Raw genomic sequence first — 55,495 nt, 5'->3', positions numbered from 1 at the left:
TATAGCTGCCCGGTAAGAGCGCTCCTGACGCGGGGGCCGCCCGTCGCCAAGCCGCGGGTCGGCGTGCCGTCAGCATAGTCCGTGCACGGCCGCCGTGGACCAATGCTGGCCGTTTGGCCGACTGTCGGCGGCGCGCGTCGCTTTGCAGAATCAGGTCTCGGATGCGCGGCGTGGGCCGCGACGATCTCGGGAGGCTGGGATGGCAGGACGATGGGTGGCGCGGTTTGCACAGGGCAGGCACCGGTCGACGGGAATCGACGTCGGTGCGCACGAAGTGAGGGTGGCCGTGCTGAGCCGGCGCGGCAGGGAAGCGGAGGTGCGCGTCGAGGGGCTCGAGCGCGAACCGGTTGGCTTGGCGGGCGGGCCGGAGGACGCGCGTTGGGCGGCGGTCGCGCGGTCGCTGGCGGCGGCCGTGGCGCGGCTGTCGGCGTCCGACGTGCAGTGCGACGCGCGCGGCGTGATGGCGCTGCACGATGACGAGATGCGCACCGCGACGCTCGATCTGGCCGGGCGCGGCGACATCCCGGACGCCGCGCGGCAGGCCGCCGAACGCATCTCGGGGCTCGCGCCGGACAGTCTCGCGTTCGACTGGCGGCACTACGGCGGCGCGCGGTCCGGCGAGATCGCGGTGGCGGTCGCGCCGCTGGCGCTGCTCGAGCGGCGGATCGACGTGGCCGCGCAGGCCGGTATCGACCTGACGGTGATCGACGGCGAGTCGGCCGCCGTGCTGCGCGCGCTGCGCTATGCCGCACGGTTCGAACTCGATGCGCAGGGCGCGTACGCCGTGCTCTGGTTCTGCGACGCGGGCGTGCGCGGCTGGCGAATCGAGGGACGGTCGGCGATGCAGGTGCTCTCCCTGTCCGGCACGTTGCCGGAGGCGCTTCCCGATGCGTTGCGTCGGCGCGTGCTGGGGGTCGTGGGCTGCGTACTCGTCGCCGGGGACGAGCGATGTATCGCCCGCTTCGATACGTCGATTGCCGAGATCGGCGACGTGCTCGGCACGGCAGTGGTCCCGTTCGACTGCACGGGCTGGGACGGCCTGCCGTGCGCGCGCGCCGCCGTGCCAGGCGGCCCGGCGTTTGCCGTCGCGTTCGGGCTCGCGTTGCGTGGGGTGTGGGAATGACGGCCGGTCACGTGGCGGCAAACGGAGACGGCGCGGCGGCGCAGCAGCTCGTACAGGCGGTACTCGGCGACTTCAACCTGCTGCCGTACCGCGAGCGGTTGGCGCGGGCATTGCGGCGTCGGCGGGCCACGCAGTGCGGTGTGGCGATCCTGCTCGGCGTGCTTGGCGCCGGTCTGTGGACGGGCGCTGCGGTGTTGTCGCGGTGGCGGGTGGATGCCGAGCGCGCCGGCGTGGAGGCGCGGCTGCGACAGGTGCAGCCGCGGGTGGCCGTTGCGACGCGCGCGGCCGATGCAGCCGCCGCCGTCGCGCGGCGCGACGCGCAGGCGGCTGCGCTGGCCGCACCTTATCGGCGCGTGGCCGGGTTGCTGGCGACCCTGAAGCAGGTGCGCGCCGATCATGTCCGGCTCGATGCGCTGCGCATGACGACGACCGGCGCCGTGCTCGATGCGCGCGCCGCGAGTTACCGGGCGGCTGCGCGGTGGCTCGCCGCGATGGCGCGCGAGCAGCGCGACTGGCGGATCGATATAGATACGTTGAAGCCTGCGTCGGATGCGCCGGCTTCGACGGCCGGGATGCCGTTCCGGTTCTCGGTGCAGTTGCGCTGGCACGATGCGACGTCGTCGCGGACGGTGTCGGGAGGGGGCGCATGACGGCGCTCGCGCATTGGCCGGCGCTGCGCGCGGGCGCCAGGGCGGGCCACATGCCGCGCGTGTCGGCGGCCGCCGCGCATGCCGCGGGTTGCGTGCTGGCGTTCGCGGCCGTGCTGGCAGGCGGCATTCATCTGGCGAATGCGGCCGACTGGAGCGGGCTGGCGCGTAGTCGCGCGTTGCTCGCCGCGGCGCAGGCGCGCGCGGCCGACGCGCAGCGCGTGCTGGCTTCCGCCGAACAACGACGCGACGAGCATCCTGCGTCGACGCGTGACGATCGCTTGCCGCCTACGCCGGAATGGGCGGCGCTGATGCTGGCGCTGGCCGATCTCGCCGCGTCGAGCGGGTTGCACGGCGTATCGATCGAACCGCGGCGCGCCGATGGCGCGGCACCGGACGACCGACGCACCGTACACATCGCCGCGGACGGCGGCTTTCACGCGTTGCTGCATATGGTTGGCGGGCTGGCGCGCTTCCCGGTGTTGGCGGTACCGTCGGCGCTGCGTATCGAGCGTGGCATGTCGGCGGCGCGGGTGGATATGTCCATCGACGTATTTCCGGCGCTGCAGGCGACAACGGCCGCGGCGGGCAACACGCCGGTTCGCGCCGCTGCGCCCGACGCCGATCCGTTCGGCGAGGGGGGCCTCGCCGAAGCGGCGGGGCGCGCAGCCCGCCTTGCCGGCACGATTCGCGACGCGCGTACCGGTCTCGCGTTGTTCGACGACGGCGACGGCGCGTTCACGGCCGTCGCACCTGGCGAGGTGCTGGGGGCCGCGCGCGTGGTGCGTATCGACCGCGCGGCCGTGACGCTTGCGACGGCGGACGGATCGCAGCGGCTTGTGCTTGACGACGGAGGCCGGCCATGACGAAGCACGGCTGTTGGATGCTCGTCATCTGGGCCGGCGTGACGGCGGCCGGCGCAAGCGCGTCGGTGCCGCCGCTGCCGCCCGTCTGGCCGGCCGGGCCGACGAATGTGTCGGTGCCGCGCCTGCCGCAGCCGCTGCGCGCGGCCGACAGCGTGGACAGCGCGGTAGCGGAGGACGCCGGCCCGCCGCCGTTCGATCAGGCGGCGCGCACGGCGCTGCAGACGGAAGCCGCCGCGCCGGTCCCCGCGCTCGAGGGACCGCCGATCCCGCTGGCGCCGCCGGCCCGGATGAGCGACGCCGCAGCACGGCAACCGGGCGATGCGGACGACGAGCGGCGGATCTCGCTGAATCTGCAGGGCGTCGGGCTCGCGGCGGCGTTCGACGCGATCGCGCGATTCACGGGGCTCAATATCGTCGTCGGCGAGCAGGTGCGCGGCACGGTCACGTTACGTCTGAACAATGTCCGCTGGCGCGACGCGTTCGACACGCTGCTCGACACGCACGGGCTGGCGATGTCCCGGCGCGGCAATGTGATCTGGGTCACGCCGGCCGCCGAGCTGGCCGCGCGCGAACGCGAGCGCTTCGACATGCATGCGCGGGCCGCCGATCTGGAGCCGCTCGCAAGCCGTACGTTCGTGCTGCACTATCCGCGCGCCCAGGACGTGCAGCGGCTGCTGGCCGGCGCGACCGGCCAGCGCCTACTGTCGAAGCGCGGCGCGGCGGCGGCCGATCCCCGTACGAACCTGCTGTTCGTGACCGATCTCGCGCCGCGCATCGTGCAGATCGCGGGCCTGATCGACGCGATCGACCGGCCGTCGCGGCAGGTCCGGATCGAGGCCCGCATCGTCGAAGGCGAGCAGGGTTTCTCGCGCAACCTCGGCGCACGTGTCGCACTGCGTGCGCAGGGGCGGCCGTCGTCGGCCGAGGGCACGTCCTTCACGGCGGACGCGCGCAACGCGCTGGATCTCGCCGCGCGGCCGCTCGGCGGCTTCGATGCGGCGACCGCCGGCTTCACGCTGTTCGCCGCGCCGCTCAGCCGCGTACTCGACATCGAGTTGAGCGCGCTGGAAGCGCAAGGCCGGGGCCAGATCGTTTCGCGTCCGCGGGTGGTGACGGCCGACCGCGTGAAGGCCATCGTCGAGCAGGGCGCCGAGCTGCCGTACCAGGCGAAGGTCGGCAACGGCATGAGCGGCGTGCAGTTCCGCCGCGCGACGCTGAAGCTGGAGGTCGAGCCGCAGATTACGCCGGACGGGCGCGTGGTGCTCGATCTCGACGTGACGAAGGACAGCGTCGGCGAGCCGACCGCGGCCGGCCCCGCGATCCATACGAAGCACGTGCAGACGCGCGTCGAGGTCGAGAATGGCGGGACGGTCGCGATCGGCGGCATCTATGAACAACTGAGCCGGAACGATGTGACGCGGGTGCCGCTCTTGGGCAAAATACCGTTTCTGGGCGCGCTTTTCCGGCACCGCGCGCAGCGCGACCAACGCAACGAACTGGTCGTCTTCATCACGCCGACCGTCGTCGATGCGCGTTGCGGCGCACTCGGCGCGGGCGACGCGGATGCCGAGGAAACGGGGCCGGAAGCCGCCGGCGCAGGCTCGACAAGGCAGCCGCTTTGCCAGTAAGCTGCGCCACACACCAGCAAGATTGAAGCAGAGGAAGCCGTTGCAAGCGCGGGACCCACATGCAAACGTATTTTTCGTCGGCCTTATGGGAGCGGGTAAGACCACCGTGGGCCGTGCGGTCGCGCGTCGTCTCGACAGGACGTTCTTCGACTCCGACCACGAAATCGAGGCCCGTACGGGCGCGCGCATTCCGGTGATCTTCGAGCTGGAGGGCGAGGCCGGCTTTCGCGATCGCGAAACGCAGGTGATCGCCGAGCTCGCGCAGCGCGAGAACATCGTGCTCGCGACCGGCGGCGGCGCGGTGCTGCGCCCGGAAAACCGCAACAGCCTGAAAACCAACGGCATCGTCGTCTACCTGCGCGCCAACCCGCACGATCTATGGCTGCGCACGCGCAAGGACAAGAATCGCCCGCTGTTGCAGACCGAAGATCCGAAGGGGCGTCTCGAAGCGCTGTACGAAGTGCGTGACCCGCTGTACCGCGAATGCGCGGATTTCGTCATCGAGACCGGCCGTCCGTCGGTCAACGGTCTCGTCAACATGGTGTTGATGCAACTCGAACTGGCCGGCGTCATCGCCAAGCCGCTACAAGCATGATTACTGTCAACGTCGATCTGGGCGACCGCGCCTACCCGATTCATATTGGCGCCGGCCTGATCGGCCGCACCGAGCTGTTCTCGCCCCACATCAAGGGTTCGTCGGTCACGATCGTCACGAACACGACGGTCGATCCGCTCTACGGCGACGCGCTGCGCGCGGCGCTCGCGCCGCTCGGCAAGCGCGTGTCGACGGTCGTGCTGCCGGACGGCGAGGCATACAAGAACTGGGAAACGCTGAACCTGATCTTCGACGGCCTGCTGACGGATCACGCCGATCGCAAGACGACGCTCGTCGCGCTCGGCGGCGGCGTGGTCGGCGACATGACCGGCTTTGCCGCCGCGTGCTACATGCGCGGCGTGCCGTTCATCCAGGTGCCGACGACGCTGCTGTCGCAGGTCGATTCGTCGGTCGGCGGCAAGACGGGCATCAACCACCCGCTCGGCAAGAACATGATCGGCGCGTTCTACCAACCGCAGGCCGTGATCGCGGACATCGGCGCGCTCACGACGCTGCCCGATCGCGAGCTGGCGGCCGGCGTGGCCGAGATCATCAAGACCGGCGCGATCGCCGATGCGGCATTCTTCGACTGGATCGAGGCGAACGTCGATGCGCTGAATCGTCGCGAGCCCGCCGCGCTCGCGCATGCGGTGAAGCGTTCGTGCGAGATCAAGGCGAGCGTCGTCGCGGCCGACGAGCGCGAAGGCGGCCTGCGCGCGATCCTGAACTTCGGCCACACGTTCGGCCATGCGATCGAGGCCGGGCTAGGCTACGGCGAATGGCTGCACGGCGAGGCGGTCGGCTGCGGAATGGTGATGGCGGGCGACCTGTCGGTGCGGCTCGGCCTGCTCGACGAAGCGTCGCGGCAGCGCCTCGATGCGGTGATCGCGGCCGCGCATCTGCCGACCCGCGGGCCGGCGTTCGGCGATGCGCGCTACATCGACCTGATGCGCGTCGACAAGAAGGCTGAGGCCGGCGCGATCAAGTTCATCCTGCTGAAGCGATTCGGCGATACGCTGATCACGCAGGCGCCGGACGAAGCGGTATTCGCTACACTGGCGCAAACGACCGGCTAACGGCGCCCGGATCCGCCGGCGCCCCTGACATGGAGGAGACGTGAGCGAGACATCCAGCAGCACACTGCCTGAAGCCAGCCGCGCATCCGCTGCGCCGGTGGCCGAGCCGCCGACGCTGGCGGCGCTGGAAGCCCATCTCGCTCCGTATGCCGCGCACGCGTCGCAGTCACGCGGCCGCCGCCATCCGGAAACCCCGCCGGCGGCGCGCACCGAATTCCAGCGCGATCGCGACCGCATCGTCCATTCGACCGCGTTTCGCCGGCTCGAATACAAGACGCAGGTCTTCGTCAATCACGAAGGCGACCTGTTCCGCACGCGCCTCACGCACAGCCTCGAAGTCGCGCAGATCGCGCGCTCGGTCGCGCGCAACCTGCGACTGAACGAGGATCTCGTCGAAGCGATCTCGCTCGCGCACGATCTCGGCCATACGCCGTTCGGCCATGCCGGGCAGGACGCGCTGAATGCGTGCATGCGCGAGCACGGCGGCTTCGAGCACAACCTGCAGAGCCTTGCGGTGGTCGACGAGCTCGAGGAGCACTACGGCGCGTTCAACGGGTTGAACCTGTGCTTCGAGACGCGCGAAGGCATCCTGAAACACTGCTCGCGCGAGAATGCACGCAAGCTCGGCGCGCTCGGCGAGCGGTTCCTGCAGGGCCGCCAGCCGTCGCTCGAGGCGCAGCTCGCGAACATCGCCGACGAGATCGCCTACAACAACCACGACGTCGACGACGGCCTGCGTTCCGGCCTGATCACGATCGAGCAGCTCGCGGAAGTCGAGCTGTGGCAGCGTCACTACGACGCGGCGCTCGCCGAATTCCCGCACCTCGAAGGCCGCCGTCTCGTGCACGAGACGGTGCGCCGCATCATCAACACGCTTATCGTCGACCTGATCGACGAAACCACGCGCAATCTCGTGCGCGTCGCGCCCGCGTCGCTCGACGACGTGCGCGACGCGCCGCCGCTCGTGTCGCACAGCCCCGAGGTCGCCGCGCAGGCAGCGGCCCTCAAGCGCTTCCTCTTCAAGAACCTGTATCGCCACTACAAGGTGATGCGCATGGCGAGCAAGGCGCAACGCGTCGTCACGGGGCTGTTCGACGCGTTCATCGACGATCCGCGCCTGCTGCCGCCGCCGTACCAGTCCGACGACGCGGCGCAGCAGCCGCGTCTCGTCGCGCACTACATCGCCGGCATGACCGACCGCTTCGCGCTGAAGGAATATCAGCGCCTGTTCGTCATCAGCGACAACTGACTGTCACAAACGATCACTAGACTTCGCCGGTTCAATGGCGACGGGAAGGTTGCACACGCTGTTGGTAACGTTTTCATAGGAGAGGTCGATGAAGAAGAAGCCTGCGGGGACACTGGTTCGTTCGATCGCGCTCGGCGGCGCGCTGATGTTCGGGGTGCAGCACGTGGCGCTCGCCGCGACGGAAATTCAGTTCTGGCATGCGATGGAGGCCGCGCTCGGCGAGCGGGTCAACGCGATCGCCGACCAGTTCAACGCGTCGCAAAGCGACTACAAGATCGTGCCGGTCTTCAAGGGCACCTACGACCAGGCGCTCGCGGCCGGCATCGCGGCCTATCGCAGCGGCAACGCGCCGGCGATCCTGCAGGTCTATGAAGTCGGCACGGCGACGATGATGCAGGCGAAGAAGGCGGTCGTGCCCGTCTACGACGTGTTCAAGCAGGCCGGCGTGGCGCTCGACGAGAAGGCGTTCGTGCCGACCATCGCGAGCTACTACAGCGACGCGAAGACGGGCCACCTCGTGTCGATGCCGTTCAACAGCTCGACGCCGGTGCTGTACTACAACAAGGACGCGTTCAAGAAGGCCGGCCTCGATCCGAACCAGCCGCCGAAGACGTGGGCCGACGTGAAGGCCGATGCCGAGAAGCTGCGCAAGTCGGGGATGGCGTGCGGCTTCACGACCGGCTGGCAGGGCTGGATCCAGCTCGAAAACTACAGCGCATGGCACGGGCTGCCGTTCGCGAGCCGCAACAACGGCTTCGACGGCACCGACGCCGTGCTCGAGTTCAACAAGCCGCAGCAGATCGAACATGTCGCCTTCCTGCAGCAGATGGCGAAGGACGGCACGTTCACGTACGCGGGCCGCAAGGATGAAGCGTCGGCGAAGTTCTACAGCGGCGACTGCGGGATCCTGACGACGTCGTCGGGCGCGCTCGCGAACGTGCAGAAGTTCGCGAAGTTCAGCTACGGCACGGGCATGATGCCGTACGACGCGAACGTGAAGGGCGCGCCGCAGAACGCGATCATCGGCGGCGCGAGCCTGTGGGTGCTGGCCGGCAAGGATCCGGCGACCTACAAGGGCGTCGCGAAATTCCTCTCTTACCTGGCGTCGCCCGCGGTCGCCGCGAAGTGGCACCAGGACACGGGCTACCTGCCGGTCACGACCGCCGCGTACGACCTGACGCGTCAGCAGGGCTTCTACGCGAAGAACCCGAGCGCCGAAACCGCGATCAAGCAGATGCTGAACAAGCCGCCGCTGCCGTACACGAAGGGGCTGCGGCTGGGCAACATGCCGCAGATCCGCACGGTCGTCGACGAGGAGTTCGAACAGGTCTGGGCGCAGAAGAAGTCGCCGAAGGACGCGCTCGATTCGGCCGCGTCGCGCGGCGACGAACTGCTGCGCCGCTTCGAGAAGTCGGGCGGCTGAGCACGCATCGCGTCGTGCCGCCGGCGGCGCCGCGCGCGAGCGCGTGCCGTCCGGCGGCGCGGTTTCCCTTCCGTTTCGCCTGACCGGATATCCGCGATGCAATCCCGTTCCCGTTTCGGTACGAGCCCGGTGCCGTACCTGCTGATCGCGCCGCAGCTCGCGATCACCGCCGTGTTCTTCCTGTGGCCGGCCGGCGTCGCGCTGTGGCAGTCCACGCAGATGCAGGACGCGTTCGGCACGTCGAGCGAATTCGTCGGCTTCGCGAATTTCACGCACCTGTTCGCCGATCCGCTGTATCTCGATTCGTTCCGCACGACGCTTGTGTTCAGTTCGCTCGTCACCGTGAGCGGGCTCGTCGTGTCGCTGTTGCTGGCCGCATGCGCCGACCGCGTGATTCGCGGCGCGCGCGTGTACCGCACGCTGCTGATCTGGCCGTACGCGGTCGCGCCGACGATCGCGGCCGTGCTGTGGGCGTTCCTGTTCAACCCGAGCATCGGCCTGATCACGTATGCGCTCGCGAAGGGCGGCATCGTGTGGAACCACGCGCTGAACGGCGGCCAGGCGATGTTCCTCGTCGTGCTGGCGTCGGTGTGGAAGCAGGTGAGCTACAACTTCCTGTTCTTCTACGCGGGGCTGCAGGCGATTCCGCGCTCGCTGATCGAGGCGGCCGCGATCGACGGCGCGGGGCCGGTGCGGCGCTTCTTCAACATCGTGCTGCCGCTGCTGTCGCCGACGAGTTTCTTCCTGCTGGTCGTGAACCTCGTCTACGCGTTCTTCGACACGTTCCCGGTGATCGACGCGGCCACCGGCGGCGGCCCGGCGCAGAGCACCAAGACGCTGATCTACAAGATCTTCGCGGAGGGCTTCCAGGGGCTCGACATCGGCAGTTCGGGCGCGCAGTCGGTCGTGCTGATGATCATCGTCGTGGGGCTCACAGTGATCCAGTTCCGCTTCGTCGAGCGCAGGGTGCAATACGCATGATCGAAAATCGCAAGGGCTTCGACCTGTTCTGCCACGCGGTGCTGATCGCGGGTGTCGTGCTGATCGTGTTTCCCGTCTACGTCGCGTTCTGCGCGGCGACGATGAACGCGCAGGAAGTGTTCACGGTGCCGCTGTCGCTCGTGCCGAGCACGCACCTGTTCGAGAACGTCGCGTACATCTGGGGGCACGGCAGCGGCGGCACGACGGCGCCGTTCGGCCGGCTGCTCGTGAACAGCTTCGCGATGGCGCTCGGGATCGCGGTCGGCAAGATCGCGGTGTCGATCCTGTCCGCGTACGCGATCGTCTATTTCCGCTTCCCGTTCCGCAATACGGCGTTCTGGCTGATCTTCGTCACGCTGATGCTGCCGGTGGAAGTGCGGATCTTTCCGACCGTGCAGGTCGTGTCGACGCTGCACCTGACGAACACCTACGCGGGGCTCTCGCTGCCGCTGATCGCATCGGCGACCGCGACGTTCCTGTTCCGCCAGTTCTTCATGACGCTGCCCGACGAGCTGATGGACGCGGCGCGCATCGACGGCGCGGGGCCGCTGCGCTTCTTCTGGGACGTCGTGCTGCCGCTGTCGAAGACGAGCATCGCCGCGCTGTTCGTGATCACGTTCATCTACGGCTGGAACCAGTATCTGTGGCCGATCCTGATCACGACGGAAGCGTCGCTGTCGACTGCGGTGGTGGGCATCAAGACGATGATCGCGAGCGGCGACGCCGCGACCGAATGGCAATACGTGATGGCGGCGACGCTGCTGGCGATGATCCCGCCGCTCGTCGTCGTGCTGGCGATGCAGCGCTGGTTCGTGCGCGGCCTCGTCGATTCCGAGAAATGAATGACCGACGGTAACCGGGAGAAGGACCAGGTATGGCTGCGCTGAGCTTGAAGGGCGTCAGGAAATCCTACGACGGCAAGCAGCACGTGCTGCATGGCATCGACGTGGAGATCGCCGACGGTGAATTCATCGTGTTGGTCGGCCCGTCGGGCTGCGGCAAGTCGACGTTGCTGCGGATGATCGCGGGGCTCGAGAGCGTGACGGACGGCGAGATCGCGATCGGCGACCGGGTCGTCAACACGCTGGAGCCGAAGGACCGCGACATCGCGATGGTGTTCCAGAACTATGCGCTGTACCCGCACATGACGGTCGCGCAGAACATGGGCTACGGGCTGAAGATCCGCGGGATCGAGCGCGCGACGATCGATGCGCGGGTGGCCGCGGCCGCGAAGATCCTCGAGCTCGAGCCGCTGCTCGCGCGGCGGCCGCGCGAACTGTCGGGCGGCCAGCGGCAGCGCGTGGCGATGGGGCGCGCGATCGTCCGCGAGCCGTCGGTGTTCCTGTTCGACGAGCCGTTGTCGAACCTCGACGCGAAATTGCGCGTGCAGATGCGGCTCGAGATCCAGCGGCTGCATGCGCGGCTCGCGACGACGAGCGTGTACGTGACGCACGACCAGATCGAGGCGATGACGCTCGCGCAGCGCGTGATCGTGATGAACCGCGGCTACGCGGAGCAGATCGGCGCGCCGGTCGACGTGTACGAGAAGCCGGCGACGGTGTTCGTCGCGGGCTTCATCGGCTCGCCGGCGATGAACCTGATGCACGGCCGGCTGTCGGACGACGGCGCGACGTTTACGGTTGCGGGCGGCGGCCCCGCGCTGCCGGTCGCCGGCGCGCCCGGCATCGGCACGGAGATCGCCACCGGGCGCGACTGGGTGCTCGGCGTGCGTCCCGAACACATGACGCCGCAGCCGGGCGTCGCGCAGGCGACGCTGCCGGTCGACTCGTGCGAACTGCTCGGCGCGGACAATCTCGCGCACGGCCGTTGGGGCAATCACGATGTCGCGGTGCGCCTGCCGCACGCGGATCGTCCCGCGCGCGGCACGGCGCTCGCGGCTGCGCTGCCTGCGCACCGGCTGCATTTCTTCGATCCCGAGACCGGCAAGCGTGCCGGCTGAACCTGCTGCACCTGCCGAGAGACCGACGATGACATCCCGTACCGACTGGCCCTATCCGCGCGTCGTCGCCCATCGCGGCGGCGGCACGCTCGCGCCGGAGAACACGCTCGCCGCACTCGACGAGGGTGCGCGCCGCGGCCACCGGATGGTCGAGTTCGATGCGAAGCTGTCGGCCGACGACGTGACGTTCCTGCTGCACGACGACACGGTCGATCGCACGTCGAATGGGCAGGGCGCGGCGGCGGGCATGCGTTATGCGGCGCTGGCCGCGCTCGACGCGGGCGCGTGGCGCGATGCCCGCTTCGCGGGCGAACGGATGCCGACGCTGGAGGCGGCCGCGGCGCGCTGCATCGCGCACGGGCTGGCCGCGAACGTCGAGATCAAGCCGTGCCCGGGGCGCGAACGCGAAACCGGGCAGCGTGTGGCGGCCGACGCGGCCGCGTACTGGCGCGATGCCGCGGTGGCGCCGCTGCTGTCGTCATTCTCGTTCGACGCATTGCAGCAGGCGCGCGCGACCGTGCCGGGCCTGCCGCGCGGGATGCTCTACGAAGTCGTGCCGGACGACTGGCAGGCGCAGGTGATCGATGCGCTCGGCTGCGTATCGTTGCATGCAGACCACAGTCGGCTCGACGAACCGCTCGTGCGCGCGATCAAGGCCGCCGGGCTGCGCATCCTGGTTTACACGGTGAACGACCTCGAACGGGCGCGCGAACTCGCGCGTTGGGGCGTCGATGCCATCTGCACGGACCGCATCGATCTGATTGCGCCCGACGCGCTGGACGACATCGACGCCGTCTGATGGCCGCAGCCACGGCTTGCGCCGCGGCGGCGCTGGCGAAACCGTTGCGCGAAACGTGCCTGACGCGAAAAAACGACGCCCCGACGGGATTCCCGCCGGGGCGTTTTGCATCGTGGAGACGTTACGTCAGGAAAAATCCGCTACAAATTGCAGCAGGATTAACCATTCCCCAAATATTCGACTACGCTTAGAAGCGGTAGCCGACGTTCAGGTACGTGACGATCGGGTTCAGCGAGATCCTCGCCTTCGACGTTTCGGTCAGGGTACCGACCGGCGTCCGGCGGGCCGTCGTGAAGGTCGCGGTCACCTTGACCGGGATGTACGAGAGCGACAGCCCCGCGAACCAGTGTTTGGTGAAGTTGTACGTGAAGCCGGCGTTGAAGACGGGCGCCCACTGGTTGCTGGTCGTCGCGCTGGTCGGGCCGCCGAGCACGCCGTTCTCGAAGCTGCTGTTCGTGATCTTCGCGCCGGTGAACCAGACGTACGTCGCGCCGACGCCGACATACGGACGGAACTTCGCATTGGCGTCGTTGAAGTGGTAGCGCAGCAACACGGCGGGGCTCCACTGGTACGCACGGCCGAGTACGCCGAATCTTTCGAACTGACCCTTGCCGGTAATGTCGAACTTCGGCGGTATCCCCATCACGAGCTCGGTGGAGATATGGTCGGTGACGAAGTAGCCCGCCGCGAGGCCCAGCGTGTCGGCGTCGTTGATGCCAGCGCCGGTGTTGGGAATGGATTGGTTGATGGGCGTGCCGCCCACGCGGTAGACGAACAGCGGGTCGCTGCTGTCCTGCGGCGAAAGGTGCAGCCAGCCGGTGCTGACGTAGAAATCACCTGCGGATTGTGCGTGTGCCGTACCGCCCGCGAATGCGAATGCGAGCGCTGCGGCCCCCGTAATGGCCAGTTTTCGTTTCATTGTGTCTCCTCCGATCAAAGGCGTGCTCATTATGACGACTGCGTTTAAAACCAAACAAGCTCGTAAGTTAGAGTTTTCTCCCTAGGATTCGCACGACCGTACGCTTACGCGCGCCGCTGGGGCAGGCATTCTACGCAGGTGCGCAATTTCGGACCTCCGGGTATTTCCTAACGCGTTCAAACGGACATTCAGCATGGCACGGTTAGCACGACTCTACGTTCCCGACCAGCCGCAGCACGTGATACTGCGCGGCCTGGATCAGCAACCCGCGTTCGTCGACGACCAGGACTACGAACTCTTCATCGATTGCCTGAAGGCCGCCGCACGCGATCACCACCTGTCGGTGCATGCCTACGTGCTGCTGCCGCGCCAGGTGCAACTGCTCGTGACGCCGAGCGACGAGGCCAGCCTGCCGAAGGCGATGCAGGCCGTCGGCCGTCGCTACGTCGCGCATTTCAACCGGCGCTATTCGCGGCGCGGCACGCTGTGGGAAGGCCGCTATCGGGCGACGGTGATCGAAGGCGAGCGCTATTTCCTGCTCGCGAGCCGCGTGGTCGAGATGAGCCCGGTGCGCTCGCAGCTCGTCGCGACGCCCGAGGCCTATCGCTGGTCGAGCTACCGGCATCACGTCGGGCTCACCGTCGACAGCCTGATCACCGACCATCCGCTCTACTGGGCGCTCGGCAACACGCCGTTCGACCGCCAGCGCGCGTACAAGGAGCTGTGCGAGCAGCCGCTCGACGAGCGGCAGGCCGACCAGCTGCAGCAGGCGACGCTGAAGGGCTGGGTGCTCGGCGGCGAGAATTACCGCGAGTGGGCGGCGCGCACCGCGAACCGGCGCGTGTCGCCGTTGCCGCGCGGACGCCCCAGAAAGGTGCGCGAGAACACGCCGCCGATCCAGCAGTAACCCCGGAAAGGCAGGCTGGAAGCGGCGCAGCGGGCGCCGCTTCTTTTTGCACCAAATCGATACGTCCCTAATAAAAAGGCACCACATCAAGGCACTCATTTAATTGGGGTTCGATCAAGCGGTTTTTGTTGCTATTCCCTTGATTCGTCGCGTATATTCCGAATTCCGGTGGCCCGGGCGAAGCCTGCCCAACCACCGTCGGCCGCGCCGTCTCCCGCCGGGAGCGGGATCGATGGCAACAAGAAAACGGTTCAACGGCCTCCAGGCCCCCTTTACGACGGTGTCCCCATGAACGACCACCAGCAGCCGCTCGCCGCGGTGCCCGCCGCACAAGGTCTGTACGACCCGCAAAACGAACACGACGCCTGCGGCGTCGGCTTCGTCGCTCACATCAAGGGCAAGAAGAGTCACGAGATCATTCAGCAGGGTCTGAAGATCCTCGAGAACCTCGATCACCGCGGCGCGGTCGGCGCCGATCCGCTGATGGGCGACGGCGCGGGCATCCTGATCCAGATTCCGGACGCGTTCTATCGCGAGGAAATGGCGAAGCAGGGCGTGGACCTGCCGCCGGCCGGCGAATACGGGGTGGGGATGATCTTCCTGCCGAAGGAAAACGCATCGCGTCTCGCGTGCGAGCAGGAGCTCGAGCGTACGGTGAAGGCCGAAGGCCAGGTCGTGCTCGGCTGGCGCGACGTGCCGGTCGACCATGCGATGCCGATCTCGCCGACGGTGAAGGCGAGCGAGCCGCTGATCCGCCAGATCTTCATCGGCCGCGGCAAGGACATCATGGTGACGGACGCGCTCGAGCGGAAGCTGTACGTGATCCGCAAGACGGCGAGCCACCGCATCCAGGCGCTGAAGCTCAAGCACGGCAAGGAATACTTCGTGCCGTCGATGTCGGCGCGCACGGTCGTCTACAAGGGGCTGCTGCTGGCCGGCCAGGTCGGCGTGTACTACCGCGACCTGCAGGACCCGCGCGTCGTGTCGGCGCTCGCGCTCGTGCACCAGCGCTTCTCGACCAACACGTTCCCGGCGTGGGAGCTGGCTCACCCGTACCGGATGATCGCGCACAACGGCGAGATCAACACCGTGAAGGGCAACGTGAACTGGCTGAACGCGCGTACCGGCGCGATCGCGTCGCACGTGCTCGCCGACGATCTGCCGAAGCTGTGGCCGCTGATCTACCCGGGCCAGTCGGATACCGCATCGTTCGACAACTGTCTCGAACTGCTGGTGATGGCCGGCTACCCGCTCGTGCACGCGGTGATGATGATGATCCCGGAAGCGTGGGAACAGCACACGCTGATGGACGAGAACCGCCGCGCGTTCTACGAATACCACGCCGCGATGATGGAGCCGTGGGACGGCCCGGCCGCGATCGCGTTCACCGACGGCCGCCAGATCGGCGCGACGCTCGACCGTAACGGCCTGCGCCCGGCGCGCTACATCGTGACCGACGACGACCTCGTCATCATGGCGTCGGAAGCCGGCACGCTGCCGATCCCCGAATCGAAGATCGTCAAGAAGTGGCGCCTGCAGCCGGGCAAGATGTTCCTGATCGACATGGAACACGGCCGCATCATCGACGACAAGGAACTGAAGGACAACCTCGCGAACGCGAAGCCGTACAAGAGCTGGATCGACGCGGTGCGCATCAAGCTCGACGAGATCGAGCCGAAGGCCGAGGAAGTCGCGGCCGGCCGCACGCAGGGCGCCGCGCTGCTCGACCGCCAGCAGGCGTTCGGCTATACGCAGGAAGACCTGAAGTTCCTGATGGCGCCGATGGCGCAGCAGGGCGAGGAAGCCGTCGGTTCGATGGGCAACGACTCGCCGCTCGCGGTGATGTCGAACAAGAACAAGACGCTCTATCACTACTTCAAGCAGCTGTTCGCGCAGGTCACGAACCCGCCGATCGACCCGATCCGCGAGAACATGGTGATGTCGCTCGTGTCGTTCATCGGCCCGAAGCCGAACCTGCTCGACACGAACAACATCAACCCGCCGATGCGTCTCGAAGTGTCGCAGCCGGTGCTCGACTTCAAGGACATCGCGAAGATCCGCGCGATCGACCAGTACACGGGCGGCAAGTTCAGCGCGTACGAGCTCAACATCTGCTATCCGGTCGCCTGGGGCAAGGAAGGCATCGAGGCGCGCCTCGCGTCGCTGTGCGCGGAAGCCGTCGACGCGGTGAAGTCGGGCTACAACATGCTGATCGTGTCGGACCGCAAGACGGACGCCGAGCACGTCGCGATTCCCGCGCTGCTCGCCACGTCGGCGATCCACACGCACCTCGTCCAGCAAGGGCTGCGCACGAGCACGGGCCTCGTCGTCGAGACCGGCTCCGCGCGTGAAACGCACCACTTCGCGCTGCTCGCGGGCTACGGCGCGGAAGCCGTGCACCCGTACCTCGCGATGGAAACGCTCGCGAAGATGGCCGAAGGCCTGCCGGGCGACCTGTCGCCGGAGAAGGCCGTCTACAACTTCACGAAGGCGGTCGGCAAGGGCCTGCAGAAGGTGATGTCGAAGATGGGCATCTCGACGTACATGTCGTACACGGGCGCGCAGATCTTCGAAGCGCTCGGCCTGTCGAGCGACCTCGTCGAGAAGTACTTCAAGGGCACGGCGTCGAAGGTCGGCGGCATCGGCCTGTTCGAAGTCGCGGAAGAGGCGATCCGCCTGCACCGCGATGCGTTCGGCGACAGCCCGGTCCTGCGCGACATGCTCGACGCGGGCGGCGAGTACGCGTACCGCGTGCGCGGCGAAGACCACATGTGGACGCCGGATTCGATCGCGAAGCTGCAGCACGCGACGCGCAGCAACTCGTACCAGACGTACAAGGAATACGCGCACCTGATCAACGACCAGACCAAGCGTCACATGACGTTCCGCGGCCTGTTCGAATTCAAGGTCGAGCCGACCAGGGCGATCCCGATCGACGACGTCGAGCCGGCGAAGGAGATCGTCAAGCGCTTCGCGACCGGCGCGATGTCGCTCGGCTCGATCAGCACCGAAGCGCACGCGACGCTCGCGGTCGCGATGAACCGGATCGGCGGCAAGTCGAACACCGGCGAAGGCGGCGAGGACCAGAAGCGCTATCGCAACGAACTGCGCGGCATTCCGATCAAGGCGGGCGAGACGCTGAAGTCGGTGATCGGCGACGAGATCGTCAGCGACATTCCGCTGAAGGACGGCGATTCGCTGCGCTCGAAGATCAAGCAGGTCGCGTCGGGCCGCTTCGGCGTCACCGCCGAGTACCTCGCATCGGCCGACCAGATCCAGATCAAGATGGCGCAGGGCGCGAAGCCGGGCGAAGGCGGCCAGCTGCCGGGCCACAAGGTGTCGGAATACATCGGCAAGCTGCGTTACTCGGTGCCGGGCGTCGGCCTGATCTCGCCGCCGCCGCACCACGACATCTACTCGATCGAGGATCTGGCGCAGCTGATCCACGACCTGAAGAACGTGAACCCGAGCGCGAGCATCTCCGTGAAGCTCGTGTCGGAAGTGGGCGTGGGCACGGTCGCGGCCGGTGTCGCGAAGGCGAAGGCCGATCACGTCGTGATCGCCGGCCATGACGGCGGCACGGGCGCGTCGCCGCTGTCGTCGGTCAAGCATGCGGGCACGCCGTGGGAGCTCGGCCTGGCCGAAACGCAGCAGACGCTGGTGCTGAACCGCCTGCGCGGCCGCATCCGCGTGCAGGCCGACGGCCAGATGAAGACCGGCCGCGACGTCGTGATCGGCGCGCTGCTCGGCGCGGACGAATTCGGCTTCGCGACGGCGCCGCTCGTCGTCGAAGGCTGCATCATGATGCGCAAGTGCCACCTGAACACGTGCCCGGTCGGCGTCGCGACGCAGGATCCGGTGCTGCGCGCGAAGTTCAAGGGCCAGCCCGAGCACGTCGTGAACTACTTCTTCTTCGTCGCCGAGGAAGTGCGCGAGATCATGGCGCAGCTCGGCATCGCGAAGTTCGACGACCTGATCGGTCGCGCCGACCTGCTCGACACCCGCAAGGGCATCGAGCACTGGAAGGCGAAGGGCCTCGACTTCTCGCGCGTGTTCTACCAGCCGGAAGAGTGCGAGGACGTCGCGCCGCGTCACGTCGACGTGCAGGATCACGGCCTCGAGCGCGCGCTTGACCACGTGCTGATCGAGAAGGCGAAGGCCGCAATCGAGAACGGCGAGCACGTGTCGTTCATCCAGCCGGTGCGCAACGTGAACCGGACGGTCGGCGCGATGCTGTCGGGCGTGATCGCGAAGAAGCACGGCCACGACGGCCTGGCCGACGACGCGGTGCACATCCAGCTGAAGGGCACGGCCGGCCAGAGCTTCGGCGCGTTCCTCGCGAAGGGCGTGACGCTCGACCTCGTCGGCGACGGTAACGACTACGTCGGCAAGGGCCTGTCGGGCGGCCGGATCATCATCCGTCCGACCAACGACTTCCGCGGCAAGTCCGAGGAAAACATCATCTGCGGCAACACGGTGATGTACGGCGCGATCGAAGGCGAGGCGTTCTTCCGCGGCGTCGCGGGCGAGCGCTTCTGCGTGCGCAACTCGGGCGCGACGGCGGTCGTCGAAGGCACGGGCGACCACGGTTGCGAATACATGACGGGCGGCACGGTCGTCGTGCTCGGCGAGACCGGGCGCAACTTCGCGGCCGGCATGTCGGGCGGCCTCGCGTACATCTACGATCCGGAAGGTGCGTTCGCGGCCAAGTGCAACAAGTCGATGGTCGCGCTCGAGCCGGTGCTGCAGCAGGCCGAACAGGAGCGCACGGTCGACCGCGCGCTCTGGCACGAAGGCACGACGGACGAAGCGCTGCTCAAGGGGCTCGTCGAGCGTCATTTCCAGTTCACGGGTTCGCCGCGCGCGAAGTCGCTGCTGGAAAACTGGGACGCGGCGCGCCGCCAGTTCGTGAAGGTGTTCCCGCACGAATACAAGCGCGCGCTGGGCGAGATCGGTGCGAAGAAGGCGGCGAAGGAAGTGCTGGCCGCCTGAGCGACGAACGACATAGCGAATGCCGCGCGCGCCTCACGGCCGCGCGCGGCTCCCCCACCCGATACATCGAACAGAAGAGCACCTTATGGGCAAGGCAACCGGTTTTCTGGAGTTCGAACGCCGCCACGAGGCGTACGAAGCACCGCTCACGCGCGTGAAGCACTACAAGGAATTCGTCGCGGCGCTGACCGACGCGGACGCGAAGGTCCAGGGCGCGCGCTGCATGGATTGCGGCATCCCGTTCTGCAACAACGGCTGCCCGGTCAACAACATCATCCCGGACTTCAACGATCTCGTTTACCGCCAGGACTGGCAGCAGGCGATCGAAGTCCTCCACTCGACCAACAACTTCCCCGAGTTCACGGGCCGCATCTGCCCGGCGCCGTGCGAGGCGGCGTGCACGCTCGGGATCAACGACGACCCGGTCGGCATCAAGTCGATCGAGCACGCGATCATCGACAAGGCTTGGGGCGAAGGCTGGGTGAAGCCGCTGCCGGCCGAGCACAAGACCGGCAAGAAGGTCGCGGTCGTCGGTTCGGGCCCCGCGGGCCTCGCCGCCGCGCAGCAGCTCGCGCGCGCGGGCCACGACGTGACGGTGTTCGAGAAGAACGACCGTATCGGCGGCCTGCTGCGTTACGGGATTCCCGATTTCAAGCTCGAGAAGTGGCTGATCGATCGCCGCATGCGCCAGATGGAAGCGGAAGGCGTGACGTTCCGCACCAGCGTGTTCATCGGCAAGGAGCCGCTGCCCGAGTCGATCGGCAGCCTCGCGAAGGAAACCATCTCGCCGGACACGCTGAAGGAAGAGTTCGACGCGGTCGTGATCGCCGGCGGTTCGGAAACGCCGCGTGACCTGCCGGTGCCGGGCCGCGAACTCGCGGGCGTTCATTTCGCGATGGACTTCCTGCCGCAGCAGAACCGCGTGAACGCGGGCGACAAGCTCGTCGACCAGCTGCTCGCGAAGGGCAAGCACGTGATCGTGATCGGTGGCGGCGATACGGGTTCGGACTGCGTCGGCACGTCGAATCGCCACGGCGCGAAGCAGGTCACGCAGTTCGAGCTGCTGCCGCAGCCGCCGGAAGAGGAAAACAAGCCGCTCGTGTGGCCATACTGGCCGATCAAGCTGCGCACGTCGTCGTCGCATGAGGAAGGCTGCGAGCGTGACTGGGCGGTCGCGACGAAGCGTCTCGAAGGCAAGAACGGCAAGGTCGAGAAGCTGATCGCGGTGCGCGTCGAGTGGAAGGACGGCAAGATGCAGGAAGTGCCGGGTTCCGAGTTCGAGATGAAGGCCGATCTCGTGCTGCTCGCGATGGGCTTCACGCAACCGGCCGCGCCGGTGCTCGACGCGTTCGGCGTCGCGAAGGACGCGCGCGGCAATGCGCGCGCGGCGACCGAAGGCGATCGTTCGTACTACACGTCGGTCGACAAGGTGTTCGCGGCAGGCGACATGCGTCGCGGCCAGTCGCTCGTGGTGTGGGCGATCCGCGAAGGCCGCCAGTGCGCGCGCTCGGTCGATGCATACCTGATGGGGCATTCGGAACTGCCGCGCTGAGCTGAATCGCGCGAGCGGGTTTCGATGAACGCCGGGCGTCCGAGAGGACGCCCGGCTTTTTTATTTCCGAAGCCCGTGGGCGATCGGGCGCTTGCCCGGTTTGATCGACTGGCTGAATCGCCGATCTCCCCATCGCCCGCAAGTTTCGGCATGGCTATCCCGACGCCGCCCCTTATTTTCGCGAAGCGTCGTCTAATCTGATGACATTCGGGCTCGATTTTTCGTCATCTCAATTCTTTCATTTTGTAATGTTCCTTGAGAACTGTCATATCATGTCGCCCCTCGGGCCGCGCTCGCGGTCGCCGCACATGACTGACGCTATTTACAAGGACTCTGGATGGAAGCATTCGTGCATGGCCTGATCGACGCCGTCAACGGCGTGTTGTGGAACTACGTGCTGATCGCGCTGCTGCTCGGCGTCGGTGCGTGGTTCACGTTGCGATTCCGGGTGATCCAGCTGAAGGCGCTGCTCCTCAGCATGAAGCTGGTCGGCAGCAAGGGTGAACCGGGCAGCATTTCGTCGTTCCAGGCGTTCGCGACCGGGCTGGCGAGCCGCGTCGGCACCGGCAACATCGCCGGCGTCGCGGTCGCGCTGACGGTCGGCGGGCCAGGCGCGATCTTCTGGATGTGGATGACCGCGCTCGTCGGGATGTCGTCCGCGTTCGTCGAGGCGACGCTCGCGCAGATCTTCAAGGTGTCGCACCCGGACGGCAGCTATCGCGGCGGCCCCGCGTACTACATCCAGACGGGCCTGCGCTCGCGCGGCTTCGGCGTGCTGTTCTCGCTGTCGCTGATCCTCGCGTTCGGCTTCGTGTTCAACGCGGTGCAGGCGAATGCGATCGCCGATGCGTTTCATACGTCGTTCGGCTGGAGCCGCGAGACGGTCGGCCTTGGCCTCGTGCTGCTTTCCGCCCCGATCATCTTCGGCGGGATTCGCCGCATCGCGACGGTCGCGCAGGTGATCGTGCCGCTGATGGCGATCGGCTACCTCGCGCTGGCCGTCTATGCGGTCGCGACGCATCTCGCGCTGGTGCCGGGCGTGATCGCGCTGATTGTGAAGAGCGCGTTCGGCCTCGAACAGGCGGCCGGCGGCCTGACCGGCTATGCGGTCAGCCAGGCGATCGCGATCGGCGTGAAGCGCGGACTGTTCTCGAACGAGGCGGGGATGGGCAGCGCGCCGAACGCGGCCGCGACCGCGAGCACGCGCCATCCGGTCACGCAAGGGTTGATCCAGATGCTCGGCGTGTTCGTCGACACGATCGTGATCTGCAGCGCGACCGCGTTCGTGATCCTGCTGTCGGGCCAGTACGAGCTCGGCACCGGGATGGAAGGCGCGGCGCTCACGCAGCGCGCGATCTCGAGCCACGTCGGCGACTGGGGCGGCATCTACATGGCCGTCGCGATCTTCTTCCTCGCGTTCTCGTCCGTGATCGGCAACTACGCGTACGCGGAAGGCAACGTCGAATTCATCACGAAGCGGCGCGGCGTGCTGCCGCTGTTCCGCCTCGCCGTGCTCGGGATGGTGATGTTCGGCAGCGTGGGGCAACTGCCGCTCGTGTGGGCGATGGCCGACACGAGCATGGGGCTGATGGCGATCATCAACCTGATCGCGATCCTCGCGCTCGGCAAGTATGCGCACGCGGCGTGGGCCGACTATCGCCGCCAGCGCGCGGCCGGCGTCGCCGATCCGGTGTTTACGCGCAACACGATCCCCGAACTCGCGCGCGTGCTGCCGGCCGACGTATGGGGCGAGCATGGCCCGCTGCCGCAGCGTCCGGCCCCGGCTGATGTGGCGCCCGCGCCGCGCGCGGTGGTGAACGAGTCATGAACGGCGACCGGCTGCGCGTGTTCGTCGCGCTGATGCCCGATGCGGCGTCGCGCGACGCGCTGCACGCGTTGCCGGTCGCGCGGGGCGCGCGGCGTCCGCTGCCCGCGCAACTGCATGTGACGCTCGCGTTCGTCGGCGCGATCGAACGGGCGCGCTGCGATGCGCTGGCCGCTTGCTTGCCGGCGCTCGCGGCCGCGCATGCGCTGCCGCCGATGCCGGTCGAACGGATCGCGTGGTGGCTGAGCCTGCCGCGCGCACGCCTGATCGTCGCGGAACTGGCCGCCGAACCGGCGTGCGCGGCATTGAATGCCGCGCTGTCGGCGAAGCTGCACGAGCTTGGCATACCCGCCGACCGGCGCCCGTTCCGTCCGCACGTGACGCTCGCGCGGCTGCCGCACGATGCGCTCGGGCAGCCGGCGCACGGCGGTGCGGTGAAGCGGCCGGTCGCGCTGCGGTTCGACGCGCTCACGCTGTTCGAAAGCCGGCTGTCGCACAAAGGCGTGTCGCACCGGCCGATCGTATCGGTGCCGATTGCGCGGGCGGACGGCGCGGCGGCGGCCGGTTGAGCCATTCCGGCGACGCCTCGCGCGGTCGGTCGTGCTTTCGGTAACGTCGTAGGCGGGCGTGCCGCGGCATCGCGTCGCCCACGCTGCCCGACGGCCGGGCTAGCGCCGGTAACGCGCGAGCGTCAGTCCCGACAGATCGATCTCCGGCGTCCGCCCCGTGACGAGATCCGCCACCACCTTTCCCGAACCCATCGACATCGCCCAGCCGGTGGATCCGTGGCCGACATTGAGCCAGAGACCATCGATCCCGCTCGCGCCGAGCAGCGGCGGCCCGTCCGGCGTCATCGGCCGGCGGCCGACCCAGAAACGCGCCGACGCGCGATCGGCCGCGTGCGGGAACCAGTCGTCGAGCACCTTCATCAGCGTGTCGAGCGCCTGCTGCCGCAACGCCGCGTGGCGGTTGCCGAGTTCCGCGGTGCCCGCGACGCGCAGCGTCGGGCCGAAGCGCGTGATCGCCGTCTTCAGCGATTCGTCCATCAGCGCGGCGCAGGGCGCCTTTTCATCGTCGGCGACCGCGAGCGTGGCCGAGTAGCCCTTCACCGGATAAAGCGGCACGTCGATGCCGTGCGGCCGCAAGAGGTCGGCGCTGTCGACGCCGAGCGCGACGACGATCGCGTCGGCGGCGAGCAGGGCGTCGCGTCGCGCGCCGGCGCCTGCATCGAGCGCGCCGACCCGCACGCCGCGCACCTTGCCGGCCGCGACATCGAGCATGCGAATCGCGGTGCGAAATCTGAACGTCACGCCGTTCGCTTCGCACAGCGCCCGCAGTTCGTGCGTGAAGCGCGCGCAGTCGCCCGCTTCGTCGTCGGGCAGGTAGATGCCGCCGACGGGCGCCTGCCGCGCCCAGCGCAGGCCCGGCTCGATCGCGGTGCAGCCGGCCGCGTCCAGTTCGCGAAACGCGATGCCGGCATCGCGCAGCACCTTCAGCGCGGGCTGCGCCATCTGGACGTCGAACGCGCCGCGCAGCAGTTGCAGGTAACCGCGGCTCGCGCCGTAGTCGAATGGATAGCGCTCGCGAAACGCATGCAGGCACGCGCGGCTGTAATACGCGATGCGCTGCATCCGCTGCTTGTTCACGCGGAACCGCTCGAACTCGCATTCGCGCAGCCAGCGCGCGATCCAGCGCCACTGGGCGGCATCGAGCGTCGGCCGGAAGATCAGCGGCGACGCGGGCTTGAACAGGTACTTGAGGATCTTGCCGGGCATCCCGGGCGCGGCCCACGGCGTCACGTAGCCGGGTGCGATCACGCCCGCGTTGCCGAGGCTGGTCGCTTGCGCGACGTCGGCCTCGCGTTCGATCACGGTGACGTCGCAGCCTGCTTCGCGCAGGTGCCAGGCGGTGGTGACGCCGATCACGCCGGCGCCGAGAACGATCACGTGCATGCGGTGTCCGGGATGAAACGGTGGCTCACGACGCGACGGCCGGATCGTCGGCGAGCGACTTGCCGCGCGTTTCCGGCAGCACGAGCGCCGCGACGATCACGAGCAGGTAGCCGCCGCCCGCGACGAGGCCGATCGCCTTCACGAGCGACATCGATTGCGACAGCGCGCCGACGAGGATCGGGAAGAACGAGCCGAGCCCGCGGCCGAGGTTGTAGCAGAAGCCCTGGCCCGAGCCGCGGATCGCGCCCGGATACAGCTCCGACAGATACGCGCCGACGCCCGCGAAGATGCCTTGCACGACGATGCCGAGCGGAAAGCCGAGCAGCAGCATCGCGGTATCGGTGATCGGCAGCATCGTGTACGCCATGCCGAGCGAGAAAGACCCGATCGCGAACAGGATGAACGACGCGCGGCGGCCGAGCCGGTCGGACAGGATCGCGCCGACCACGTAGCCGACGAACGAGCCGACGATCAGCACGACCAGATAGCCGCTCGTGTTGAACACCGACAGGTGACGCACGGTTTTGAGATAGGTGGGCAGCCACGTCGTGATCGCGTAGTAGCCGCCGAGCATGCCGGTGCACAGCGCGCTGCCGAACAGCGTCGCGCGCAGGTGCGGCGGCGAGAAGATTTCGAGGAAGTGGCCCGACACACGGCCTTCGTCGCGCGCGCGGCGCGTGGCCGTGTAGATGTCGGGATCGCTGACGTTGCGGCGGATGTACAGGATCCACAGCGCGGGCACGATGCCGATCCAGAAGCACGCGCGCCACGCGACCTGCTCGGGCAGCAGTGCGAAGAACGCCCAGTAAAGGATCGCGGCCGCGCCCCAGCCGAACGACCAGCTGCTCTGCACGGTGCCGACGGCCTTCGCGCGATGCTCGGGCGAGCGGATCGTCTCGGCCATCATGATCGTCACGACCGACCATTCGCCGCCGAAGCCGAAACCCTGCAGCGTGCGCGTGGCGAGGAGCTGCCAGAACGAATGCGTGAAGCCGGACAGGCACGTGAACAGCGCGAACGTCGCGATCGTCCACTGCAGCACGCGCACGCGGCCGTAGCGGTCGGCGAGGATGCCGGCGACCCAGCCGCCGATCGCCGACGAGATCAGCGAACTGGTCGCGATCATCCCGGCTTCGCTCTTCGTCATGCCCCAGGTGGCGATCAGCGTCGGAATCAGGAACGAATAGATCATGAAGTCGAACGCATCGACCGCATAGCCGCCGAATCCGGCGTACAGCGTCCGGCGCTCGCGCGTCGACAATGCGTTGAACCACTGGAATGCCTGCATGCTTGCCGCCCCCTCTCTTGTCTCGTCCCGCGTTGCCGCGTCGCGTCGCGGTTATTTTACGGGCGCGTTCCGGCGCGCCAAAAAGGCGGATGCAGGGTCGTGCGGGAAAGCGGGGAGGAGGAAAGACGCGTCAGAGCGTCAGGCCGCCGTCGACGTGGATGACCTGGCCGGTGATCTGCCGCGCCGCATCCGACAGCAGGAACGCGATCAGCGCGGCGACGTCGTCGGGTTCGGCGATGCGGCCGAGCGGCGTCGCCTGTTCGGCCTGCGCCCACGCGGCGGCGTTGCCGGCGCTCGGCCCGTGGTCCTTGCGCGTGAAGCCCGGTGCGACCGCGTTGACGGTGATGCCGGGCGCGGCGAATTCGGCGGCTGCGCTACGCACCAGCGATTCCAGCGCGGCCTTCGCGGCGGCGGTCGCCGCGAACGGCGCATCGGCGCGGTAGCGGTGTGCGACGAACGAACTGACCGCGACGATCCGCGGGGCGGCCGACGCTTCGAGCAGCGGCCGCGCGCGGCCCGCGAGCGCGGAGAACGCACCGGGCATCACCGCGAACGCGGACGCGAGCGCATCCGCGGACAGATCGGAAAAGGATTGCCGCGCGGCGAAGCCGGCGTTTGCGACGAGCTGGTCGAGCCGGCCGAAGCGGGTGGCGACGGCATCGACGAGCGTCGCGGCAATACCCGGCTCGCCGAGATCGCCGGTCAGCGTCAGGCATTCCGCGCCGGCCGCCGTGCACGCTTGTGCGACGTCGGCGAGCCGTGCGCGTGCCGCATCGTCCGCGCCGCGCGCATGCAGCGCCAGCGCGACGCCGGGTGCCGCGAGCCGCCGCGCGAGCGCCGCGCCGATCCCCGCACCTGCGCCGGTGATCAGCGCAATCCGCACGAGGTGCGCGGCGCGTGGGCTCACGCAGCGACCTTGTCGTCGTCGTTCACGCGCTCGACGTTGATCGTGCCGATATGGAACGCGGCCAGCGATTCGCGGTGCGCGATGCTGACGATCGCGGCCTTCGGCAGCCGTTCGGCGAACAGGTGATAGAGGCGCGCTTCGTTGTCCGCATCGAGCGCGCTGGTCGCTTCGTCGAGGAACAGGAAGTCGGGCTTGTGCAGCAGCACGCGCGCGCCGGCCAGGCGCTGCTGTTCGCCCGGCGACAGCACGCGGGTCCAGTGCGCGGTTTCGTCGAGGCGCTCGACGTAATCCCCGAGGCGGCACGCGCGCAGCGCATCGCGGCACGCTTCGTCGCTGAACGCGTCGGGCGTCGCCGGATAGGTGAGCGCGGCCTTCAGCGTGCCGATCGGCAAGTAGCTGGTTTGCGGCACGAACATCATCCGCGCGCCGACCGGCGCGTCGATCGCGCCGTCGCCGAACGGCCACAGGCCCGCGAGCGCGCGCATGAACGTGCTCTTGCCGGAACCCGACTTGCCGATCACGAGCCAGCGCGAACCGGGCTCGATCGTGACGTCGCCGATGTTCGCCAGCGCGTTGCCGTTCGGCAGCGCGAGCTTCAGCGACGACGTGGACAGTTTCGCTGTGTCGACGTAATGCAGGTTGATGCCGCCGTGCTCGGTCGCGGGCGACAGACTTTCCTTCAGGTGCGACGTGCCCATCACGCGCTTGAATTCGCGCAGACGGTTGACGGTGGCGCGCCATTCGACGAGGGTCGAGTAGCTGTTGATGAACCACGAGAACGAATCGCTGACGGTGCCGAACGCGGACGAGATCTGCATCAGCACGCCGAACGAGAACGCACCGGCAAAGTAGCGCGGCGCGGCCACGACGAGCGGGAAGATGATCGCGATCTGTCCGTAGAAGCTCAGCACGAACGTGAGCCGCTTCGTGTACTTCATCACGCGCCACCAGTTGTCGCGGATGCGCATGAAGAGGGTCTGCGCGTTGCCGGTCTCGGTCTTCTCGCCGTCGTAGAACGCGATCTGCTCGGCGTTCTCGCGCACGCGGATCAGCCCGAAGCGGAAATCGGCCTCGACGCGCTGCTGCTGGTAGTTGATCGACACGAGCGGATGGCCGACCTTCTGGATGATCAGCGAGCCGACCACCGCGTACAGCGCGGCCGCCCACACCATGTAGCCGGGAATCGCGATCGGCGTCGCGCCGAGCGTGAACGTCAGCGCGCCGGCGAGCGACCACAGGATCGTGATGAACGACACGAGCGTGACGACCGTCGACAGCAGGTCGAGCGACAGCGCGAGCGTCGTGGTCGCGAACGACTGGAGGTCGTCGGTGATCCGCTGGTCGGGGTTGTCCGCGAGGCGGTCACGCTCGATCCGGTAGAACGCGCGATCGCCGAGCCACTGGCCGAGGAAGCGGTCGGTGAGCCACTGGCGCCAGCGGAAGCCGAGCATTTGCCGCAGGTAGCGGCCGTACACGGCGAGGATGATGAATGCAAAGGCGAGCGCGGAGAACTGCATCAGCAGGTTCGGGAAGTCGTGGACGTCCTTCGACTGCAGCGCGTTGTAGAACTGCGCGTTCCATTTGTTCAGCCGGACGTTGATCCAGACCACGCAGAGGTTGATCGCGATGATCGTGACCAGCAGCCCCCACGCGATTTTCCATTCGGACGATACCCAGTAGGGCTTGATGAGGCTCCATGCGGATACCGGGCGCTCGTCCTGCGGCGCGTCGGAGGCGGAGCGGACGGGATCGATCGATTGGGTCATGTGCTTCCTGATGATGAGCCGGCGCGCGGGCCCGGGCGAAACCGGGGGCGCGCCGCGATAACGCATGCCGGGGTGCGGCGCCGACTGACGGCGGGCGTCCGGATGGTCGCCCGTGCGTCTTAAACGGCACTTAAAAACCGGCGGTGACGCGGCAACCGGCCGCTCGCGCGGCCGGCCTGCGGGCATTGTGCCAGAGCGGCGCGACACGCCGGCGAAATTGCCGCAAGGGGGACAGTTTGCGGCGCTTTCCGCTTTTATGGTCTAATGGCCGACGACGAAACAGGGGTGCTTCGTGGCGCGGCCGGCGGATGTTCCGGGCAGCGCGGCGAGGCTGAGAAAGACCCTTCGCACCCGATCCGGGTAATACCGGCGAGGGAAGTTTCTGATCCCGCCGGGCCGCGCTGGCCGCCATCCCACATGGTCAGCGCCCGAGTCCCGCCCGGCCGGCCTTTGCTGCCGGTTTCGTCCTTTTGGGTACGCGCATTGCGCGTTACGGAAGGAATGATGGCCGCACAATCTTCAGTCTTTTGCAGGGTCCCCGGCCCGATATCGCATGCGTTCGCATGCGACGGCGCGCGCGCGTCGGCGTTCGTCGCGCGTGACCGCGCGGAGGGCGCACGATGAACGTCCGCGATGCACGGCCCGATTTCGCGGTGCTCGGCGGCGGTCTCGTCGGCCGCCTGATCGCGTGGCGCCTCGCCGGCGACGGGCACCGCGTCGCGCTTTACGAGCGCGGCGGCCCCGACGGCGAGCAGTCGGCCGCGTGGATCGCGGCCGCGATGCTCGCGCCGCTCGCGGAAGCCGCCAGCGCGGAGCTGCTGATCACCGAGCTCGGCGCCGCGTCGCTCGCGCGCTGGCCGCAGTGGCTCGCGGAACTGCCCGAACCCGTCTTCTTCCAGCAGCACGGCACGCTCGTCGTCTGGCATCACGCGGACCGCGCGGAGGCGCCGTTGTTCGAGCGGCGCGTGCGCGCGAATGCGCCGGACGACTTGTTCGACGGCGGCTTCGTGACGCTGGCCGGTGCGCAGGTCGACGCGGCCGAACCCGCGCTCGCGGGCCGCTTCGCGCGCGGGCTGCTGCTGCCGCGCGAAGGCCAGCTCGACAATCGCCAGGCGCTGCGCGCGCTCGCGGCGGGCCTCGCCGAACGCGGCGTCGCGCTGCACTGGCACACGCCGGTCGACGACGCGAACCTGCCCGCCGCGCATTTCACGATCGATTGCCGCGGGCTCGGCGCGAAACCCGCGCTGCCTGCGCTGCGCGGCATCCGCGGCGAAGTCGCGCGCGTGCACGCGCCCGGCATCGGGCTCACCCGGCCCGTGCGGCTGCTGCATCCGCGCTACCCGCTGTACGTCGCGCCGAAGCAGGACGATCTCTATGTGATCGGCGCGACCGAGGTGGAGGGCGAGGACATGTCGCCTGTCAGCGTGCGCTCCGCGCTCGAACTGCTGAGCGCGGCGTTTTCCGTGCATCCGGCGTTCGGCGAGGCGCGCATCCTCGAACTCAACGCGCAGTGCCGGCCGACGCTGCCCGATCATCGCCCGGCGGTGATCTGGGACGGCGCGTCGACGCTCGCCGTCAACGGCCTGTACCGGCACGGCTTCATGATCGCGCCGGAAGTCGCGCACGCGGCCGTCGCGTTCGCGCAGGCCGCGCTCGGCGGCGCGCTCGGCAATCCCGACGCGTTCGCCGCGTGGCGCGACGCCGCGCGCTGGCCGACGCTGCTTCATCACCGCAACGACGCGCGCCAGCCGGCCTGACGCGCGCCGCCGACCGAATCCGACCGAGCCTCATGGATATCCAGATCAATCAACAGACCCTGACGTTGCCCGACGGCGCGACCGTGGCCGACGCGCTGGCCGCGTACGGCGCGCGTCCGCCGTACGCGGTGGCGCTGAACGGCAACTTCGTCGCGCGCACGCAGCATGCGGCGCGCGCGCTCGCGGCGGGCGACAAGCTCGACGTCGTGCACCCCGTTGCGGGCGGCTGAGCGCCGCCGGTCCGTCCCCGCTCTTCCAGGAAAACGACATGACGTCCCACCCCTCCGCCGATGCGCTGACGCTGTACGGCGAAACTTTCGCAAGCCGCGTGCTGCTCGGCACGTCGCGCTATCCGTCGCTGCAGTCGCTGTCCGATTCGATCGCCGCGTCGCGTCCCGGGATGGTGACGGTCGCGCTGCGCCGCCAGATGACGGGCGGCACCGCCGAAGCCGGCTTCTTCGACCTGCTCAAGCGCCACGCGGTGCCGCTGCTGCCGAATACGGCCGGCTGTCAGACCGTCGCCGAAGCGGTGACGACCGCGCACATGGCGCGCGAGGTCTTCGATACCGACTGGATCAAGCTCGAACTGATCGGCGACGACTACACGCTGCAGCCCGACCCGGTCGGGCTGATCGAGGCCGCCGCGCAACTGGTCAAGGACGGCTTCAAGGTGCTGCCGTACTGCACCGAGGATCTCGTGATCGGCCGGCGCCTGCTCGACGTCGGCTGCGAGGCGCTGATGCCGTGGGGCGCGCCGATCGGCACCGGCAAGGGCGTCGTGAATCCGTACGGGCTGCGCGTGCTGCGCGAACGGCTGCCGGACGTGCCGCTGATCGTCGACGCCGGGCTCGGCGTGCCGTCGCACGCGTGCCAGGTGATGGAATGGGGCTTCGACGGCGTGCTGCTGAACACGGCCGTGTCGCAGGCCACGCACCCGGAGATCATGGCGCGCGCGTTCGCGCAGGGCGTCGAGGCCGGCCGCGCCGCGTATCTCGCCGGCCCGATGGATGCGCGCGACACCGCGCACGCGAGCACGCCGGTCGTCGGGATGCCGTTCTGGCACCAGGATGGGGGCGGCGCATGAGCGCGCGTTTCGCCGATGCGTTCTGGCCGCCGGCCGACGAGCTGGCCGAAGCGGCCGAGCGGATTCGCGCGCGGCTCGGCGACTGGCCGGACGGCGCGGCGCCGTGGCGGCTCTGCGTGGCGGCGCCTGACGTGCCCGCCGATGGCGATGTGCTGATCGTGTCGGCCGGCGATCGTGCCGCGCAGGCGCGCGCGTCGGCCGTGTCGCGGCCTGCGTCGCCGGACGCGGTGGCGATCGAATTCGACGAGCAGGGCGCCGTGCTGCATGCGGCCGGCGTGCGCTACGCGCTCGACGCCGCGCATCCGCTCGCGGACGACTGGATCGCGGCGCTCGCCGCGTTCCTCGATTGCGGCTTCGCGCCGGTCGACGCGCTGGTGCTCGCGCTGGCGTGGCGCGACGGCGACGAGACGGGCGCCGCCGATGCATGGCCGGTCGATGCCGCGCAATTCCCGCGCGTCGCCGGGCTGCCGCCTGCGCCGGAACCGGCATTTGCGCCGTGTCCCGCGCGGCTCGGCCTCTATCCGGTCGTGCCGAGCGCCGAATGGGTCGAGCGCGTGCTCGACGGCGGCGCGCGAACCGTGCAACTGCGCGTGAAGGACGCGACGCCGGACGCGCTGCGCCGGGAAATCGCGCGCGCGGTCGCGGCCGGGCGCCGCTATCCCGATGCGCGCGTGTTCATCAACGATCACTGGCAAATCGCTGCAGAAGAAGGCGCATACGGCGTGCATCTCGGCCAGGAGGATCTCGAAACGGCCGATCTGGCAGCGATCGCGCGCGCGGGCCTGCGGCTCGGACTGTCGAGCCACGGTTATTACGAGATGTTGCGGGCGCTGCACGAGCGGCCGAGCTATCTCGCGCTCGGCCCCGTGTACGCGACCGCCACGAAGGCCGTCGCCGCGCCGCCGCAGGGCCTCGCCAGGATTGCCCGCTACGCGCGCTTCGCCGGCGCGAGCGCGCCGCTCGTCGCGATCGGCGGGGTCGGGCTCGACACGCTGCCGGCCGTGCTGGCGACGGGCGTCGGCAGCGTCGCGGTGGTCAGCGCGGTCACGGGCGCGGACGACTATCGGACGGCGCTTGTTGCGCTGCAGCAGTGCTTTGCCCGACAATTTGACAATCATTGACCGCAGGGCCCGGAACGGCGTCACGACATCATTCCAATGCAGGCCCTATAATTCGGCGTTCTGCGTAAAAGGACTGTCAGCTCCGTGAGCCCCACTCCTACCGAGACCCTGCTGGAACTTCGCGACGTCGACTTCGGCTACGGCGACCGCCTCGTCCTGTCCAACCTGAACCTGCGCTTCGGGCGCGGGCAGGTCGTCGCGGTCATGGGCGGCTCGGGTTGCGGCAAGACCACCGTGCTGCGCCTGATCGGCGGCCTCGTGCGCGCGAACCGCGGCCAGGTGCTGTTCGACGGCGCCGACGTCGGCGCGCAAACGCGCGACGGCCTGTATGCGCTGCGCCGCAAGATGGGCATGCTGTTCCAGTTCGGCGCGTTGTTCACCGACATGTCGGTGTTCGAGAACGTCGCGTTCGCGCTGCGCGAGCATACCGACCTGCCCGAAGACCTGATCCGCGATCTGGTGCTGATGAAGCTGAACGCGGTCGGGCTGCGCGGTGCGCGCGACCTGATGCCGTCCGAGGTGTCGGGCGGGATGGCGCGCCGCATCGCGCTGGCGCGCGCGATCGCGCTCGATCCGCAGCTCATCATGTACGACGAGCCGTTCGCGGGCCTCGATCCGATTTCGCTCGGCATCACCGCGAACCTGATCCGCACGCTGAACGAGGCGCTCGGCGCGACGTCGATCCTCGTCACGCACGACGTGCCGGAATCGTTCGCGATCGCCGACTACGTGTATTTTCTGGCCAACGGCGGCGTGCTTGCGCAGGGCACGCCCGACGAGCTGCGCGCGTCGACCGATCCGAGCGTGCGGCAATTCATCGACGGCGCGCCGGACGGCCCGTTCAAATTTCATTACACGAGCCCGCCGCTTGCAGCGGATTTCGGCCTCGGCGGAGGGCGCGCATGATCAGCGCGATCGGACGTTACGTCATCGGCGGCCTCGAGCGGGCGGGCTACGGCACGCGCCTGTTCGTGCGCCTCGTGCTGGAATTCTTCCCGCTGCTGCGCCGGCCGCGGCTGGTCACGAAGCAGATCCATTTCCTCGGCAACTATTCGTTCGTGATCATTGCCGTGTCGGGGCTGTTCGTCGGCTTCGTGCTCGGCCTGCAGGGGTATTACACGCTGAACCGCTATGGTTCCGAGCAGGCGCTCGGCCTGCTGGTCGCGCTGTCGCTCGTGCGCGAGCTCGGCCCCGTCGTCACCGCGCTGTTGTTCGCGGGCCGCGCGGGCACGTCGCTGACGGCCGAGATCGGCCTGATGAAGGCCGGCGAGCAACTCACCGCGCTCGAGATGATGGCGGTCGACCCGATCAAGAACGTGATCGCGCCGCGCATGTGGGCGGGCATCATCGCGATGCCGCTGCTGGCCGCGATCTTCAACGCGGTCGGCGTGCTCGGCGGTTACTTCGTCGGCGTCGTGCTGATCGGCGTCGATCCGGGCGCGTTCTGGTCGCAGATGCAGGGCGGGGTCCAGGTCTGGGCCGACGTCGGCAACGGCGTGATCAAGAGCATCGTGTTCGGGTTCGCCGTGACCTTCATTGCACTGTTTCAAGGGTATGAAGCGAAGCCCACGCCCGAAGGCGTGTCGCGCGCGACCACCAAGACGGTCGTGTTCGCGTCGCTCGCCGTACTCGGCCTCGATTTCCTGCTGACCGCGCTGATGTTCAGCTAAGCCTCAGCCAAGCCAAATTTTGGGATGACGATGAAAAAGACTGCTCTCGACTTCTGGGTCGGCCTGTTCGTGGTGGTGGGCTTCCTTGCGGTGCTGTTCCTGGCGCTGAAGGTCGGCAACATGAGCTCGCTGTCGTTTCAGCCGACCTACTCGGTGAGAATGAAATTCGACAACATCGGCGGGCTGAAGCCGCGCGCGGCCGTGAAGAGCGCGGGCGTCGTGGTCGGCCGCGTGAAGTCGATCGGCTTCGACACGAACACGTACCAGGCGCTCGTCACGATCGACGTCGACGGCCAGTACCCGTTCCCGAAGGATTCGTCGGCGAAGATCCTGACGTCGGGCCTGCTCGGCGAGCAATATATCGGCCTCGAGCCGGGCGGCGACACCGAAATGCTGAAGGCGGGCGATACGATCACGATGACGCAGTCGGCGATCGTGCTCGAGAACCTGATCGGCCAGTTCCTGTACAGCAAGGCCGCCGATGCGGGCGGTGCGAAGCCGGCATCGGGCGCGCCCGCCGCACCCGCCGCACCCGCACCAGTGGCGGTGCCGGCATCGGCGGTGTCCGGTTCGGCCGGCCAATAACCACACGAGAGAAAACAAGAGGGAATGACCATGCACACGATCCGCATCAGGCACGCCGCGCTGGCGATGGCGGCAGTCGCCGCGTTGAGCGGCTGCGCGACCGTGCAGACGCCGACCAAGGGCGATCCGCTCGAAGGCTTCAACCGGACGATGTACAAGTTCAACGACACCGTCGATACGTACGCGCTGAAGCCGGTCGCGAAGGGCTATCAGTACGTGGTGCCGCAGCCGGTGCGCGACAGCGTGACGAACTTCTTCTCGAACATCGGCGACGTCTACATCGCGGCGAACAACATCGTGCAGCTGCGGATCGCGGACGGCGTCGGCGACATCATGCGCGTCGTGATCAACACGGTGTTCGGCGTCGGCGGCCTGTTCGACGTCGCGACGATCGCGAAGCTGCCGAAGCACACGGCCGACTTCGGGATCACGATGGGCCGCTACGGGATGCCGTCGGGCCCGTATCTCGTCCTGCCGCTGCTTGGGCCGAGCACGCTGCGCGACACGGCCGGCCTCGGCGTCGACTACGTCGGCAACCCGCTCACCTACGTGAAGCCGGACGGCCTGAGCTGGGGCCTGTTCGGCGTGAACCTGGTCAACACGCGCTCGAACCTGCTCGGCGCGGGCGACGTGCTGGATGCCGCGGCACTCGACAAGTATTCGTTCGTGCGCAACGCGTACCTGCAGCGTCGCCAGATGCTGATCAGCAACGCGCGCGGCGAGGCCGCCGCGACGTCGAGCAACGACGCGCTGCCGAAGTACGACCTGCCGGAAGACGGCGCGGCACCGGCGGCAGCCGGCGCGGCCGGTACGGCGGGCGCGGCAGCGGTGGGCGGCGCGGCGCCGGCGCCCGCGTCGGGCGCGGCGGTTGCTGCGCCGGCCTCGGGCACGGCCGAATCGCCGAACCCGGCCAGCGAGACGAACGTGCCGGCGATGCAGGTGGCGCCTCCGTCGCCGGGCGGGTTCCGGTTCCCGAGCATCCGGCTGCACTGACGGATTTACATTCGTTACAGCCGGAAACGATTCAGTCGGTAGCGTATGCGAACTTGCGCGTAAGCTACCTGCTCCAACCTTCGCATCGACTCATTCATGCAGGCCACTATGATGAAAAAACTGTTCCTGATCCCCGTTTTCGCGGCGCTGTTCTCGTTCGGCAGCGCGGCTCACGCCCAAGTCGACCAGTCGAACCCGCAGGCGCTGATCAAGACGGCGACGCAGCAGGTGCTCGACGAAGTCAAGCAGCAGACGATCAAGCAGGGCGACACCAATCGCATCATCACGATCGTCAACAAGGACATCCTGCCGTACACCGATTTCCGCCGCACCACGCAGCTCGCGATGGGCCGCAACTGGCGCACCGCGACGGCCGAGCAGCAACAGCAGGTTCAGGAGCAGTTCAAGCTGCTGCTGATCCGCACGTATTCGGGTGCGCTCGCGCAGCTGAAGCCGGACCAGCAGATCCAGTACCCGCCGTTCCGCGCCGATCCGGCCGACACCGACGTCGTCGTGAAGACGGTCGCGATGAACAACGGCCAGCCGGTCCAGATCGACTACCGCCTGTACAAGACGGCGAACGGCTGGAAGGTGTATGACCTGAACGTGCTCGGCGCGTGGCTGATCCAGACGTACCAGCAGCAGTTCAACGAGAAGATCCAGCAAAGCGGCGTCGAAGGGCTGATCCAGTTCCTGACGCAGCGCAACCAGCAACTTGCCGCCGGCAAGCAAGCGTCGTGAGCGGCTTCGAAGCCGGCTCCTCGCTGACCGTCGCGAGCGCGAAGTCCGCGCTCGCGGACGGTCTTGCGCGCATCGGCGCGGGCGCGACCGCCGTCGATTGCGCGGCGCTCACGCAGTTCGATTCGTCCGCGCTCGCCGTGCTGCTCGCATGGCAACGTGCCGCCAAAACGCGCGGCGCAGCCCTCGACATCCTCAATCTCCCTCCGAAGCTCGCCAGCCTCGCGCGCGCGTACGGCGTCGACGCGCTCATCGAAGGCACCGGCCGACATTGACGCTGTCCGATCGACGCCTGCCGCGCCAGCCGGCGCGCGCACGCTTCACGCCGCGCGCCGCCGGCGCCGGCTCCCCCAGCCGGTTTGCCCTATAATCAAGCGTTTTGCGGGGCAGCCAATCGGCGTCCGGCCCCCATTTTCTTTCGCAGCAAGCACAAAATAGGCGTCGCGGCCCTGGCGTCGCGCACAGTCATGTCAGCCATAGAAATCCGTCACGTCAAGAAGCGCTACAAGTCGCTTCAGGCGCTCAAGGGCGTCAGCCTGTCGGTCGAGGAAGGCGAGTTTTTCGGTCTGCTCGGCCCCAACGGCGCAGGTAAGACCACGCTCATCAGTATCCTCGCCGGACTCGCCCGGGCCGACGAAGGCAGTATCTCGGTGCGCGGTCACGACGTCGTCCAGGATTTCCGCAACGCGCGCCGCTCGCTCGGCGTCGTGCCGCAGGAACTCGTTTTCGACCCGTTCTTCACCGTCCGCGAGACGCTGCGAATCCAGTCCGGCTATTTCGGGCTGCGCCGCAACGACGACTGGATCGACGAAGTGATGGCCAATCTCGATCTCACCGAGAAAGCCGACGCGAACATGCGCGCGCTGTCGGGCGGGATGAAGCGCCGCGTGCTCGTCGCGCAGGCGCTCGTGCACCGGCCGCCGGTGATCGTGCTCGACGAGCCGACCGCTGGCGTCGACGTCGAATTGCGCCAGACGCTGTGGAAATTCATCTCGCGCCTGAACCGCGAGGGCCACACGATCGTGCTGACCACCCATTACCTCGAGGAAGCCGAGTCGCTGTGCGACCGCATCGCGATGCTGCGCCGCGGCGAAGTCGTCGCGCTCGATCGCACCGACGCGCTGCTGCGCCGCTTCGCGGGCCTGCAACTGTACCTGCGGTTCGCGACCGGCGCGCTGCCGGCCGAGCTGCGCGGGCTGGAAACCGACCCGGCCGCGCGCGCGCCGGGCGAGCACCTGCTGCGCCTCGCGAGCTACGACGAGGTCGAACGCATCCTCGCGCAATGCCGTGCGGCCGGCTGCACGTTCGACGAGATCGAGGTCCGCAAGGCCGACCTCGAGGATGTGTTCGTCCAGGTGATGAACGGGGCCGAGGTCATCGAGGGTCTGGCATGAATCAACACTCCCCACGCGAACTGCGTTCGCTGCCGCTCGAAGGGGCGGCCCGGCGCGTGCCGGGAAACGGGTTTCGAACGCTGTTCTACAAGGAACTGCTGCGTTTCTGGAAGGTGTCGTTCCAGACGGTGTGCGCGCCGATCGTCACGGCGTTGCTGTACCTGACGATCTTCGGCCATGCGCTGTCGGGCCGCGTCGAGGTGTATCCGGGCGTCGAGTACGTGAGCTTTCTCGTGCCGGGCCTCGTGATGATGAGCGTGCTGCAGAACGCGTTCGCGAACAGCTCGTCGTCGCTGATCCAGTCGAAGATCACCGGCAACCTGGTGTTCATGCTGCTGCCGCCGTTGTCGTATCGCGACATCTTCGGCGCGTACGTGCTCGCGTCCGTCGTGCGCGGGCTCGCGGTCGGCGCCGGCGTGTTCGTCGTGACGATCTGGTTTATCCCGATGCACTTCGCGGCGCCGCTGTTCATCATGGCGTTCGCGCTGCTCGGTTCGGCGATTCTCGGCACGCTCGGCCTGATCGCCGGGATCTGGGCCGAGAAATTCGACCAGCTCGCCGCGTTCCAGAACTTCCTGATCATGCCGCTGACGTTCCTGTCCGGCGTGTTCTATTCGACGCACTCGCTGCCGCCCGTGTGGCGCGAAGTGTCGCGTCTCAACCCGTTTTTCTACATGATCGACGGCTTCCGTTTCGGGTTCTTCGGCGTGTCCGACATCAACCCGTTCGCGAGCCTCGCGATCGTCACCGGTTTCTTCGTGCTGCTCGCGCTGATCGCGATGCGGCTGCTCGCGACCGGCTACAAACTGCGTCATTGATATCGACAGGCAGCGGCCGCCCCGGGGCGGCGTGCGCCGACAGGAGCCTTACACCATGTTGCCGACTCCCGAACAGGTCAAGCAATACATCGCCGGCGGTCTCGCCTGCACGCATCTGGAAGTCGAAGGCGACGGCCAGCATTTCTTCGCGACGATCGTGTCGGCGGCCTTCGAAGGCAAGCGGCCGATCCAGCGGCACCAGCTCGTCTATGCGGCGCTCGGCGATCGCATGAAGCAGGAAATTCACGCGCTCAGCATGAAGACGCTGACGCCCGCCGAATGGCAGAACGCATAAACGGAAATCACTGAGTGCAAGTCACCGTCAACGAGCGCGACGCCGTCCAGAGCGTCGCCACGGCACACCCGGCCGCCAACGGGGAATCGCAGGGACAGGGGATGGACAAGCTCGTGATCGAAGGCGGTCGCCGCCTGGCCGGCGAGATCGTCGTGTCCGGCGCGAAGAACGCCGCGCTGCCGATCCTGTGCGCGGGGCTGCTCAGCGCCGAGCCGGTCGAGCTCGACAACGTGCCGAACCTGAAGGACGTGCGCACAACGCTGAAGGTGCTGAACCAGATGGGCGTGAAGAGCGAGACCGACGGCGGCCGCGTGCAGCTCGACGCGTCGCGCGTCGACAACCTCGTCGCGCCGTACGAGCTCGTGAAGACGATGCGCGCGTCGATCCTCGTGCTCGGCCCGCTGCTCGCGCGCTTCGGCGAGGCGAAGGTGTCGCTGCCGGGCGGCTGCGCGATCGGCGCGCGGCCGGTCGACCAGCACATCAAGGGCCTGCAGGCGATGGGCGCCGAGATCAGCATCGAGCACGGCTTCATCGAAGCGCGCGCGAAGCGCCTGAAGGGCGCGCGCATCGTGACCGACATGATCACGGTGACGGGGACGGAAAACCTGCTGATGGCCGCGACGCTCGCCGACGGCGAGACGGTGATCGAAAACGCCGCGCGCGAGCCGGAAGTGAGCGATCTCGCACACTTGCTGGTCGCGATGGGCGCGAAAATCGACGGCATCGGCACCGATCGCCTCGTGATCCAGGGCGTCGAGCGGCTGCACGGCGCGCGCCATTCGGTGATCCCCGACCGTATCGAGGCCGGCACGTTCCTGTGCGCGGTCGCGGCGGCCGGCGGCGACGTGATGCTGACGGGCGTGCGCCCGCACATCCTCGACGCGGTGATCGACAAGCTGCGCGAAGCCGGCGTGTCGATCGAGGAAGGCAACAGCTGGCTGCGCGTGAAGATGGACCGCCGCCCGTCGGCGGTGACGATCCGCACGTCGGAATACCCGGCGTTTCCGACCGACATGCAGGCGCAGTTCATGGCCCTCAATACGGTCGCGACGGGCACCGCGCAGGTCGTCGAAACCATTTTCGAGAACCGCTTCATGCATGTGCAGGAGCTGAACCGACTCGGCGCGAACATCACGATCGACGGCAACACGGCGCTCGTGACCGGCGTCGACAAGCTGTCCGGCGCGAACGTGATGGCGACCGACCTGCGTGCGTCGGCGAGCCTTGTGATCGCCGGGCTGCGTGCGGACGGCGAAACGCTCGTCGACCGCATCTATCACCTGGACCGCGGTTACGACCGCATGGAAACCAAACTGACCGCCGTTGGCGCGAACGTGCGCCGCCTCTCCGGGAGCCAAGCATGACCGCGCCGCTGACCCTCGCCCTGTCGAAGGGCCGGATTTTCGAGGAAACCCTGCCGCTGCTGGCGGCGGCCGGCGTGCAGGTGGCCGAGGATCCGGAAACGTCGCGCAAGCTGATCCTGCCGACGACCGACCCGAACCTGCGCGTGATCATCGTGCGCGCGAGCGACGTGCCGACCTACGTCGAATACGGCGCGGCCGATTTCGGCGTGGCCGGCAAGGACGTGCTGGTCGAGCACGGCGGCTCCGGCCTGTACCAGCCGATCGATCTGAACATTGCGCGCTGCCGGATGTCGGTGGCCGTGTCCGCCGGTTTCGACTACGCGAACGCGGTACGCCAGGGCGCGCGCCTGCGGGTCGCGACGAAATACGTCGAAACGGCGCGCGAACACTTCGCCGCGAAGGGCGTGCACGTCGACCTGATCAAGCTGTACGGGTCGATGGAGCTGGCGCCGCTGGTCGGGCTGGCCGACGCGATCGTCGACCTCGTCAGCTCGGGCGGCACGCTGAAGGCGAACAATCTGGTCGAGGTCGAGGAGATCATGGCGATCTCGTCGCGCCTCGTCGTGAACCAGGCCGCGCTCAAGCTGAAGCGCGCGGCGCTCAAGCCGATCCTCGACGCGTTCGAACGCGCGTCGCAGAATGGCGGTTGAGCGCATCACCGTAACGGAACTCCCATGGCCATCACCATCCGCAAGCTCGATTCGACGAACGAAGGCTTCGGCGCCGCGCTGCGCGCCGTGCTCGCATTCGAGGCGAGCGAAGACGAAGCGATCGAGCAGTCGGTCGCGCAGATCCTCGCCGACGTGAAGTCGCGCGGCGACGCCGCGGTGCTCGAGTACACGAACCGCTTCGACCGGCTGAGCGCGAACAGCGTCGCCGCGCTCGAACTGCCGCAGGACGCGCTGCAGACGGCGCTCGACGGCCTCGCGCCGAAGGCGCGCGCGGCGCTGGAAGCGGCGGCGGCGCGGGTGCGCGCGTACCACGAGAAGCAGAAGATCGAGTGCGGCACGCATAGCTGGCAGTACACGGAAAGCGACGGCACGGTGCTCGGCCAGAAGGTCACGCCGCTCGACCGCGTCGGCCTGTACGTGCCGGGTGGCAAGGCCGCGTATCCGTCGTCGGTGCTGATGAACGCGATTCCCGCGCGCGTCGCGGGGGTCGGCGAGATCGTGATGGTCGTGCCGACGCCGGACGGCGTGAAGAACGACCTCGTGCTTGCCGCGGCGCTGCTCGGCGGCGTCGATCGCGTGTTCACGATCGGCGGCGCGCAGGCGGTCGGCGCGCTCGCGTACGGCACGGCGACGGTGCCGGCCGTCGACAAGATCTGCGGCCCCGGCAACGCGTACGTCGCGTCGGCGAAGCGCCGCGTGTTCGGCACGGTCGGTATCGACATGATCGCCGGGCCGTCGGAAATCCTCGTGCTGTGCGACGGCACGACCGATCCGAACTGGGTCGCGATGGACCTGTTCTCGCAGGCCGAGCACGACGAACTCGCGCAGTCGATCCTGCTGTGCCCGGACGGTGCGTTCCTCGATCGCGTCGAGAAGGCGATCGACGAGCTGCTGCCGACGATGCCGCGCCAGGACGTGATCCGCGCGTCGCTCGAAGGCCGCGGCGCGCTGATCAAGGTGCGCGACATGGCCGAGGCGTGCCGGATCGCGAACGACATCGCGCCGGAACACCTCGAAATTTCGGCGCTGGAGCCGCAGCAATGGGGCCAGCAGATCCGCCACGCGGGCGCGATCTTCCTCGGCCGCTACACGAGCGAGAGCCTCGGCGACTACTGCGCGGGCCCGAACCACGTGCTGCCGACGTCGCGCACCGCGCGCTTCTCGTCGCCGCTTGGCGTGTACGACTTCATCAAGCGCTCGAGCCTGATCGAGGTCAGCGCGGAAGGCGCGCAGACGCTTGGCGAGATCGCGTCCGAGCTCGCCTACGGCGAAGGGCTGCAGGCGCACGCAAGGAGCGCCGAGTTCCGGATGAAGGGCTGACCGCGCAGGGTGCGCGGGCCGGGCGGGCGCCGCGGCGCCGGCGCCGGTCGCCCCGGATCGGGGCAGGGGACGAGCGCAGGGCGGCAGCCGCCGCCTTGCCGACCATTTGATGCCGGCGCGATGCACGCCGGCTTGAGACCATGACGACGCCACAAGACATCATCCGCCGCGACGTGCTCGCGATGACGAGCTATCCGGTTCCCGACGCGAGCGGGTTCGTGAAGCTCGACGCGATGGAGAACCCGTATTCGCTGCCGGCGCCGCTCGCCGCGGCGCTCGGCGAGCGGCTCGCGCAGGTCGCGCTGAACCGCTACCCGGCGCCGCGTCCGGCCGCGCTGCTCGACAAGCTGCGCCATGCGATGCGCGTGCCGGCCGGCTGCGACGTGCTGCTCGGCAACGGCTCCGACGAAATCATCAGCATGATCTCGGTCGCGTGCGCGAAGCCGGGCGCCAAGGTGCTCGCACCGGTGCCGGGCTTCGTGATGTACGAGCTGTCGGCGAAGTTCGCGCAGCTCGAATTCGTCGGCGTACCGCTGAAGGCGGACCTGACGCTCGACGCCGACGCGCTGCTTGCGGCGATCGCCGAGCACCGGCCGGCGATCGTCTATCTCGCGTATCCGAACAACCCGACCGGCACGCTGTACGACGACGCCGACGTCGAGCGGATCGTCGCGGCCGCGCGGCACAGCCTGATCGTGATCGACGAGGCGTACCAGCCGTTCGCCGAGCGTTCGTGGCTGCCGCGCGCCGGCGAGTTCGACAACGTCGTCGTGATGCGCACGGTGTCGAAGCTCGGCCTCGCGGGCATCCGGCTCGGCTATCTGGTCGGCTCGCCCGCATGGCTGAACGAGTTCGACAAGGTGCGTCCGCCGTACAACATCAACGTGCTGACCCAGGCGACCGCCGATTTCCTGCTCGACCACCTCGACGTGCTCGACGCGCAGGCGGCCGAATTGCGCGCGGAACGCGCGCGCCTCGCGCAGGCGGTGGCCGCGCTGCCGGGCGCGACGGTGTTCCCGAGCGCCGGCAATTTCCTGCTGGTGCGCGTGCCGGACGCCGCGGCCGTGTTCGATGCGCTGCTCACCGAGCGGGTGCTGGTCAAAAACGTGAGTAAAATGCATCCGTTACTGGCCGAATGCGTGCGGCTGACCGTCGGTTCTCCCGACGAAAACGCCCGCCTGCTGGCCGCCTTGAAACTCGCGCTGCCCGGTTGAGCCCAGGGCGCGGCGGCGCGCGACGATCAATCCCCATTTACATAGACTCAATCAAGGAATTGCCATGCGTGTGGCGGAAGTCGTTCGCAATACCAGCGAAACGCAGATCCGTGTGAAGCTCGATCTCGACGGCACCGGCCGGCAGAAGCTGGCCACCGGCGTGCCGTTTCTCGACCATATGCTCGACCAGATCGCGCGACACGGTCTGGTCGATCTCGAGGTCGAAGCGCACGGCGACACGCATATCGACGATCACCACACGGTCGAGGATGTCGGCATCACGCTCGGTCAGGCCGTCGCGAAGGCGATCGGCGACCGCAAGGGCATCCGCCGCTACGGCCATTCGTACGTGCCGCTCGACGAGGCGCTGTCGCGCGTCGTGATCGACTTCTCCGGCCGGCCGGGCCTCGAATTCCACGTGCCGTTCACGCGCGCGCGGATCGGCACGTTCGACGTCGACCTGTCGATCGAATTCTTCCGCGGGTTCGTGAACCACGCGGGCGTCACGCTGCATATCGACAACCTGCGCGGGATCAACGCGCACCATCAGCTCGAGACCGTGTTCAAGGCCTTCGGCCGCGCGCTGCGCGCGGCGGTGGAGCTCGACGAGCGCGCGGCGGGGCAGATTCCGTCGACGAAAGGCAGCCTCTAACTTCCGAACGGACGACGCCAAGGACAACCTCACGGCTTCGGCGCGGCGCGCCGGCTTGCGATGGATCTGCTCAAATCGTTCATTTCGCTGCTCGCGCTGATCAATCCGGTCGGCGCGGTGCCGTTCTTCCTGAGCCTGACGGCGCAGCAGACGGACGACGAGCGGCGGCGCACGATCCGGATCGCATCGGTGTCGGTGTTCTGCGTGATGACGGTGACCGCGCTGCTCGGGCAGCAGATCATCAACTTCTTCGGCATTTCGGTCGGGTCGCTCGAAGTGGGCGGCGGGATCATCATGCTGCTGATGGCGATCAACATGCTGAACGCGCAGATCGGCAACACGCGGTCGACGCCGGAGGAGCGCCACGAAGCCGAGCTGAAGGACAACATCGCGGTCGTGCCGCTCGCGATTCCGCTGCTCACGGGCCCCGGCTCGATCAGCACGGTGATCATCTATGCGGCGAACGCGCATCACTGGTATGAGCGGGCCGGGCTGGTCGCGATCGGCGCGGTCCTGGCTTTTCTGTGTTTCGTCGCGATGCGGCTCGCCGAGCCGATCGCGACCTGGATCGGCCGCACCGGCATCAACATCGCCACGCGGCTGATGGGTCTGATGCTGTCGGCGCTGGCGGTGGAATTCATCGTCAATGGACTGAGGGCGCTACTGCCTGCACTGAGATGAAAACTTCGATTGCGATTGTGGATTATGGGATGGGTAACCTGCGCTCGGTCGCGCAGGCGCTCAAGAAGGCCGAACCGGCCGCCGACGTGGCGATCGTCGACACGCCGGCCGCGATTCGCGCGGCCGACCGCGTCGTGCTGCCCGGCCAGGGCGCGATGCCCGACTGCATGCGCTGCCTCGGCGAGTCGGGCCTCCAGGAGGCCGTGATCGACGCGTCGCGCACGAAGCCGCTGCTCGGCGTGTGCGTCGGCGAGCAGATGCTGTTCGACTGGAGCGCGGAAGGCGACACGAAGGGCCTGGGCCTGCTGCCCGGCAAGGTCGTGCGCTTCGATCTCGACGGCCAATTGCAGGACGACGGCTCGCGCTTCAAGGTGCCGCAGATGGGCTGGAACCGCGTGCGCCAGGCGCAGCCGCACCCGCTGTGGGACGGCGTGCCCGACGACGCGTATTTCTACTTCGTGCACAGCTATTACGTGAGCCCGGACAACCCGGCGCACACGGTTGGCGAAACGGCCTACGGCGCGCCGTTTACGTCCGCGGTCGCGCGGGACAACATCTTCGCGACCCAATTCCACCCGGAGAAAAGCGCGGAGGTCGGATTGCGTCTGTATCGCAACTTCGTCCACTGGAAGCCGTAAAACGTGGCGCGCGAGCCACAGTCGACCTGGCCGAACGGCCTGTCGCGCGGGGCGCTCGCGCGTAAGCGCCGAAAGAGTTGTACTAAACTAGCGAGACGGCGCGGCACCGGTTTGGCCGGTACGCGCCTGATTCTTTTCATTTTCCACGACGACACCCGATTGCTATGTTGCTGATTCCGGCCATCGACCTCAAAGACGGTCAGTGTGTGCGCCTCAAACAGGGCGATATGGACCAGGCCACGATTTTCTCCGAGGACCCGGCGGCGATGGCCCGCAAATGGGTCGATCTCGGCGCCCGGCGGCTCCATCTCGTCGACCTGAACGGCGCATTCGCCGGCAAGCCGAAGAACCTCGAGGCGATCGAAGCGATCCTCGACGAAGTCGGCGACGAAATCCCGGTCCAGCTCGGCGGCGGCATCCGCAGCCTCGAGACGATCGAGAAGTATCTCGACGCCGGCCTGTCCTACGTGATCATCGGCACCGCGGCCGTGAAGAACCCGGGCTTCCTGCAGGACGCGTGCACCGCGTTCTCCGGCAGCATCATCGTCGGGCTGGACGCGAAGGACGGCAAGGTCGCGACCGACGGCTGGAGCAAGCTGACCGGCCACGAGGTGATCGACCTCGCGAAGAAGTTCGAGGACTACGGCGTCGAATCGATCGTCTACACGGACATCGGCCGCGACGGGATGCTGCAGGGCATCAACATCGACGCGACCGTGAAGCTCGCGCAGGCGGTCGGCATCCCGGTGATCGCATCGGGCGGCCTGTCGAACCTCACGGACATCGAGAGCCTGTGCGAGGTGGAAGAGCACGGCGTCGAAGGCGTGATCTGCGGCCGGGCGATCTACTCCGGCGATCTCGATTTCGCGGCCGCGCAAAAGCGCGCGGACGAACTGAACGGCGAACTCGACAACGCGTAACCGCGTCCGTCCCGTTCGCCGGGGCCGCCCGCGGGCGGCCCCGACCGGAAGCCTCGCGCGAGGCTTCCGCAACCGGCCGTCCCAGCGCGGCATTTGGCGCAACATCATGGCTCTAGCTAAACGCATCATCCCCTGCCTGGACGTGACCGCCGGGCGTGTCGTCAAGGGCGTCAATTTCGTCGAGCTGCGCGACGCCGGCGACCCCGTCGAAATCGCCCGCCGCTACGACGACCAGGGTGCCGACGAACTGACCTTTCTCGACATCACCGCGACGTCCGACCAGCGCGACCTGATCCTGCCGATCATCGAAGCCGTCGCATCGCAGGTCTTCATTCCGCTGACCGTCGGCGGCGGCGTGCGCGCCGTCGAGGACGTGCGGCGCCTGCTGAACGCGGGCGCGGACAAGGTCAGCATGAATTCATCGGCGGTCGCGAATCCGCAACTCGTGCGCGACGCGGCCGACAAGTACGGCTCGCAGTGCATCGTCGTCGCGATCGACGCGAAGCGCGTGTCGGCCGACGGCGAGACGCCGCGCTGGGAAGTGTTTACGCACGGCGGCCGCAAGAACACGGGCCTCGACGCGATCGAATGGGCGCGCAAGATGGCCGAGTTCGGCGCGGGCGAGATCCTGCTCACGAGCATGGACCGCGACGGCACGAAATCGGGCTTCGACCTCGCGCTCACGCGCGGCGTGTCGGACGCGGTGCCGGTGCCGGTGATCGCATCGGGCGGCGTCGGCTGCCTGCAGGATCTCGCGGACGGCATCAAGGACGGCCGCGCCGACGCGGTGCTGGCCGCGAGCATCTTCCACTACGGCGAGCACACGGTCGGCGAGGCGAAGCGCTTCATGTCCGACCAGGGCATCGCGGTGAGGCTGTGATGAATACCGAAACGAAATCCTTGCCCGCGTGGCTCGACAAGGTCCGTTGGGACGACAACGGCCTCGTGCCGGTGATCGCGCAGGAAGCGTCGACGAACGACGTGCTGATGTTCGCGTGGATGAACCGCGAGGCGCTCGCGAAGACGATCGAGACGCAGCGCGCGGTCTATTATTCGCGTTCGCGCAAGCGCCTGTGGTTCAAGGGCGAGGAGTCGGGCCACGTGCAGCACGTGCACGAGGTGCGGCTCGACTGCGACGAGGACGTCGTGCTGCTGAAGGTCGAGCAGGTGTCGGGCATCGCGTGCCACACCGGCCGGCATTCGTGCTTCTTCCAGAAATTCGAAGGTACGGTGGACGGCGGCGACTGGGTCGCGGTCGAGCCGGTGCTGAAAGATCCCGAACACATCTACAAATGACGCAATCGACCGAAGACACGCTGCTGCGCCTCGCGGCCGTGATCGACAGCCGCAAGGGCGGCGATCCCGATCAATCGTACGTATCGCGCCTGTTCCACAAGGGCGACGACGCCGTGCTGAAGAAGATCGGCGAAGAGGCGACGGAAGTCGTGCTGGCCGCGAAGGACGTGCGCCAGGGCGGCGCGCCGAGCGCGCTCGTCGGCGAGGTGGCCGACCTGTGGTTCCACTGCCTCGTGATGCTGTCGCATTTCGACCTGAGCCCGGCCGACGTGATCGCCGAGCTCGAGCGCCGCGAAGGCTTGTCGGGCATCGAGGAAAAAGCGCTGCGCAAGCGCCGCGAGCGCGAGGAAAACGGCGGCTGACGAACAGGGCCCGCCGCGGTGGCAACAGTGCGGTAAGCTGTAAGAATTGTCATCTAACGGGGGTAGCATCATGAACGATACGTCGAACCAGTTTCCGACGCCGGCGGTGCCGGGCGCCGCGGATGCCGAGCGCCTGAACGGGCTGCGCACGCTGACCCACGTGCTGTACGGTCTTTACGCGTTTCACTGGCTGACGGGCGGCGTCACGGGCATCATCGCGATCATCATCAACTACGTGAAGCGCGGCGACGTGGCCGGCACGCCGTACGCCGATCACTTCGAGTGGCAGATCCGCACGTTCTGGCGCGCGCTGATCGCCTACGTGATCGGGTTCGCGCTGATGTTCGTCGTGGTCGGATTCGTCGTGATGTTTGTCACGTGGATTTGGACGCTGTACCGTATCATCAAGGGTTGGCTGTACCTGAACGACAACAAGACGCTCGATCCGCAGGCGTGGTTCTGACCGGCCGCACGCGGGCGTTTGCAGGAGCAACATGAGTCACGATCCGAATTGCCTGTTCTGCAAGATTGCGGCAGGCGAGATCCCGAGCACGAAGGTGCACGAGGACGACGAATTCGTCGCGTTCCGCGACATCCGCCCGGCGGCCGACACGCACGTGCTCGTGATTCCGCGCCGGCACCTGCCGACGCTGTCGGCGGCGGTCGACGCCGATGCGCCGATGCTCGGCCGGCTGATGCTGCTCGTCGCGCGTCTGGCCGACCAGCTCGGCGTCGCGTATACGGGCGGCGAAACCGGTTTTCGCACGGTGATCAACACGGGCCCGGGCGGCGGGCAGGAGGTCTACCACCTGCACGCGCATATCCTGGCCGGCCCGCGCCCGTGGCAACGGATGGGTTGACGACGCGGGGCGTTTCCCCGCATCCGATAGTCGAAGCCGGCGCGCCGCCGGCGATTTACGCCGCACCGCGGCGTGGTTGAGGAGAGGTTTCATCATGGGTGGATTGAGCATTTGGCACTGGCTGATCGTGCTGCTGATCGTCGCGCTGGTTTTCGGTACGAAGAAGCTGCGCAACATCGGCAACGATCTCGGCAGCGCCGTGAAGGGTTTCAAGGACGGCATGAAGGAAGGCGAAACGCCGGCCGACGCGCAGCAACTGCCGCGTTCGGGCGCGGTCGACGTCAACGCGAAGGAAACGACGCGTTCCGATTCGAACAAGGCGTAACGCCGGCACGCTGAGGCATTCGCGATGCTGGATCTCGGTCTTTCAAAGATGGCGCTGATCGGCGTCGTCGCGCTCGTCGTGCTCGGCCCCGAGCGCCTGCCGCGCGTCGCGCGTACGGCAGGCGCGCTGTTCGGCCGCGCGCAGCGGTACATCAACGACGTGAAGGCCGAGGTCTCGCGCGAAATCGAACTCGACGCGCTGCGGACGATGAAGACCGATTTCGAATCGGCCGCGCGCAATGTCGAGACGACGATTCACGATAACCTGCGCGAGCACGAGAAGGAACTGAACGACACGTGGCATTCCGCGGTCGGCGGTCTCAACGAAGGCTCGGTCGATGCCGGCCTGCACGGTAGCGACACGCCCGCGGCGCCGTCGTGGCGTGGCGGCAGCCCGGCCGCGCTTGCGCCGAAGCGTCGCAACTGGCGCATCAAGCAGGCGGCGACGCCTGTCTGGTACAAGCGCGCGACGACCCGCCGCACGCACGTGCAGTCGGGCGCCGCGCGTGTCGCGCGCCACCAGCCGGCCAGCCTGCGCCGGCCGACGCGCTTCTTCTGAGTCGAGCGCATGCTCGCTCGTCAATCCTACCGAGGGCCGGTGTGAGCGACCCCCAGCAGAACCCGGGCGACGCCCCGGAAGAAACCTTCATTTCCCATCTCGTCGAGCTTCGCGATCGCATCATTCGCGCGGGGCTGGCCGTGATCGTCGTGTTCGTCGGGCTCGTGTACTGGGCGCCGGACATCTTCAAGCTGCTCGCGCGGCCGTTGATGGAGAACCTGCCGAAAGACGGCAAGATGATCGTCACCGACGTCACCGGCTCGTTCTTCGTGCCGATGAAGGTCACGATGCTCGTCGCGCTCGTGATCGCGCTGCCGATCGTGCTGTACCAGATCTGGGCGTTCGTCGCGCCGGGGCTGTACCAGCACGAGAAGAAGCTCGTCACGCCACTCGTCGGCAGCAGCTACGTGCTGTTCCTGTGCGGGATGGCGTTCGCGTACTTCCTCGTGTTCCCGACGATCTTCCGCGTGATGGCGCATTACAACGCGCCGCTCGGCGCCGAGATGACGACCGACATCGACAACTACCTGAGCTTCGTGCTCGGGATGTTCATCGCGTTCGGGGTCACGTTCGAGGTGCCGATCGTCGTCGTGCTGCTCGTCAGGATGGGCGTGCTGTCCCTGAAGAAGCTGAAGGAGATGCGGCCGTACGTGATCGTCGGCGCATTCGTGGTCGCGGCGGTCGTCACCCCGCCGGACGTGTTCTCGCAACTGATGCTCGCGCTGCCGCTGATCGTGCTGTTCGAGATCGGCCTGTTGGCCGCGCGGTTCTTCGTGCCGAAGAAGCCGGTAGAAGAGGGCGAGGCGGGGAACGGCGAAGCCGCGAGTTGACGGCGCGGCGCCGGGGCGGCTTTCCGGCCCGGCCGGAGGCGCCCGGTACCGCGGTGGGCCGCCAGCCAGCGCATCGCAAAGCTACCTTCCGGCACCGGACGTCGTTTGAAGCAAAGCAAAAGGGCAGCCAACCGGCTGCCCTTTTCCGTTTCCGCGTCGCATCATGACCGGCAGGCGGCGTGCCGCCCGCCGACCGTCATTCGCTATCGCCGTCCTGCTCGTCGAGCGTCTGCTTCGGCGGCGGCGGGCGCTTGCCGATCACGACGTTCACGTCGAACTGCTTGCCCTTGCGTACGACGTGCACCTTGGTCGGCGTGCCCGGCTTGATCTGCGCGACGACGTTCAGCAGCTTCGTCGTGTCGGTGATGTCCTCGCTATTGACGCTCACCAGGATGTCGCCCGGCTTGATGCCGGCCTTGTCGGCCGGGCCGCCTTGCAGCACGCCCGCGACGATCGCGCCCGATTTCTGCTGGAGCCCGAACGACTCGGCGATTTCCGGCGTGACGTCCTGCGGCTCGACGCCGATCCAGCCGCGCGTGACCGAACCCGTCGTGATGATGCTTTCGAGCACCGTGCGGGCGGTCGAAACCGGAATCGCGAAACCGATGCCGAGCGAGCCGCCCGAGCGCGAGTAGATCGCCGTGTTGATGCCGAGCAGATTGCCGTTCACGTCGACCAGCGCGCCGCCGGAGTTGCCGGGGTTGATCGGTGCGTCGGTCTGGATGAAGTTCTCGAACGTATTGATGCCGAGGTGGTTGCGGCCGAGCGCGCTGATGATCCCCATCGTGACCGTCTGGCCGACGCCGAACGGGTTGCCGATCGCGAGCACGACGTCGCCGACGCGCGACTGGTCGGAGCGGCCGAGCGTGATTGTCGGCAGGTTCGTCATGTTGATCTTCAGCACCGCGAGATCGGTTTCGGGATCGCTGCCGATCACCTTCGCGGTGCCCGTTCGGCCGTCGGCGAGCGCGACTTCGATCTGGTCGGCGCCGTCGACGACGTGCTGGTTCGTTAGAATGTAACCTTCAGGGCTCACGATAACGCCCGAGCCGAGGTTGGCGGCCGGCTCGTCCTGCTGCTTGCGGGCGTTGCGGTCGCCGAAGAAGTAGCGGAACAGCGGATCCTTCGCGCGCGGGTCGGGCGGCAGCGAGCCGTCCTTGCTGGAGAACACGTTGACGACGGCCGGCATCGCCTTCTGCGCGGCTTCGGCATACGACGTGGTCGCCGGAGCGCCGCCGATGCCCGGCGCGACCTCGCGCAGCGCGACGATCGGCGTGGCGAGCTGCTTGCCGAGCTGTCCTTGCCGTTGCAGCCATTGCGGCTTGAGCGTCACGACGATGAACATCAGCGCGAGCAGTATGGTTACCGCCTGCGCGAAGAACAGCCAGAAGCGTCTAAGCATCTGAATGGATTAGAGGTTTATATGGATCGGATCGAACTCGAATTGTACTTGAACAATACCCTTGAAACCGCGCGCTTCAAGGACTATTGCCCGAACGGCCTCCAGGTCGAAGGGCGCCGCAAGATCGAGAAGATCGCCACCGGCGTGACGGCGTCGGTCGCGTTCCTCGAAGCCGCGCTCGAATGGGGGGCGGATGCCGTGCTCGTCCATCACGGCTATTTCTGGCGCAACGAGGCGCCGCAGATCACCGGCCGCAAGTATCAGCGGCTGAAGCTGCTGCTCGCGAACGACCTGAACCTGTTCGCGTTCCACCTGCCGCTCGACGCGCATCCCCAACTGGGCAACAACGCGCAGCTCGGCGAAAAGCTCGGCCTGATCGGCGAGCAGCGTTTCGGCGAAGGCGATCTCGGCTGGATGGCGACGCTGCCGATGCCGGTCACGCTCGAGCATTTCGTCGCGAAGGTCGAGCGCACGCTCGGCCGCACGCCGCTCGTGCTCGGCGATCCCGACACGCAGCTGCGCCGCATCGCGTGGTGCACGGGCGCCGCGCAGAGCTACTTCGACGCGGCGATCGACGCCGGCGCGGACGTGTTCCTGACCGGCGAGGTGTCCGAGTCGACCACGCACGCGGCCGCGGAAAGCGGCGTCGCGTTCGTTGCGGCGGGGCACCATGCGACCGAGCGCTACGGAATCCAGGCGCTGGGGCGCCACTTGTCCGAGGAATTCGATCTCGAACACCTTTTTATCGATATTCATAATCCGGTCTGAGCGACGGATTTGCGGCGGTGCATCGAAATTTCTCTATGTAGCATCCGCTTAAAAGCGAAATGATTTAATCGCTCCGATAGTGGGGGATAACCCTTAACTATCAAACACTTCGAAGGGATTTTCATCTCCGGGCCTTGTAAATGGCGACTCCATTCGCGCAAACTAGCGGCGGAATGGAAAGTCGTGACGGAAAATCCAACTCAGAAGTGGGGCGTGTGATGCGAGACAAGGAAGAGAAACGCGTCGACAGCGGCCGCCGTACCTGGCTGATTGCGACATCCGTAGCAGGTGGCGTAGGAGGCGTAGCCACCGTCATACCTTTCGCGGCGTCGCTTGCGCCGTCCGCGAAAGCGAAAGCGGCCGGTGCACCGGTCGAGATCGATATCAGTGGCCTGAAGCCCGGCGAAATGGTCACCGTGCCGTGGCGCGGCAAACCCGTCTGGATCCTGAATCGCACCGATTCGATGCTGGCCGACGTGGTCAAGGCCGACAAGGAAGTGGCCGATCCGACCACGAAATCCCCGTATTCGATGCCGTTGCCCGCGTATTGCGCGAACGAATATCGGGCACGGGCCGATCGCAAGAACATTCTCGTCGTGATGGCCGTGTGTACGCATCTCGGCTGCACGCCCAGCCAACGCTTCACGCCGGGTCCGCAGCCGAACCTGCCGGACGACTGGCCGGGTGGTTTCCTGTGCCCGTGTCACGGTTCGACCTACGACCTCGCCGGTCGCGTGTTCAAGAACAAGCCGGCGCCTCAGAATCTCGACATCCCGCCCTACATGTTCACGTCGGCGACGACCCTCGTGATCGGCAAGGACGAGAAAGGAGAAGCGTGATGGCCGCCGACAACAAGGAAGTCTCCACGACAGGTTTCACCGGCTGGATCGACCAGCGCTTCCCGCTCACGTCCACCTGGAAGAAGCACGTATCCGAGTACTACGCGCCGAAGAACTTCAACTTCTGGTACTTCTTCGGCTCCCTCGCGCTGCTGGTGCTCGTGAACCAGATCGTCACGGGCATCTTCCTGACGATGAACTACAAGCCCGACTCGACGCTCGCGTTCGCGTCGGTCGAGTACATCATGCGCGAGGTGCCGTGGGGCTGGCTGATCCGCTACATGCACTCGACCGGTGCGTCGATGTTCTTCGTGGTCGTCTACCTGCACATGTTCCGCGGGCTGCTGTACGGGTCGTACCGCAAGCCGCGCGAGCTCGTGTGGATCTTCGGCTGCGCGATCTTCCTGTGCCTGATGGCCGAGGCGTTCTTCGGCTACCTGCTGCCGTGGGGCCAGATGTCGTTCTGGGGCGCGCAGGTGATCGTGAACCTGTTCTCGGCGATCCCGTTCGTCGGCCCGGACCTGTCGCTGTGGATTCGCGGCGACTATGTCGTGTCCGACGTCACGCTGAACCGCTTCTTCGCGTTCCACGTGATCGCGATCCCGCTCGTGCTGGTCGGCCTCGTCGTCGCGCACCTGGTCGCGCTGCACGAAGTCGGGTCGAACAACCCGGACGGCATCGAGATCAAGGCGAAAAAGGACGAAAACGGCATTCCGCTCGACGGCATCCCGTTCCACCCGTACTACTCGGTGCACGATTTCCTCGGCGTGTGCGTGTTCCTGATGGTGTTCGCGCTGATCGTGTTCTTCTCGCCGGAGATGGGCGGCTACTTCCTCGAGGCGAACAACTTCGTCCCGGCGAACCCGCTGCAGACGCCGCCCGAGATCGCGCCGGTCTGGTACTTCACCGCGTTCTACGCGATGCTGCGCGCGACCACCGACCCGTTCAAGATCGTGCTGATGATCGTGATCGCGCTGCTCGGCGTGCTCGCGCTGATCCGCGCGCGCGGCAAGTGGAAGATCGGGCTGCCGGTGCTGGCCGCCGCGATCGTCGTGTTCATGTATCTGACCGAGTCGAAGTTCTGGGGCGTCGTCGTGATGGGCTCGGCGGTGATCTCGCTGTTCTTCCTGCCGTGGCTCGACCGCAGCCCGGTGAAGTCGATCCGCTACCGGCCGCTGTTCCACAAGGTGTTTCTCGGAATCTTCGTCGCGGCATTCCTGACCCTCGCGTTCCTCGGCACGCGGCCGCCGTCGCCGGCGGCGACGCTGATCGCGCAGTTCTGCGCGTTGGTCTACTTCGCGTTCTTCCTCGGCATGCCCGTCTGGACGCCGCTTGGCACGTTCAAGCAGCCGCCGGAACGGGTACGCTTCAAGCCCCATTAACGTGAGCGAGGAGAGAACGACATGAAGAAACTGCTTTCGACACTCGCGCTGATCGGGGCCACCGCCTGTGCGCTGCTGGCGGCGCCGGCCGTGCGGGCGGAAGGTAATTTTCCGCTCGACCGGGCGCCCGATAACACGGAAAATCTCGTTTCGCTTCAGCACGGCGCGCAATTGTTTGTAAACTATTGCCTGAACTGCCACAGCGCGAACCTGATGCGCTACAACCGTCTGACGGATCTGGGCATATCCCAGAAGGAGATCGAAACGAATCTCCTGTTCACGACCGACAAGGTCGGGAACACGATGTCCGTGGCGATGCGGCCCGACGACGCGAAGAACTGGCTCGGCACCACGCCGCCCGACCTGTCGGTCGAGGAGCGTGCGCGCGGCCGCGACTGGCTGTACACGTATCTGCGGAGCTTCTACCGCGACGATACGCGGCCGACCGGCTGGAACAACGCGGTGTTCGAGAACGTCGGCATGCCCCATGTGTTGTGGCAGCT

The 55,495-nt window shown here is 67.5% G+C and carries 56 protein-coding genes and 1 riboswitch (1 of these 57 running past the window's edge); of the genes, 50 read left to right on the top strand and 6 right to left on the bottom strand.

What is annotated here, in order from left to right; genetic code table 11:
- The first annotated feature begins 199 nt into the window (after positions 1 to 199).
- From J8I33_RS22825 to ugpQ, 12 genes are all read left to right on the top strand, one after another.
- Positions 200 to 1,123: a hypothetical protein gene (locus J8I33_RS22825; RefSeq protein ID WP_050013154.1), complete on the top strand. Its 924-nt coding sequence runs from the start codon at positions 200 to 202 to the stop codon at positions 1,121 to 1,123.
- Entirely contained in the window at positions 1,120 to 1,773 is a 654-nt protein-coding gene (locus J8I33_RS22820; RefSeq protein WP_124594042.1) for a fimbrial protein, read from the top strand. The genes J8I33_RS22825 and J8I33_RS22820 overlap by 4 nt, the downstream gene beginning before the upstream one ends.
- The gene (locus J8I33_RS22815; protein ID WP_209939112.1) at positions 1,770 to 2,636 is read left to right on the top strand and encodes a pilus assembly protein; all 867 of its coding nucleotides are present in this window, start codon (positions 1,770 to 1,772) and stop codon (positions 2,634 to 2,636) included. The genes J8I33_RS22820 and J8I33_RS22815 overlap by 4 nt, the downstream gene beginning before the upstream one ends.
- The gene (pilQ, locus tag J8I33_RS22810) at positions 2,633 to 4,264 is read left to right on the top strand and encodes a type IV pilus secretin PilQ (protein ID WP_209939111.1); all 1,632 of its coding nucleotides are present in this window, start codon (positions 2,633 to 2,635) and stop codon (positions 4,262 to 4,264) included. The genes J8I33_RS22815 and pilQ overlap by 4 nt, the downstream gene beginning before the upstream one ends.
- Positions 4,265 to 4,304: 40 nt before the next feature.
- Entirely contained in the window at positions 4,305 to 4,859 is a 555-nt protein-coding gene (aroK, locus tag J8I33_RS22805) for a shikimate kinase AroK (RefSeq protein WP_050013150.1), read from the top strand.
- The gene (aroB, locus tag J8I33_RS22800; protein WP_209939110.1) at positions 4,856 to 5,935 is read left to right on the top strand and encodes a 3-dehydroquinate synthase; all 1,080 of its coding nucleotides are present in this window, start codon (positions 4,856 to 4,858) and stop codon (positions 5,933 to 5,935) included. Before aroK ends, aroB begins: the two co-directional genes overlap by 4 nt.
- 64 nt (positions 5,936 to 5,999) lie before the next feature.
- Positions 6,000 to 7,184, top strand: coding sequence for a deoxyguanosinetriphosphate triphosphohydrolase (locus tag J8I33_RS22795; RefSeq protein ID WP_235356187.1), 1,185 nt, complete (start codon positions 6,000 to 6,002; stop codon positions 7,182 to 7,184).
- Between the two features lie 88 nt (positions 7,185 to 7,272).
- The gene (gene ugpB, locus J8I33_RS22790; protein ID WP_209939109.1) at positions 7,273 to 8,607 is read left to right on the top strand and encodes a sn-glycerol-3-phosphate ABC transporter substrate-binding protein UgpB; all 1,335 of its coding nucleotides are present in this window, start codon (positions 7,273 to 7,275) and stop codon (positions 8,605 to 8,607) included.
- Between the two features lie 96 nt (positions 8,608 to 8,703).
- Positions 8,704 to 9,588 (top strand): sn-glycerol-3-phosphate ABC transporter permease UgpA, encoded by an 885-nt coding sequence (gene ugpA / locus J8I33_RS22785; RefSeq protein ID WP_027783324.1) that lies wholly within the window; start codon positions 8,704 to 8,706, stop codon positions 9,586 to 9,588.
- Positions 9,585 to 10,430: a sn-glycerol-3-phosphate ABC transporter permease UgpE gene (gene ugpE / locus J8I33_RS22780; RefSeq protein ID WP_050013146.1), complete on the top strand. Its 846-nt coding sequence runs from the start codon at positions 9,585 to 9,587 to the stop codon at positions 10,428 to 10,430. Before ugpA ends, ugpE begins: the two co-directional genes overlap by 4 nt.
- Before the next feature lie 32 nt (positions 10,431 to 10,462).
- Positions 10,463 to 11,548, top strand: coding sequence for a sn-glycerol-3-phosphate import ATP-binding protein UgpC (locus J8I33_RS22775; protein WP_050013145.1), 1,086 nt, complete (start codon positions 10,463 to 10,465; stop codon positions 11,546 to 11,548).
- Positions 11,549 to 11,576: 28 nt separating this feature from the next.
- On the top strand, positions 11,577 to 12,347 hold the full coding sequence (gene ugpQ, locus J8I33_RS22770; protein ID WP_209939108.1) for a glycerophosphodiester phosphodiesterase: 771 nt from the start codon (positions 11,577 to 11,579) through the stop codon (positions 12,345 to 12,347).
- 187 nt (positions 12,348 to 12,534) lie between these two features.
- On the opposite strand, the gene J8I33_RS22765 is transcribed toward ugpQ, so the two are convergent.
- The gene (locus J8I33_RS22765) at positions 12,535 to 13,266 is read right to left on the bottom strand and encodes an OmpW family outer membrane protein (RefSeq protein WP_124557198.1); all 732 of its coding nucleotides are present in this window, start codon (positions 13,264 to 13,266) and stop codon (positions 12,535 to 12,537) included.
- Between the two features lie 193 nt (positions 13,267 to 13,459).
- On the opposite strand from J8I33_RS22765, the gene J8I33_RS22760 reads away from it, so the two are divergent.
- From J8I33_RS22760 to thpR, 5 genes are all read left to right on the top strand, one after another.
- Positions 13,460 to 14,173, top strand: a complete 714-nt coding sequence (locus J8I33_RS22760; RefSeq protein ID WP_027783329.1) for a transposase — start codon at positions 13,460 to 13,462, stop codon at positions 14,171 to 14,173.
- Between the two features lie 288 nt (positions 14,174 to 14,461).
- Positions 14,462 to 19,165 (top strand): glutamate synthase-related protein, encoded by a 4,704-nt coding sequence (locus J8I33_RS22755; RefSeq protein ID WP_209939107.1) that lies wholly within the window; start codon positions 14,462 to 14,464, stop codon positions 19,163 to 19,165.
- An 85-nt stretch (positions 19,166 to 19,250) separates the two neighbouring features.
- Positions 19,251 to 20,717: a glutamate synthase subunit beta gene (locus J8I33_RS22750; protein ID WP_050013141.1), complete on the top strand. Its 1,467-nt coding sequence runs from the start codon at positions 19,251 to 19,253 to the stop codon at positions 20,715 to 20,717.
- A 337-nt stretch (positions 20,718 to 21,054) separates the two neighbouring features.
- Entirely contained in the window at positions 21,055 to 22,545 is a 1,491-nt protein-coding gene (locus J8I33_RS22745; RefSeq protein ID WP_209939106.1) for an alanine/glycine:cation symporter family protein, read from the top strand.
- Positions 22,542 to 23,111 (top strand): RNA 2',3'-cyclic phosphodiesterase, encoded by a 570-nt coding sequence (thpR, locus tag J8I33_RS22740; protein ID WP_209939105.1) that lies wholly within the window; start codon positions 22,542 to 22,544, stop codon positions 23,109 to 23,111. The genes J8I33_RS22745 and thpR overlap by 4 nt, the downstream gene beginning before the upstream one ends.
- A 99-nt stretch (positions 23,112 to 23,210) precedes the next feature.
- On the opposite strand, the gene J8I33_RS22735 is transcribed toward thpR, so the two are convergent.
- The 4 genes from J8I33_RS22735 to J8I33_RS22720 all read right to left on the bottom strand — a co-directional run bounded on the left by J8I33_RS22735 (position 23,211) and on the right by J8I33_RS22720 (position 28,455).
- On the bottom strand, positions 23,211 to 24,494 hold the full coding sequence (locus tag J8I33_RS22735) for a D-amino acid dehydrogenase (protein ID WP_209926783.1): 1,284 nt from the start codon (positions 24,492 to 24,494) through the stop codon (positions 23,211 to 23,213).
- A 25-nt stretch (positions 24,495 to 24,519) separates the two neighbouring features.
- On the bottom strand, positions 24,520 to 25,782 hold the full coding sequence (locus J8I33_RS22730) for an MFS transporter (protein WP_050013138.1): 1,263 nt from the start codon (positions 25,780 to 25,782) through the stop codon (positions 24,520 to 24,522).
- Between the two features lie 130 nt (positions 25,783 to 25,912).
- Positions 25,913 to 26,689, bottom strand: coding sequence for an SDR family oxidoreductase (locus tag J8I33_RS22725; RefSeq protein WP_050013137.1), 777 nt, complete (start codon positions 26,687 to 26,689; stop codon positions 25,913 to 25,915).
- Positions 26,686 to 28,455: an ABC transporter ATP-binding protein/permease gene (locus J8I33_RS22720; protein WP_209926782.1), complete on the bottom strand. Its 1,770-nt coding sequence runs from the start codon at positions 28,453 to 28,455 to the stop codon at positions 26,686 to 26,688. The genes J8I33_RS22725 and J8I33_RS22720 overlap by 4 nt, the downstream gene beginning before the upstream one ends.
- A gap of 271 nt (positions 28,456 to 28,726) precedes the next feature.
- A riboswitch (TPP riboswitch) is annotated at positions 28,727 to 28,850 on the top strand.
- A 225-nt stretch (positions 28,851 to 29,075) separates the two neighbouring features.
- Here J8I33_RS22720 and J8I33_RS22715 point away from each other — a divergent pair.
- The 29 genes from J8I33_RS22715 (at position 29,076) to tatC (ending at position 50,601) form a co-directional block, all read left to right on the top strand.
- Positions 29,076 to 30,212: an FAD-dependent oxidoreductase gene (locus J8I33_RS22715; protein WP_124557206.1), complete on the top strand. Its 1,137-nt coding sequence runs from the start codon at positions 29,076 to 29,078 to the stop codon at positions 30,210 to 30,212.
- Between the two features lie 32 nt (positions 30,213 to 30,244).
- Positions 30,245 to 30,442 (top strand): sulfur carrier protein ThiS, encoded by a 198-nt coding sequence (gene thiS / locus J8I33_RS22710; protein ID WP_027783340.1) that lies wholly within the window; start codon positions 30,245 to 30,247, stop codon positions 30,440 to 30,442.
- Positions 30,443 to 30,480: 38 nt separating this feature from the next.
- On the top strand, positions 30,481 to 31,296 hold the full coding sequence (locus J8I33_RS22705) for a thiazole synthase (RefSeq protein ID WP_011546614.1): 816 nt from the start codon (positions 30,481 to 30,483) through the stop codon (positions 31,294 to 31,296).
- Positions 31,293 to 32,417, top strand: coding sequence for a thiamine phosphate synthase (gene thiE / locus J8I33_RS22700; RefSeq protein WP_089488087.1), 1,125 nt, complete (start codon positions 31,293 to 31,295; stop codon positions 32,415 to 32,417). Before J8I33_RS22705 ends, thiE begins: the two co-directional genes overlap by 4 nt.
- 84 nt (positions 32,418 to 32,501) lie before the next feature.
- Positions 32,502 to 33,323, top strand: coding sequence for an ABC transporter ATP-binding protein (locus tag J8I33_RS22695; RefSeq protein ID WP_050013134.1), 822 nt, complete (start codon positions 32,502 to 32,504; stop codon positions 33,321 to 33,323).
- Positions 33,320 to 34,087: a lipid asymmetry maintenance ABC transporter permease subunit MlaE gene (gene mlaE, locus J8I33_RS22690; protein WP_050013133.1), complete on the top strand. Its 768-nt coding sequence runs from the start codon at positions 33,320 to 33,322 to the stop codon at positions 34,085 to 34,087. The genes J8I33_RS22695 and mlaE overlap by 4 nt, the downstream gene beginning before the upstream one ends.
- Positions 34,088 to 34,111: 24 nt before the next feature.
- A complete protein-coding gene (mlaD, locus tag J8I33_RS22685) occupies positions 34,112 to 34,672 on the top strand; it encodes an outer membrane lipid asymmetry maintenance protein MlaD (protein ID WP_050013132.1) in 561 nt (186 codons plus the stop codon).
- Between the two features lie 30 nt (positions 34,673 to 34,702).
- Positions 34,703 to 35,665: a VacJ family lipoprotein gene (locus tag J8I33_RS22680; RefSeq protein WP_050013178.1), complete on the top strand. Its 963-nt coding sequence runs from the start codon at positions 34,703 to 34,705 to the stop codon at positions 35,663 to 35,665.
- Between the two features lie 111 nt (positions 35,666 to 35,776).
- Positions 35,777 to 36,406, top strand: a complete 630-nt coding sequence (locus J8I33_RS22675; RefSeq protein ID WP_050013177.1) for an ABC transporter substrate-binding protein — start codon at positions 35,777 to 35,779, stop codon at positions 36,404 to 36,406.
- Positions 36,403 to 36,678: an STAS domain-containing protein gene (locus J8I33_RS22670; RefSeq protein ID WP_050013131.1), complete on the top strand. Its 276-nt coding sequence runs from the start codon at positions 36,403 to 36,405 to the stop codon at positions 36,676 to 36,678. Before J8I33_RS22675 ends, J8I33_RS22670 begins: the two co-directional genes overlap by 4 nt.
- 192 nt (positions 36,679 to 36,870) lie before the next feature.
- On the top strand, positions 36,871 to 37,797 hold the full coding sequence (locus J8I33_RS22665; protein WP_050013130.1) for an ABC transporter ATP-binding protein: 927 nt from the start codon (positions 36,871 to 36,873) through the stop codon (positions 37,795 to 37,797).
- The gene (locus tag J8I33_RS22660; RefSeq protein ID WP_245172318.1) at positions 37,794 to 38,615 is read left to right on the top strand and encodes an ABC transporter permease; all 822 of its coding nucleotides are present in this window, start codon (positions 37,794 to 37,796) and stop codon (positions 38,613 to 38,615) included. The genes J8I33_RS22665 and J8I33_RS22660 overlap by 4 nt, the downstream gene beginning before the upstream one ends.
- A gap of 55 nt (positions 38,616 to 38,670) precedes the next feature.
- Entirely contained in the window at positions 38,671 to 38,910 is a 240-nt protein-coding gene (locus tag J8I33_RS22655) for a BolA family protein (protein ID WP_006477131.1), read from the top strand.
- Positions 38,911 to 38,924: 14 nt separating this feature from the next.
- The gene (gene murA, locus J8I33_RS22650; RefSeq protein WP_209939104.1) at positions 38,925 to 40,274 is read left to right on the top strand and encodes a UDP-N-acetylglucosamine 1-carboxyvinyltransferase; all 1,350 of its coding nucleotides are present in this window, start codon (positions 38,925 to 38,927) and stop codon (positions 40,272 to 40,274) included.
- Positions 40,271 to 40,924, top strand: coding sequence for an ATP phosphoribosyltransferase (hisG, locus tag J8I33_RS22645; RefSeq protein WP_050013128.1), 654 nt, complete (start codon positions 40,271 to 40,273; stop codon positions 40,922 to 40,924). The genes murA and hisG overlap by 4 nt, the downstream gene beginning before the upstream one ends.
- A 24-nt stretch (positions 40,925 to 40,948) precedes the next feature.
- Positions 40,949 to 42,265, top strand: a complete 1,317-nt coding sequence (gene hisD / locus J8I33_RS22640) for a histidinol dehydrogenase (RefSeq protein WP_209926778.1) — start codon at positions 40,949 to 40,951, stop codon at positions 42,263 to 42,265.
- Between the two features lie 140 nt (positions 42,266 to 42,405).
- Positions 42,406 to 43,479: a histidinol-phosphate transaminase gene (gene hisC / locus J8I33_RS22635; RefSeq protein ID WP_124557210.1), complete on the top strand. Its 1,074-nt coding sequence runs from the start codon at positions 42,406 to 42,408 to the stop codon at positions 43,477 to 43,479.
- Between the two features lie 64 nt (positions 43,480 to 43,543).
- On the top strand, positions 43,544 to 44,131 hold the full coding sequence (hisB, locus tag J8I33_RS22630; protein ID WP_011546606.1) for an imidazoleglycerol-phosphate dehydratase HisB: 588 nt from the start codon (positions 43,544 to 43,546) through the stop codon (positions 44,129 to 44,131).
- 60 nt (positions 44,132 to 44,191) lie between these two features.
- Positions 44,192 to 44,812, top strand: coding sequence for a YchE family NAAT transporter (locus J8I33_RS22625; protein ID WP_050013125.1), 621 nt, complete (start codon positions 44,192 to 44,194; stop codon positions 44,810 to 44,812).
- On the top strand, positions 44,809 to 45,450 hold the full coding sequence (hisH, locus tag J8I33_RS22620; protein ID WP_050013124.1) for an imidazole glycerol phosphate synthase subunit HisH: 642 nt from the start codon (positions 44,809 to 44,811) through the stop codon (positions 45,448 to 45,450). The genes J8I33_RS22625 and hisH overlap by 4 nt, the downstream gene beginning before the upstream one ends.
- Positions 45,451 to 45,614: 164 nt before the next feature.
- Positions 45,615 to 46,370: a 1-(5-phosphoribosyl)-5-[(5-phosphoribosylamino)methylideneamino]imidazole-4-carboxamide isomerase gene (gene hisA, locus J8I33_RS22615; protein WP_006477123.1), complete on the top strand. Its 756-nt coding sequence runs from the start codon at positions 45,615 to 45,617 to the stop codon at positions 46,368 to 46,370.
- Between the two features lie 106 nt (positions 46,371 to 46,476).
- Positions 46,477 to 47,250: an imidazole glycerol phosphate synthase subunit HisF gene (gene hisF, locus J8I33_RS22610; RefSeq protein WP_050013123.1), complete on the top strand. Its 774-nt coding sequence runs from the start codon at positions 46,477 to 46,479 to the stop codon at positions 47,248 to 47,250.
- Entirely contained in the window at positions 47,250 to 47,666 is a 417-nt protein-coding gene (hisI, locus tag J8I33_RS22605) for a phosphoribosyl-AMP cyclohydrolase (RefSeq protein WP_011546604.1), read from the top strand. The genes hisF and hisI overlap by 1 nt, the downstream gene beginning before the upstream one ends.
- A complete protein-coding gene (locus tag J8I33_RS22600) occupies positions 47,663 to 48,028 on the top strand; it encodes a phosphoribosyl-ATP diphosphatase (RefSeq protein ID WP_011546603.1) in 366 nt (121 codons plus the stop codon). Before hisI ends, J8I33_RS22600 begins: the two co-directional genes overlap by 4 nt.
- Positions 48,029 to 48,098: 70 nt before the next feature.
- Entirely contained in the window at positions 48,099 to 48,491 is a 393-nt protein-coding gene (locus J8I33_RS22595; protein WP_050013122.1) for a hypothetical protein, read from the top strand.
- 31 nt (positions 48,492 to 48,522) lie between these two features.
- Positions 48,523 to 48,888: a histidine triad nucleotide-binding protein gene (locus J8I33_RS22590; protein WP_050013121.1), complete on the top strand. Its 366-nt coding sequence runs from the start codon at positions 48,523 to 48,525 to the stop codon at positions 48,886 to 48,888.
- A gap of 94 nt (positions 48,889 to 48,982) precedes the next feature.
- Entirely contained in the window at positions 48,983 to 49,213 is a 231-nt protein-coding gene (tatA, locus tag J8I33_RS22585; protein WP_006477115.1) for a Sec-independent protein translocase subunit TatA, read from the top strand.
- A 24-nt stretch (positions 49,214 to 49,237) separates the two neighbouring features.
- The gene (gene tatB, locus J8I33_RS22580) at positions 49,238 to 49,771 is read left to right on the top strand and encodes a Sec-independent protein translocase protein TatB (RefSeq protein ID WP_209939103.1); all 534 of its coding nucleotides are present in this window, start codon (positions 49,238 to 49,240) and stop codon (positions 49,769 to 49,771) included.
- 41 nt (positions 49,772 to 49,812) lie between these two features.
- Positions 49,813 to 50,601 (top strand): twin-arginine translocase subunit TatC, encoded by a 789-nt coding sequence (gene tatC / locus J8I33_RS22575; protein WP_050013119.1) that lies wholly within the window; start codon positions 49,813 to 49,815, stop codon positions 50,599 to 50,601.
- 196 nt (positions 50,602 to 50,797) lie between these two features.
- On the opposite strand, the gene J8I33_RS22570 is transcribed toward tatC, so the two are convergent.
- Positions 50,798 to 52,003 (bottom strand): Do family serine endopeptidase, encoded by a 1,206-nt coding sequence (locus J8I33_RS22570; protein ID WP_050013118.1) that lies wholly within the window; start codon positions 52,001 to 52,003, stop codon positions 50,798 to 50,800.
- A gap of 21 nt (positions 52,004 to 52,024) precedes the next feature.
- On the opposite strand from J8I33_RS22570, the gene J8I33_RS22565 reads away from it, so the two are divergent.
- The 4 genes from J8I33_RS22565 to J8I33_RS22550 all read left to right on the top strand — a co-directional run.
- On the top strand, positions 52,025 to 52,771 hold the full coding sequence (locus tag J8I33_RS22565) for a Nif3-like dinuclear metal center hexameric protein (RefSeq protein WP_209939102.1): 747 nt from the start codon (positions 52,025 to 52,027) through the stop codon (positions 52,769 to 52,771).
- Between the two features lie 218 nt (positions 52,772 to 52,989).
- The gene (petA, locus tag J8I33_RS22560) at positions 52,990 to 53,610 is read left to right on the top strand and encodes a ubiquinol-cytochrome c reductase iron-sulfur subunit (protein WP_050013116.1); all 621 of its coding nucleotides are present in this window, start codon (positions 52,990 to 52,992) and stop codon (positions 53,608 to 53,610) included.
- Complete coding sequence (locus J8I33_RS22555) at positions 53,610 to 54,992, top strand: cytochrome bc complex cytochrome b subunit (RefSeq protein ID WP_050013115.1); 1,383 nt, start codon at positions 53,610 to 53,612, stop codon at positions 54,990 to 54,992. Before petA ends, J8I33_RS22555 begins: the two co-directional genes overlap by 1 nt.
- 21 nt (positions 54,993 to 55,013) lie before the next feature.
- Positions 55,014 to 55,495, top strand: the 5' portion of a protein-coding gene (locus J8I33_RS22550; protein ID WP_006477108.1) for a cytochrome c1. The gene runs 277 nt beyond the window's last position; only the first 482 of its 759 coding nucleotides appear in the window; its start codon is at positions 55,014 to 55,016; the stop codon falls past the right edge of the window.

Origin of the sequence: Burkholderia sp. AcTa6-5 (genome assembly GCF_017815075.1) — a bacterium.
In the GTDB taxonomy this organism is placed as follows: domain Bacteria; phylum Pseudomonadota; class Gammaproteobacteria; order Burkholderiales; family Burkholderiaceae; genus Burkholderia; species Burkholderia sola.
The sequence above is the reverse complement of the archived record's forward strand: the minus strand, read 5'-3'. Positions and strand labels throughout refer to the sequence as shown.

What these genes read in the sequence shown, in the direction of transcription:
- hisF (WP_050013123.1), top strand. Translation starts at nt 46,477, where the DNA reads ATGGCTCTAGCTAAACGCATCATCCCCTGCCTGGACGTGACCGCCGGG.
- J8I33_RS22735 (WP_209926783.1), bottom strand. Translation starts at nt 24,494, where the DNA reads ATGCACGTGATCGTTCTCGGCGCCGGCGTGATCGGCGTCACCACCGCC.
- J8I33_RS22750 (WP_050013141.1), top strand. Translation starts at nt 19,251, where the DNA reads ATGGGCAAGGCAACCGGTTTTCTGGAGTTCGAACGCCGCCACGAGGCG.
- J8I33_RS22820 (WP_124594042.1), top strand. Translation starts at nt 1,120, where the DNA reads ATGACGGCCGGTCACGTGGCGGCAAACGGAGACGGCGCGGCGGCGCAG.
- J8I33_RS22760 (WP_027783329.1), top strand. Translation starts at nt 13,460, where the DNA reads ATGGCACGGTTAGCACGACTCTACGTTCCCGACCAGCCGCAGCACGTG.
- J8I33_RS22665 (WP_050013130.1), top strand. Translation starts at nt 36,871, where the DNA reads ATGTCAGCCATAGAAATCCGTCACGTCAAGAAGCGCTACAAGTCGCTT.
- hisG (WP_050013128.1), top strand. Translation starts at nt 40,271, where the DNA reads ATGACCGCGCCGCTGACCCTCGCCCTGTCGAAGGGCCGGATTTTCGAG.
- J8I33_RS22775 (WP_050013145.1), top strand. Translation starts at nt 10,463, where the DNA reads ATGGCTGCGCTGAGCTTGAAGGGCGTCAGGAAATCCTACGACGGCAAG.
- J8I33_RS22625 (WP_050013125.1), top strand. Translation starts at nt 44,192, where the DNA reads ATGGATCTGCTCAAATCGTTCATTTCGCTGCTCGCGCTGATCAATCCG.
- J8I33_RS22660 (WP_245172318.1), top strand. Translation starts at nt 37,794, where the DNA reads ATGAATCAACACTCCCCACGCGAACTGCGTTCGCTGCCGCTCGAAGGG.
- J8I33_RS22595 (WP_050013122.1), top strand. Translation starts at nt 48,099, where the DNA reads ATGAACGATACGTCGAACCAGTTTCCGACGCCGGCGGTGCCGGGCGCC.
- J8I33_RS22555 (WP_050013115.1), top strand. Translation starts at nt 53,610, where the DNA reads ATGGCCGCCGACAACAAGGAAGTCTCCACGACAGGTTTCACCGGCTGG.
- J8I33_RS22705 (WP_011546614.1), top strand. Translation starts at nt 30,481, where the DNA reads ATGACGTCCCACCCCTCCGCCGATGCGCTGACGCTGTACGGCGAAACT.
- ugpQ (WP_209939108.1), top strand. Translation starts at nt 11,577, where the DNA reads ATGACATCCCGTACCGACTGGCCCTATCCGCGCGTCGTCGCCCATCGC.
- thpR (WP_209939105.1), top strand. Translation starts at nt 22,542, where the DNA reads ATGAACGGCGACCGGCTGCGCGTGTTCGTCGCGCTGATGCCCGATGCG.
- J8I33_RS22825 (WP_050013154.1), top strand. Translation starts at nt 200, where the DNA reads ATGGCAGGACGATGGGTGGCGCGGTTTGCACAGGGCAGGCACCGGTCG.
- thiE (WP_089488087.1), top strand. Translation starts at nt 31,293, where the DNA reads ATGAGCGCGCGTTTCGCCGATGCGTTCTGGCCGCCGGCCGACGAGCTG.
- hisA (WP_006477123.1), top strand. Translation starts at nt 45,615, where the DNA reads ATGTTGCTGATTCCGGCCATCGACCTCAAAGACGGTCAGTGTGTGCGC.
- hisH (WP_050013124.1), top strand. Translation starts at nt 44,809, where the DNA reads ATGAAAACTTCGATTGCGATTGTGGATTATGGGATGGGTAACCTGCGC.
- J8I33_RS22730 (WP_050013138.1), bottom strand. Translation starts at nt 25,782, where the DNA reads ATGCAGGCATTCCAGTGGTTCAACGCATTGTCGACGCGCGAGCGCCGG.
- hisC (WP_124557210.1), top strand. Translation starts at nt 42,406, where the DNA reads ATGACGACGCCACAAGACATCATCCGCCGCGACGTGCTCGCGATGACG.
- J8I33_RS22745 (WP_209939106.1), top strand. Translation starts at nt 21,055, where the DNA reads ATGGAAGCATTCGTGCATGGCCTGATCGACGCCGTCAACGGCGTGTTG.
- ugpB (WP_209939109.1), top strand. Translation starts at nt 7,273, where the DNA reads ATGAAGAAGAAGCCTGCGGGGACACTGGTTCGTTCGATCGCGCTCGGC.
- J8I33_RS22565 (WP_209939102.1), top strand. Translation starts at nt 52,025, where the DNA reads ATGGATCGGATCGAACTCGAATTGTACTTGAACAATACCCTTGAAACC.
- petA (WP_050013116.1), top strand. Translation starts at nt 52,990, where the DNA reads ATGCGAGACAAGGAAGAGAAACGCGTCGACAGCGGCCGCCGTACCTGG.
- ugpE (WP_050013146.1), top strand. Translation starts at nt 9,585, where the DNA reads ATGATCGAAAATCGCAAGGGCTTCGACCTGTTCTGCCACGCGGTGCTG.
- J8I33_RS22680 (WP_050013178.1), top strand. Translation starts at nt 34,703, where the DNA reads ATGCACACGATCCGCATCAGGCACGCCGCGCTGGCGATGGCGGCAGTC.
- J8I33_RS22600 (WP_011546603.1), top strand. Translation starts at nt 47,663, where the DNA reads ATGACGCAATCGACCGAAGACACGCTGCTGCGCCTCGCGGCCGTGATC.
- hisD (WP_209926778.1), top strand. Translation starts at nt 40,949, where the DNA reads ATGGCCATCACCATCCGCAAGCTCGATTCGACGAACGAAGGCTTCGGC.
- hisI (WP_011546604.1), top strand. Translation starts at nt 47,250, where the DNA reads ATGAATACCGAAACGAAATCCTTGCCCGCGTGGCTCGACAAGGTCCGT.
- J8I33_RS22720 (WP_209926782.1), bottom strand. Translation starts at nt 28,455, where the DNA reads ATGACCCAATCGATCGATCCCGTCCGCTCCGCCTCCGACGCGCCGCAG.
- J8I33_RS22715 (WP_124557206.1), top strand. Translation starts at nt 29,076, where the DNA reads ATGAACGTCCGCGATGCACGGCCCGATTTCGCGGTGCTCGGCGGCGGT.
- J8I33_RS22570 (WP_050013118.1), bottom strand. Translation starts at nt 52,003, where the DNA reads ATGCTTAGACGCTTCTGGCTGTTCTTCGCGCAGGCGGTAACCATACTG.
- J8I33_RS22675 (WP_050013177.1), top strand. Translation starts at nt 35,777, where the DNA reads ATGAAAAAACTGTTCCTGATCCCCGTTTTCGCGGCGCTGTTCTCGTTC.
- pilQ (WP_209939111.1), top strand. Translation starts at nt 2,633, where the DNA reads ATGACGAAGCACGGCTGTTGGATGCTCGTCATCTGGGCCGGCGTGACG.
- tatB (WP_209939103.1), top strand. Translation starts at nt 49,238, where the DNA reads ATGCTGGATCTCGGTCTTTCAAAGATGGCGCTGATCGGCGTCGTCGCG.
- aroB (WP_209939110.1), top strand. Translation starts at nt 4,856, where the DNA reads ATGATTACTGTCAACGTCGATCTGGGCGACCGCGCCTACCCGATTCAT.
- J8I33_RS22590 (WP_050013121.1), top strand. Translation starts at nt 48,523, where the DNA reads ATGAGTCACGATCCGAATTGCCTGTTCTGCAAGATTGCGGCAGGCGAG.
- J8I33_RS22755 (WP_209939107.1), top strand. Translation starts at nt 14,462, where the DNA reads ATGAACGACCACCAGCAGCCGCTCGCCGCGGTGCCCGCCGCACAAGGT.
- thiS (WP_027783340.1), top strand. Translation starts at nt 30,245, where the DNA reads ATGGATATCCAGATCAATCAACAGACCCTGACGTTGCCCGACGGCGCG.
- J8I33_RS22815 (WP_209939112.1), top strand. Translation starts at nt 1,770, where the DNA reads ATGACGGCGCTCGCGCATTGGCCGGCGCTGCGCGCGGGCGCCAGGGCG.
- tatA (WP_006477115.1), top strand. Translation starts at nt 48,983, where the DNA reads ATGGGTGGATTGAGCATTTGGCACTGGCTGATCGTGCTGCTGATCGTC.
- ugpA (WP_027783324.1), top strand. Translation starts at nt 8,704, where the DNA reads ATGCAATCCCGTTCCCGTTTCGGTACGAGCCCGGTGCCGTACCTGCTG.
- J8I33_RS22655 (WP_006477131.1), top strand. Translation starts at nt 38,671, where the DNA reads ATGTTGCCGACTCCCGAACAGGTCAAGCAATACATCGCCGGCGGTCTC.
- mlaE (WP_050013133.1), top strand. Translation starts at nt 33,320, where the DNA reads ATGATCAGCGCGATCGGACGTTACGTCATCGGCGGCCTCGAGCGGGCG.
- mlaD (WP_050013132.1), top strand. Translation starts at nt 34,112, where the DNA reads ATGACGATGAAAAAGACTGCTCTCGACTTCTGGGTCGGCCTGTTCGTG.
- J8I33_RS22765 (WP_124557198.1), bottom strand. Translation starts at nt 13,266, where the DNA reads ATGAAACGAAAACTGGCCATTACGGGGGCCGCAGCGCTCGCATTCGCA.
- hisB (WP_011546606.1), top strand. Translation starts at nt 43,544, where the DNA reads ATGCGTGTGGCGGAAGTCGTTCGCAATACCAGCGAAACGCAGATCCGT.